This window comes from Microbulbifer sp. ABM4_008, from assembly GCF_056311705.1.
The window spans coordinates 1,040,458-1,098,128 of the sequence record NZ_CM149970.1 but is presented as its reverse complement, the minus strand read 5'-3'; the positions used below and the strand labels follow the sequence as shown (position 1 = coordinate 1,098,128).

The following is a 57,671-nucleotide window of genomic DNA, read 5'->3' as shown; positions in this document are numbered from 1 at the left end:
CCACCAAACCTTTGAACTCATCCAAGGCTACACGGCCAGACAGGATGTCACTCATATGTACGTCGACAGCGTTAAAGCCAGCGCGGTGGAAAGAGTGCGCCATTTCCACTTGGCTATTCACGCCCTGCTCTCGCAGTACAGCAACTTTCGGGCGAACACCTTTAACGATATAAGATGCGCTGATATCGTCGTTGATATCGAAAGTGAGGTTTACTGTCAGGCCCGGGTCTTCTTTGGCAATTGCAGCGAATTCCTGCTCGGCACACTCGGCGTTATCACGCAGGGACTGGATACGGTAGCTGGTTTCCGACCAGATCTGCTGCAATTCAGCACGAGAGCGCTTGAAGATTTCAACACCGTTATTGGTGATGCACAGGTGTTCGTTATTGTTCAGGTAACCGATCTTGTGGGTGGGTACACCCACAGCGGCAAAGCGCTGTACCAGCATATCCGCTTCACAGGCGGGAACCTGCAATACCGCACCCAGCTCTTCACTGAACAGCGCCGCAATCGGGTCTTCACCCAATTCGTAGATTTCCACATCCATACCCACGCGGCCGGCAAAGCCCATTTCCGCCAGGGTTGTAAACAGACCGCCGTCAGCGCGGTCGTGGTAGGCCATGATCAGGTCTTCATTCAGAGCCTGCTGTACCACCTCGAAGAAACCTTTCAGCTTCTTGGCATCGTCCAGGTCTGCGGGCTTGTCACCCAGCTCGTTGTAGACCTGCGCCAGACAGGAACCGCCCAAGCGATTTTTGCCGGCACCCAGATCGATAAACAGCAACTCACTCTCACCTTTATCGGTGCGCAGCTGCGGTGTCACTGTCTTGCGGACATCAGTTACCGGAGCAAAGGCAGAAATTACCAGAGACAGCGGTGCAGTAACCGATTTCTGCTCGCCCTCTTCCTCCCAGGCAGTGCGCATAGACATGGAGTCTTTGCCCACCGGGATGGTAATGCCCAATTCAGGACACAACTCCATACCCACTGCTTCTACGGTTCGATAAAGTTTTTCCTCTTCACCCGGATGGCCCGCAGCGCACATCCAGTTGGCGGAGAGTTTGATATCGGATAGTTGCTTCACCGGGGTACAGGCGATATTGGTGATTGCCTCACCCACTGCCAGACGGCCCGAGGCCGGTGCATCCAGCAATGCCACCGGGGTGCGCTCACCCATAGACATGGCTTCGCCGGCGTAGCTGTCATAGGCAACGGTAGTTACCGCGCAATCGGCCACCGGCACCTGCCAGGGACCAACCATCTGGTCGCGGGAAACCTGACCGGTTACAGTGCGGTCACCGATAGTGATCAGGAAGCTCTTGCTAGCCACTGTGGGCAGGCGCAGCATCCGCTCAGCCGCTTCATTCAGGTCGATATCTACTGTGGAAAATGCCTTACTTTCCACCTGGCGAGTTTCTGCTTCACGGTGCATGCGCGGCGGCTTGCCGAACAACACCGACATCGGCAGGTCTACTGGCTTGGATTCGAATTGCTTGTCATTTAGCAGCAGGTGCTTGTCTTCGGTAGCTTCACCAACAACGGCGTAAGGCGCGCGCTCACGCTCACAGATTTGCTCGAAGCGCTCCAGATCTTCCGGCATCACTGCCAGTACATAGCGCTCCTGGGACTCGTTACACCAAATTTCCAGCGGGCTCATACCCGGCTCATCACAGGGCACATTGCGCAGTTCAAAATTACCGCCGGTACCGCCATCTTTCACCAACTCGGGGAAAGCATTGGACAAACCGCCCGCACCCACATCGTGGATAAAGGCAATGGGGTTGCTCTCACCCAACTGCCAGCACTGGTCGATCACCTCTTGGCAGCGACGCTCGATTTCCGGGTTTTGGCGCTGTACTGAAGCGAAATCCAGATCTTCAGAGCTGGAGCCGCTGGCCATACTGGAGGCTGCACCACCACCGAGGCCAATCAACATCGCCGGGCCACCCAGCACTACCAGTTTGGCGCCAGGGGAAAACTCGGGCTTGTCTACATGCTCTTCGCGGATATTGCCGTAACCACCAGCCAACATGATCGGCTTGTGATAGCCGCGACGCTCGCCATCGAAATTTTCTTCAAAGGTACGGAAGTAACCGCAGATATTCGGGCGGCCAAACTCATTGTTAAATGCTGCACCACCGATCGGGCCTTCGATCATAATATCCAGAGCGGTAACAATACGCTCAGGCTTGCCATAGTTGGCTTCCCAAGGCTGCTCCCAGCCGGGAATGCGCAAGTTGGAAACCGTAAAACCGGTCAGGCCCACTTTTGGTTTGGAGCCACGGCCAACTGCACCTTCATCACGAATTTCACCACCGGCCCCGGTACCAGCACCGGAGAAAGGAGCAATCGCGGTAGGGTGATTGTGGGTTTCCACTTTCATCAGCAGATGAATGGCTTCAGTGCTGAAACCGTATTCCTTGCTGTCAGGATCCGGGTAGAAACGCCCCGCTTCGCTACCAGTAACGACGGCTGCATTATCCGCATAGGCGGACAACACATTGTCACCACCCTTCTGGTACGTATTCTTAATCATGCCGAACAGGGAGTGCGGCATTTCTTCGCCGTCGATGGTCCAGGAGGCATTGAAGATCTTATGGCGGCAGTGCTCGGAGTTTGCCTGGGCAAACATCATCAGCTCTACATCTGTGGGATTGCGCTCCAGCTCATGGAAACTGGTGAGCAGGTAATCAATCTCATCTTCGGCCAAGGCCAAGCCCAAGGTGACATTGGCATCTTCCAGAGCTTCGCGACCGCCCTCGAGAATATCCACACCGCGCAACGGGCGCGGCGCTTCTTCCACAAATAATTGCTCAGCTTGAGCAAAATCGGTGAATACCGCTTCAACCATACGATCGTGTAAGCGGGAGGCCAGCACAAGGCGTTCAGCTTCGGTTAACTCGACACCAGTAACGTAGTAGGCAATGCCACGCTCCAGGCGATGAACTTTGTTCAGGCCAGTGTTATGCGCAATATCAGTAGCCTTGGAAGACCAGGGAGAAATTGTGCCCGGACGCGGCACTACCAGGATCAACTCGCCTTTCGGCTCGTGCTTTTCCTCGGTTGGGCCGTATTGGAGCAATCGCTCCAGCAGGGCCATCTCCTGGTTATCCAGTGAGTCGCTGTCTGCAAAGTGAACGAACTCAGCGTAGAGATCGTCGATGGTCGGTTGCAGCGCGCGCAGTTGATTGAGCAGGTTTTTATGGCGGAATTTCGACAGTGCAGGAGCACCACGCAGAACTAACATTGCGGGAGATAGCCTCTTGTCTAAATGAGAAAGATTGCGCGAATGGGATTTCGCACAAGGCCCCGGAAATTTGAGAGGCGCAATTGTACCTGAAGCATCGCCACTCCAACACACCCGCCCAACACTTGGGTACACATGAACTAATTAGTAACCTGAATGTTCAAAAGACCAGCAAGCTTGGCTGTAAATAAACCAACTTTGTATCAAAGTCAGGTTCGCCTACCTAAGTCTGTAATGCTTTGCAAGCGCGCAGATCACAGTGTTCAAAAGACAAACTGGGCAGATTGTCGTCAAATAATGTAAAATTGGCGGACTGCGTCAAATTTTGCCCTCGTATTTGAGAGCGAAATCGACATACAGGGCCTTAGGCACAACAGCAAATAAACCAACGGACTAGCTAGAGAGGACAGCCTATGATGATGAAAAGCCGTATGCTGCGCTACGTCCGCCGTGTGTGCAAAGGGATCGCCCTGTCCTGCTGCGCCTCCCTGCTGGTTGCCAGTAAAGCACCGAATACACTCGAGCGTGTCAAAGCCACCGGTGAATTGGTTGTCCTGTCACAAAACGGCCCCACCACTTATTACGAAGACGCCTCCGGCAACCCGACAGGCTTTGAATACGGCATGCTGCGTGCATTTGCTGAAGAGCTGGGGGTGAAATTGGTAATTCGCGACGTGCACGATCTGGACGAAATGTTCGATCAGCTGCGCGACCCAGAGGGTGGCGCGCACTTCGCAGCTGCCGGCCTCACGGTAACTCCAGAGCGTCGCGAACAAGTCCGCTTTACCCCATCCTATTTTGAAATTCGCCAGCAGGTTATCTACCGAGTTGGCGAACAGCGGCCGCGCAAAACTAGCGATCTCGAAGGAAAAAAGGTTGCCGTCATTGCCGGTAGTGCTCACGCAGAAGAAATGAAGAAACTCTCCACCCGCTATACCGAGTTGGATTGGGAGGAAGTCTCCGACGTGGACGCCATGGAATTGGTGGAGATGGTGCAGGAAGGAAAATACAATTATGCAATTGTCGATTCCAACGCCTATGCAGTTCACCGCGGCCTTTACCCAAACACCGCGGTTGCGTTCAACCTCACCCAATTCCAACCGGTTTCCTGGGCCTTCCCACAAAGTGATGACGACAGCCTCTATCGCAGTGCGCGTCGCTTTATGTTGCGCGCCAATACCAATGGCATGATTGCCCAGTTGCGGGAAGAGTTTTTTGGCCACGTCAGCGACCTAAATGTGGGCGGCGCCAAGGCCTTTGCCAAGCGCAGCCGCGAGCGCCTGCCCCAGTGGCGCGGCACCATGCAAAAGGTTGCCGACCAATATGACCTCGACTGGCACTTACTCGCAGCCCTCAGCTACCAGGAATCCTATTGGAATCCGCGTGCCCGCTCTCGCACCGGTGTACGCGGCCTGATGATGCTCACCCTGAATACCGCAAAAGATCTCGGTGTAAACCGCCTAAACCCCGAAGAGAGCATTGAGGGTGGTGCCCGCTATATCGTACAAATCCGCAACAAACTGCCGGATCGCATTCGCGAACCCGACAGAACCTGGATGGCACTAGCTGCCTACAACGTAGGCTATGGCCACCTTGAGGATGCCCGGGTACTGACAGAACGAATGGGCGGCAATCCAGATCTTTGGCCCGATGTGCGCGAACACCTGCCCCTTCTGGCCAAGCGTCAGTATTACAAGACCACCAAACACGGCTATGCCCGAGGCTGGGAACCGGTGACTTATGTACAGAATATCCGCCACTATCAAGCCCTTCTGAGCTGGAGTAGCCGCATTGAGGAACAACGACTGGCCGCAGCCAATGATGAAAACGGCGGGATCCTTGCTGAGAACAGCGCAGTGAATTCCGAAGCCAGCGCCGCCCCCGCTCTCTAATCCCCCTCTAGGCCAGCTTAACCTGGCCGAAGAAAGCCCCAAATGTCTCCACCTTAATCTATATTCATCTGGTCCCGGTTGGAGTGCCTGAGCGATGGATAATCCAGATACGGTAAGAGAGATCGAGCAGTTTATTGACTACCTCGTGCAGGCCGGGGTGTACTGCAGGGAAGACGAACTAGAAAGTGTCTACCACCGGGAAATGCAGGTCTTCATACTAGATCCTTCGGACCGGGTCACAGTGGCAGACAAAACGGCCTTCATCAATATGTTTAAAGCCAAGCGTGACGCGGGTGAACTACCTCTCAACGACTGGAAAAAAATTCACCACATAGTGGCAAATGAAAACAGTGCTTTAGTAATCTTCTCGCGAAAAAACAATTTGGCTGGGCAGGAGCAACTGTTAAAACTGGCGATAGATTTGGTGTATGAAGATGGGCGCTGGCAGGTCACGCGGGAAGTTATATTCTTAGAGCCAGCACTTCCTGGTTCAAGCTAGAAATACTCCTTACTCTCGATTACTTTTAATCTGCTTCCCGAAAATCTGCCAGACGCCTCGAAAGATTTCTAGGTAAAAACTGCAAATCCTCAGGATCATCAATATCCGCAAGCACATCCAATTGCTGACACTGCATATCACATTCCTGTAATCGCTCCAGGGTTTGCTGGGCAACGACTTCAGTACTCCAACATATATCTTCAAACAAGCGAGAATGCAGATACTTCAAGCCCAACAGGGTGTAGCCACCATCATTTGCGGGATACATAACGGAGTCCGTATGCACTAGCGCCACAGCCGCGGCTCGGAGTCTTTCTGCATTTAATGCCGGGCAATCTGTCCCCATCAAAAAGAACCCCTGGCCAGCGGCGTAAGAACTTTTCGCAGCCTGCCACAAGCGCTGACCGAGATCACCTTCTGACTGGCTGTAAAGCTTTACTCCCTGAGGCAATTTGAACTCCTGCCAAAAAAGGTGCCGGGTGTTGGGCGCAGCATGCAGCTCGACAGAGCCCAGCTCCGCCTTCACCGCTTCTGCCAATGTATCCTGTAATAACTGTAATGCGAGAGCGGCTGCGCCCTTCTCTCCCAAAGTAGGAATTAGCCGAGTTTTTGCATACCCTGGCAACGGAGCCTTAGCCATCACTACAAGACGCATGGGCGGCAATAGAAAACTACTCATAGCGCTTTGCCAAACTCTCTGCTGATACGCCCCGCCAGTAATCAAAACGCAATCGCCACATCAATAAAATAGTTCTCAATACGCCGTACTTTTCCCAGCGACGCCCTGAGGTTTCTACTTTTTCCCGAGAACAATAGGGCCAGTAATAACTACGCAAACGACGACTCAGCTCAATATCTTCCATCAACGGCTGCGCAGGGAATCCACCGATAGCTTCGAACAAACCACGGCGCACAAAAATGGCCTGATCCCCTGTAGCAATACCACTAAAACGAGAGCGTAAATTAACCAAAGTCGCAATCAAGGGAAACCAAAAACTGTGTCCGACAATTTGAATATTAAAACGCCCCCAGTGGGCATTCTCCTTTTCGAGGTTTGTGATGGACTTGAGGGCATCTGCGGGTAGACGGCTATCGGCATGCAAAAACACTAACCACTGACCTTTAGCCATTAACGCACCAGCATTCATCTGAACCGCCCTACCCCGAGTGGCGTGGACCAGCTGCAAATCAGACTGCTCTAGAATCTCAACACTACCATCGGTACTGCCGCCGTCTACGACAATAACCTCACAATCTTCCTGCACGTTCAATTGCTGCAAGTGATCCAGTAAAGAGGCTATTTGTTCCTTTTCATTTAATAGAGGGACTATCACACTGAACTGCATTAGTTGCGCCTCCAGCGGTTAAAAACCTCTAAGAAACGTAAAATAGCTGCTGGTGCGTGAGCACGTTTCCAATTGCCCGCGACAAATTTATTGGCTTCACTCATAGTGGGATAGATATGAATCGTTGAGAGAATCTTATTCAATCCCAACCCATATTTCATCGCCAAAATAAACTCCGCAATTAATTCCGCTGCATTTTCTCCGACAATGGAAACACCGAGTATTTTATCTTTCCCCGGCACCGTGAGTACTTTCACAAAACCTCGGCGCGCACCATCGACAATCGCTCGATCTAAATGTTCGAGATCGTAGCGGGTTATCTCGTAATTAACATTCTGTTTACGAGCGGCCTCCTCAGAAAGGCCAACACTGGCCACCTCAGGATCAACAAATACAGCACTGGGAACTAATGAATAATCTACGGCAAATTTTTTGAGATCACCAAAAAGTGCATTCACCGCCGCATACCAGGCCTGGAGGGAGGCCATATGGGTAAATTGATAAGGTCCAGCAACATCTCCTGCAGCAAGAATATGGGGATAGGTTGTACGCAGGTATCCATCCAATTGAAGCCTGCCACTTTCCTGCAAGCCCAAGTTTTCAAGCCCAAGACCTGCCAATTTCGATTGTCTACCCAGCGCCAGAATTACTTCATCAAACTCCAACCTAACCTTATTGCCCTTATTCTGAACAATTAAGGTTCCACCGTTTCGTTCAGGACTACCCTCAAATTCAACGGCTTCATGATCTGTTAATATTTCTACACCATCGCGGGTGAGCGCCTCAGTTACGGCTGCGGATACTTCCGTATCAAGCTCCGGTAATATAGTGTTGGATCTCTCCACCAAGACGACTTGCGAACCGAGCCGGACCAATGCTTGTGCCAGCTCACAACCTATTGCCCCGCCACCTAATAACACCAGTCGGCGGGGCGGAGCTTGTAGCTGGGTAAAGCGATCCCACAAGGTATCGCTTGTGAGGTAATTCACTTGATCGAGTCCGGGAAACGGCGGGGCACTCGGCTCAGCGCCGGTAGCCAATACAATAGCTCTCGCCGTCAGTATTTGCTCTCCCCCATCGTTTAGACAGGTCTTCACCGTCCAGGGGTCTACCAACTCTGCGGTTCCCTGTAGTACTTCAACCCCAAGCTCGGTATAGCGCTCAACACTGTCGTTGGGTTCGATTGCTTGAATAGATTCTCTGACATGCTGCATAACCCGGGGAAAATCAATTACGGGCTCTTGAAGAATAACGCCAAACTCACTTGCACATCGCGCCCTATGGGCCTGCCGCGCGCACATAATCAATGCTTTGCTGGGTACACAGCCGGTATTGAGACAATCACCACCCATTTTACCCGCTTCGATCAGAGTAACTTTTGCTTTAACCGCCGCAGAGATATAAGCCGTGACCAAGCCCGCCGCACCAGCACCAATTACAATTAAGTTACGATCAAATTTCTTAGGTTTCTGCATAAATCGATCACCCGGCCTGACGCCTGCGCTTAAGCCAGTTGAGCGCATATTTTGCAATTAAGGGAAACACACCCAATAGAACAAAAGACAATAACAGTGGCAAAGATAAAATATCCTTGAGATTTTCCACTCTCATCAACTGGGTGCCGGCATTTACGTAAACTATCGTACCCGCCAGCATTCCGAGCTGACTAACCCAGTAGAAAGTCCAGGCTTTAATATGGGTGAGCCCCATCAGGATATTAATTAGGAAAAAAGGGAAAGCCGGCACCAATCGCAGCGCAAAAAGGTAAAATGCCCCCTCCCGCTCAATTCCCTTATTGACGACTTGAAGCCGCTCGGAGAAACGCCCCTGAATATAGTCCCGGAATAAATATCGAGCCATTAAAAAGGCCAGGGTGGCACCGATACTGGAAGCAAAAGAAACGATTACAGTACCCCAGAAAAGACCGAACAATGCGCCGGCTGCAATAGTTAGAATTGCCGCCCCGGGAAGTGATAAGCCAGTCACCAAAATATAGAAGACCAGAAACAAAAACTCGACTAAAAGCGGTGACGACATCTGCCAGCGCTTAAAGTCCTCCGCTCCATCCTTTAACTTTTCCAGGCTCAACCAATGGTGTAGATCAAGCAAGTAGAAAGCCACCACCAATACGACAATAGCGGCTACCAGCAGGATTTTTTTACTCATCGTTTTCAGGTTCCATCTGCGTTAACAGAAAGTTAGAGAGCCCCACCACAACTACTTCCCTGCCCGGCTGTACAACCGTAACAGTGATCTGCAACGCAAATTGCCGCCCCCTTTAGATCTATCTCGATTAAATCTCGCAAATGTAATCGGCCGGGAATAGGCATGTTGAGCTGTTGGTTAAAATCGCAATCAAATAGGTTTCCCTGCCAATCGACACTAACCAAGCTACGACACATAACATCAGCGAGATTATCCGCACTGTAACTGTCTTTAAGTAGCGCCATATAATCGTGAAACTGCCCCTTGGAAACCAACATGGAACCAAAACGCTTGATTGGCATATTGGCGAGAGCGAACAAATGATTAAATTTAATGGAAAAGTGGTTCGCCAACTCTCTTCGGTAGTCCGCCTCCAAAGCACTTTGCTCCGGGGGTAAAAAGGGTCCTTGGGGGTTATAGACCAAGTTGAGCTCTAAGCCACTGCCGGGCTTGCCATAGCCCAATGCATTTAATTTTTGTAGCGCCGCAATGCTCTTATCGAATACTCCTTTACCTCGTTGCTTATCGACATTATCGATTGAGTAACACGGCAGGGAGGCAACGACCTCAACCTGGTTTTCAGCGAGGAATTCAGCGGTATCTTCCTGGCCCGGCTCAAAAAGAACTGTCAGGTTACAGCGATCAATTACATGTACTCCGCGCTCTCGCGCCCCTCTTACAAGGGATCGAAAACCCCAGTGCAATTCCGGGGCCCCACCAGTCACATCCAGCACACGGGGTTTACGGACCGTAAGAACTTCCAATAACAGCGCCAAATTGTCGTCCGACATCATCTCGGTTCGATTAGGCCCAGCATTGACGTGGCAGTGTAAACAGCGCTGATTACAACGGTAGCCAATGTTGACCTGCAAGGTCTCAATGGCCCCTCGGTGCAGAGAGGGGAAGTCCGATAGCTCCAGCAGAGGTAAGGTCTCACGCATCGATATCACTGCTCCATTTCTTCAAGCTCCGGTTCTGTCGGAGCGAGCAGTGGTTTTATTACAGCTTGTGTTTCCTCAGGCATAGCTTCGAGGGGAGTCACCAGACCGCTCAACAGTGCTGTATGAGCGGAGGACTCCGGTTGCTCAGCCCCTAAAATACGTATGGTTTCCATCGCAATTTGCTGCGCGCGCGTGGCATTTTGCTGAAGATTCGCAATCGCTACCTCTGCGGTTACCGCCTCCTCACGAGGGTGCCAACAATCATAGTCAGTAGCCATAGCCAGCGTGGCGTAGGCAATTTGTGCCTCCCGGGCCAACTTGGCCTCAGGCATATTGGTCATGCCGATAACCGACGCCCCCATACTGCGATACCAGTGGGACTCGGCACGGGTGGAAAACTGTGGGCCCTCGATACAGATATAACTGCCGCCTCGGTGTAACTCAATTGGCTGCCCTGCCTGGGTCTGCGTGAAAGCACGCGCCAAACTATCAGCGACAGCAGAGCATACTGGATCGGCCATGGACACATGGGCAACCGCGCCATCTCCAAAAAAGGTACTCTGCCGCCGGCGAGTCATATCAATGAACTGATCGGGGATTAACATATCCAGCGGCCGTACCTCTTCCTGTAGGGAGCCCACAGCCGAGAGAGACAGGATGTAGCGCACGCCGAGCTGGCGCAGGGCATGGATATTTGCCCGATAAGGCACTTGGGAGGGGATCAGGTGATGATTGCGACCATGACGGGCCAGGAAAGCTACTGATACACCTGCGAGCTTACCGCAGACAATGGCGTCCGAAGCCCTGCCAAAGGGAGTGTCGATATGGACCTCCTCCACCTCAGTCAGCCCCGGCATATCGTAAAGGCCACTTCCTCCAATCACCCCAATCAATGCCCTGGTCATATTCGCTCCTAAACAATTGGTTTTCGGCAGTATAGGAGTGGGGGCAAGTCGTGTATATCACCAGCTACGAGAAAGGAAAATTAGAAAAGCATTGGCATCTATATTACCTATACCCCTGGCCGCTAAAATTTGACAGGTAAGCTAGAGTTACTCTTCAGAATTTAGATCAATAGGGCGCCACGATTTACAGCTTACGATAATAAATTTTTATCCGCCACATTAAGAGCTGACAGTTAATAATCATCGACACCGAAAGGCAACATTCTCCTAGCAAAACCCAGCAAGTTCTTTTCTTAATTGATAGATATGAAATTGAATTTTAAAGAGGCCACTACAGCTCAGCCCGACACCATGTAGCAACATAAAAAAGGGAGCAAAAAACTCCCTTATTTTTATTCCAATAAAAATAACCGCATCGCACCCTAGCTCTTTTGGCTACATCAAAGGCCCGGCAAAAGATCTCGGCAGAGTCTGACGATTGCCATCATAGAGATATGAAAGCATATCAAGATCCCCAGCACTGGGATTCCAGGTAGAACTATTCACCTGATTGGCCGATATTTTACAGCCTCCCTCACGAGTGTTTTTAACAATCCCCAGTGCCCTTGCCTGGTCGTCATACATCATGATGGAGTTTCCATCAAAAGCAGAATTGTGTGTTAAAAACCTGGTGAGGGTTTGCACCCGAGTTTGCTGCTGCAGGGAGTCCAGTGTGTTCTTCACTGACAGAGGGGCGTCGGCACGCATGTGTTCGTGGGCCAAACCCAGTGTATGACCGATTTCATGGGGAAGGGAGGCAATCGCTGCTCTATTAGTTTTCCAATCTACACCACAATATTGATCGGTTTTATTGGTAAACCCTACCGTCGCACTACTGCGGTCGTCCTTAATTGTAACCACTCCACGGCCTGCCGCTCCAACCTGCAGGAACTTAATCGCTGCAAATCTGAACTTTCGATAAATGCAAATTTCCCAATGAGACATAGCCTTTTTTACCGAATTAACATAACCGGAATCTAAATTGGAGGGCACATAATATTTCACCACACCATTCGGCCAAACCCCACCTACCTCTTCATTCCTATCCAAAGAAAATCCACCAAAGTCTATCTTATAGGATATTTTTCGAATATTTTTATCTATAGCTAGCCCCATGCTGACGCACCTCCTGAAAAGTTATTTTCGCTGCCATAACGAGAACCAACACTGCCGCACCAAATTCGGCAAGTCAAAATTCACCCGACAGAAATAGAAAACAAAAAGAAGGAAGAGATCACAAAAAACCTTTTCCAAACACCAAAACCAAAATCGACTCCTGTAATAAAAAATATTTAAATATTTTCAGCAAGCAACCAAAAGAGCTAGGAACCACAAGAAAAGCCTTACAAAACGCAGACTTACGTGACCTATAGATAGAAGTACAAAAATGAAGAGAGAATGAAAATCAACTTTCAGCGAAAAAAAGAAAACTTAACAACAGATAAAACTGTAAACACCATGAAAATGTAAAGATAGGTAAAACTATTTACTGGGGGAGCCCAGCGCAACTCTGCCTAATCCGACCCGACTTTATACAGCCATAAAAAAAGCCACCCAATGGGTGGCTTTTTTGAAAACTAAAAGTTGGCAATTACTTACCAGCCAGTAATTTCCTTCAGAGCGTCGCCGATCTGAGCCAGGGAGCGTACGGTTTTAACACCAGCGTCTTCCAGAGCAGCGAATTTCTCGTCTGCGGTGCCTTTACCACCGGAGATAATCGCGCCCGCGTGACCCATACGCTTGCCGGGAGGTGCAGTTACACCAGCGATGTAGGAAACTACAGGCTTGGTAACATTTTCCTTGATGTAAGCAGCTGCTTCTTCTTCAGCAGTGCCACCGATCTCACCGATCATAACGATTGCTTCGGTCTGCGGATCGTTCTGGAACATTTCCAGGATATCGATGAAGTTGGAACCCGGAATGGGGTCACCACCGATGCCCACACAGGTGGACTGGCCAAAGCCGTAGTCGGTGGTTTGCTTAACCGCTTCATAGGTCAGGGTACCGGAACGGGAAACGATGCCCACTTTACCCGGCTTGTGGATGTGACCTGGCATAATACCGATCTTGCACTCACCCGGAGTGATAACACCCGGGCAGTTCGGGCCGATCAGGCGCACGCCCAGCTCGTCGCACTTCACTTTAGCGTCGAGCATATCCAGAGTCGGGATACCTTCGGTGATACAAACAATCAGCTTGATACCAGCGTTGGCCGCTTCCAGGATAGAATCCTTACAGAAAGGCGCAGGTACGTAGATTACGGAAGCTTCAGCGCCGGTCTTCTCTACCGCTTCTTTAACGGTGTCGAATACTGGCAGGCCCAGGTGAGTCTGGCCGCCTTTACCCGGAGTTACACCACCAACCATCTTGGTGCCGTAAGCAATCGCTTGCTCGGAGTGGAAAGTACCCTGGGAGCCGGTGAAGCCCTGGCAGATTACTTTAGTGTCTTTGTTAATCAATACTGACATGATTATTTACCCTCCGCAGCTTTAACCACTTGCTGAGCCGCATCGGTCAGACTGGTAGCCGCGATAATGTTCAGGCCACTGTCGCTCAGAACCTTGGCGCCCAGATCTGCGTTGTTACCTTCCAGGCGTACAACAACCGGTACTTTAACGCCAACTTCTTTTACTGCGCCCACAACGCCTTCGGCGATCATGTCACAGCGAACGATACCACCGAAGATGTTGATCAGTACGGCTTTTACGTTCTCGTCAGACAGGATGATCTTGAACGCTTCAACAACGCGCTCTTTGGTCGCGCCGCCGCCAACGTCCAGGAAGTTAGCTGGCTTGCCGCCGTGCAGGTTTACGATGTCCATGGTACCCATGGCCAGACCAGCACCGTTTACCATGCAGCCGATGTTGCCGTCGAGAGCTACGTAGTTCAGGTCGAACTTGGCAGCGTGCGCTTCACGGGAATCTTCCTGGGAAGGATCGTGCATTTCGCGCAGGTCAGCGTGGCGGTACAGCGCGTTGCTGTCGATTACCACTTTGGCGTCCAGGCAGTGCAGGTTGCCTTCGGTGGTGATTACCAGCGGGTTGATTTCCAGCAGGGCCAGATCTTTTTCCTGGAACATTTTTGCCAGGCCGAGGAAGATCTTGGTGAACTGCTTAACCTGAGTCGGGTTCAGTCCCAGTTTGAAAGCCAGCTCGCGTGCTTGGTAAGGCTGAGCGCCTACCAGTGGATCGATGGTGGCTTTCAGGATTTTTTCTGGGGTCTCTTCCGCTACTTTCTCGATCTCAACGCCGCCTTCGGTGGAAGCCATGAAAACGATACGACGGGTGGAGCGGTCAACAACGGCGCCAAGGTACAGTTCTTGGTCGATGTCAGTGCAGCTTTCAACCAGGATACGGGAAACCGGCTGGCCATTTTCGTCTGTTTGATAAGTTACCAGACGCTCGCCCAGCCACTTCTTGGCAAACTCTTCAATCTCTGCCTTGGAATCTACCAGCTTTACACCGCCAGCCTTACCGCGGCCACCAGCGTGTACCTGGGCCTTTACTACCCACTTATCACCGCCAATTTCGTCAGCCGCTGCTGCTGCCGCTGCCGGGGTTTCCGCTGCAATGCCTTTGGAAACCGGCAATCCGTATTCCGCAAACAGTTGTTTGCCCTGATACTCATGCAAGTTCATAGTCAATACCAATTCACATATAAAATGTGTTTACTAATTGCAGATCACTCTGCACCTGAAAGAGAAATTTAAAATTTCCGTCGTTGCAAATTTCAAATTCCACAAATGAAACCGGGGCGCTAATTAATCAATAATTAGTGCCCCGAAATCGAAAAATATTCTTACTTGCGCTTCTTGCGATTTACGGTGTGAATCGCATGGCCGTTCACGCCCAGCGCCGCTTCTTTCACAGTTTCGGAAAGAGTCGGGTGCGCAAATACCGTCATACCGATGTCTTCAGCACTGGAGCCGAATTCCATCGCGATCGCCACTTGCTGAACCAAGTCTGCGGCAGACGGGCCAACAATATGGGCACCCAGTACGCGGTCAGTTTCCGCGTGAGCAATGATTTTCACAAAGCCCTGGGTATCGTTGGCGGCCATAGCGCGGCCGTTGATAGCAAACGGGAAGCTGCCTACGTTGTAGGGCTCGCCATCGGCCTTCACCTGCTCTTCGGTGCGACCGACCGCAGCGATTTCCGGGTGAGTGTAAATAACGTTGGGGATCACGTCGTAGTTCATCATCGGCTTCTGGCCAGCAATGCGCTCGGCAACCACAACACCTTCTTCTGAGGCCTTGTGTGCCAGCATCGGGCCGCGTACCACGTCACCAATCGCCCATACGCCCGGTGCAGAAGTCATGCACAGGTCGTTGACATAGATGAATCCACGCTCGTCCATCTTCACACCGGCATCTTCAGACAGAAGGCCTTCGGTGTAAGGGCGACGACCAACGCAAACGATCAGCTTGTCGAAAGTTTCCTGGTGCTCTTTACCATCTTTGTCCTGGTAAGTAACAACCACTTCTTCGCCTTTCACTTCGGAGCCGGTTACGCGGCAAGCGAGGCGGATATCCAGGCCCTGCTTCTTGAAGATCTTCTGGGACTCTTTGGCAACCTGTTGGTCCATGATCGCCAGGAACTTGTCCATCGCTTCAAGAACAACCACTTCGGAGCCCAGGCGGTTCCATACAGAGCCCAGCTCCAGACCGATAACACCGGCACCGATAACACCCAAACGCTTTGGAGTTTCAGTGAATTCCAGAGCACCAGTGGAATCGACAATAATTTTGTTGTCTACCGGAGCGGGCGGAATATTTACCGGTACAGAACCGGAAGCCAGAATGACGTTTTCAGCTTCGTAGACGGTGCTGTTGCCTTCGTCGTCGGTTACTTCCACTTTCTTGTTCGCCAGCAATTTGCCGGTGCCGAAAATGGAGGTTACTTTATTGGCGGTGAACAGACCTGCTACACCACCGGTCAGCTTCTTAACGATCTCGCCTTTGCGCTCGATCATCTTGCTCACATCCATTTTGACCTTGCCGACTTCAATGCCGTGCACGTCGAGAGCATCTTTGGCTTCGTGGTATTTCCAGGAGCTGTCCAGCAGTGCCTTGGAAGGAATACAGCCAACGTTCAGGCAGGTACCGCCGTTTACGTATTTACCTTCCTTGTTTTTCCACTTTTCGATACAAGCCGTTTTCAAGCCCAACTGAGCGGCACGGATGGCAGCGACATAACCACCAGGACCGGAGCCAATTACGATTACGTCAAATTTTTCGGACATGATCAGTTCCAGATATTTCTAATGCAGTGTGATCGAGGGGGCCCGCAGGCCCCAAGATTTATTGTTTAAACTTCGAGCAAGATACGCGCTGGATCTTCGATCATTTCCTTGATCGCTACCAGGAAGCCAACTGCTTCCTTACCGTCGATCAGACGGTGGTCATAGGACAGCGCCAGGTACATCATCGGCAGGATTTCCACCTTGCCATTTACCGCCATCGGGCGCTCCTGGATTTTGTGCATACCCAGAATTGCAGTTTGCGGTGGGTTCAAAATCGGAGTGGACAGCAGGGAACCGAATACACCACCGTTGGTGATGGTGAAGGTACCGCCAGTCATCTCTTCGATAGACAGTTTGCCATCGCGGGCGCGAACACCCAGATCGCGGATATTGTTTTCCATATCCGCCAGGCCCATGTTCTCCGCATTGCGCAGAATCGGCACAACCAGGCCTTTCGGAGAGGAAACCGCTACACCGATATCCTGGTAACCGTGGTAAACGATATCGTTGCCGTCGATAGACGCATTCACTGCGGTGTAGCGCTTCAGCGCTTCTACTGCAGCTTTTACGAAGAAGCCCATAAAGCCCAGGCGAGTGCCGTTGTGGGTCTTCTCGAACAGGTCTTTATAGTTCTTGCGCAGGTCCATAATCGGCTTCATGTTCACCTCGTTAAAGGTGGTGAGCATGGCGGTGGACTGGGAAGCATCCAGCAGGCGCTCAGCGATACGCTTGCGCATACGGGTCATGGGAACACGCTTCTCTACGCGCTCACCCGGAGCAACCGCAACTTCAGCAACAGCGGCGGCAGGTGCAGCAGCGGCAGCCGGCGCAGTGCCCGCTTTCATTACGTCTTCCTTAAGAACGCGGCCACCCTTGCCAGTGCCTTCAACACCGGCCAGGTCTACGCCCTTCTCAGCAGCCATTTTCTTGGCAGATGGCATAGCAATTTTGTCGCCAGCCGCAGGAGCTGCGGCTTCGGCAGCCGGAGCTTCTGCTTTTTCTTCCGCCGGGGCAGCAGCTGCGCCAGCGCCCGCTTCAAACTTGGCAATCACTTCATTGGAGAGAACGGTATCGCCCTCACCCTTGATGATTTCAGTCAGGGCACCATCGGCAGGTGCAACAACTTCCAGCACAACTTTATCGGTTTCGATATCCACGATCAGTTCATCGCGGGACACAGCTTCACCAGGTTGTTTATGCCAGGTGGCGACAGTTCCGTCCTGAACTGATTCAGGGAAAGTTGGCGCTTTAATCTCGATCGTCATTTTTTCTGTTTCCTGAGATTGACTCTTCACTTATTACTGCCGCCGGTTATTTGACGGTCAGCGCCTCGTTGATGAACTTATTCTGTTCTTCAAGGTGCGTGGACATATAGCCCGCCGCAGGTGCTGCGGATGGGGCGCGGCCCACATATTCCAGATCCAGCTTCGGATGGGTTTCCGACAACAGGCGACGCAAGTGGTGCTGGCTGGAGTACCAGGCGCCCTGGTTCATGGGCTCCTCCTGACACCAGGCAACACTCTTGATCTTCTTGAATGCGGAAACCGCTTCCACAAACTCTTCGTCCGGGAATGGGTACAGCTGCTCGATTCGCACGAACGCCACATCTTCCTGTTCGCGCTCCATACGGGCTTCCAGCAGGTGGTAGTAAACCTTGCCGGAACACAGAACCACACGCTTCACTTTGTCTGGATCTACGCCCTGGTCCTGGATCACGTTGTGGAAGCGACCTTCTGCCAGCTCTTCCAGGCTGGAAGTGGCCAGCTTGTGACGCAGAATCCACTTTGGACTCATAATCACCAGAGGACGGCGCATGGGGCGCACCGCCTGGCGACGCAGCAGATGGAAGATCTGTGCCGGGGTAGTGGCGTTACACACCTGGATATTGTGCTCCGCACACAGCTGCATAAAGCGCTCAAGGCGTGCAGAGGAGTGCTCTGGGCCCTGGCCTTCATAGCCGTGCGGCAACAGCATTACCAGGCCGCACATACGGCCCCACTTGTGCTCACCGGAAGTGATGAACTGGTCGATCACAACCTGGGCACCGTTGGCGAAGTCACCAAACTGGGCTTCCCACACCACCAGGGACTTTGGTGTTGTGGTGGCGTAGCCGTATTCAAACGCCAACACCGCCTCTTCGGACAGCAGCGAGTCGTAGATATAGAAAGGCGGCTGGTCTTCAAACATATGCTGCAAAGGCACATAGCTCTGACCGTCTTTCTGGCTGTGAACCACCGCGTGACGGTGGGAGAAGGTACCGCGACCCACGTCTTCACCGGTAAAGCGGACCATAAAGCCCTCTTCCAGCAGAGTGCCGTAAGCCAAAGTTTCCGCCATGCCCCAGTTCAGAGGCAGGGCGCCACCGGCCATTTTGCGGCGGTCTTCATAAATTTTGGAGACCTGGCGCTGCATTACCACGCCATCGGGCACGTTGGTCATGCGAGTAGCGACATCCTGCAGCTTCGGCAGCGCATAGCCGGTATCTGCAGGCACCTGCCAGTCGTGGCCCAGGTAGGGGCTCCAGTCAACAAACATGGAGGAGTCCGGCTTCTTCACAAGACCGGTAGCAACGTCTTCACCGGCATCCAGTTTGTCGCGGTAGTCGTTGGCCAGCTTGTCTGCGGCAACCTTGTCCAGGATGCCCTCGCCCACCAGCTTCTCGGAATAGAGCGTGCGGGTAGTCTTGTGCTTGCGGATAGTCTGGTACATCAGCGGCTGGGTACCAGAGGGGTCATCGGTCTCGTTGTGGCCGCGACGACGGTAGCAGACCAGGTCGATAACGATATCTTTCTTAAATTCGTAGCGGTAGTCCACCGCCAGCAGCGCGGCCAATACGACCATTTCCGGATCGTCGCCATTCACGTGCAGCACCGGCGCATCGATCATCTTAGCGGGATCGGTGGAGTACTCGGTGGAGCGGGCATCTTCACGCTTGCTGGTGGTAAAGCCCACCTGGTTGTTCAGTACGATGTGCACAGTACCGCCGGTGTAGTAACCGCGGGTCTGGGACATCTGCAGGGTTTCCTGCACCACACCCTGGCCGGCAAAAGCCGCGTCGCCATGGATGTTGATCGGCATTACTTTCTCACCGGTCGCATCTTTGCGGCGATCCTGGCGGGCGCGCACGGAACCCACTACCACGGGCGCACTGATTTCCAGGTGCGACGGGTTAAAGGCCAGGGCCAGATGCACTTCACCACCGGGAGTCATCACGTTAGAGGAGAAGCCCTGGTGGTATTTCACGTCACCGGAAGTATCGAGGGTCTTCTTGCCTTCAAACTCCTGGAACAGATCCGCAGGGTTTTTACCGAGGATATTGACCAGGGTATTCAGGCGGCCGCGGTGGGCCATACCGATCACCACTTCCTTCACCCCGTAGGTGCCGGAGCGACGGATCAGAGCGTCCATCATCGGGATCAGGCTCTCACCACCCTCTACACCGAAGCGCTTGGTGCCGGGGTACTTGGAGTCCAGGTGGCGCTCCAGGCCTTCAGCGGCGGAAAGGCGCTGCAGGATTTCAATCTGGATGTCGGTGCCGAAGTTGGCTTTAGACTGGCTGCGCTCAAGGCGCTGCTGGAACCACTGCTGCTCTTCCAGGTTGGAGAGATGCATGATCTCCGCACCCAGATTGCCACAGTAGGTATTCTCCAAACCCTCGACGATTTCACGCAGGGTCGCCTCTTCTTTACCGAGGAACAGGCTACCGGTATTGAAGGTGGTATCGAAATCACCCTCAGTCAGGCCGTGGTAGCTCAGTTGCAGGTCGGGCACTTGTTCGCGAGCCATCAAGCCCAGGGGGTCGAGGGTCGCTTTTTTATGGCCGCGATGGCGGTAGGAATCGATCAGTTGCAGAACTTTAATCTGCTTGCGCTCGTGCTCAATATTGGCAGAGCCGGCCGCACCGGGAGCGGCCACCGGACGCGCGCGGTGTTTGCTGAGCAGCTCAAAGTGCTGGCGAACAGCGGCGTGGGAAACATCGCTGCTGCCCTCAACGCGGGGGAGGCTATCGAAATAATTGCGCCACTCCTCGGGGACACCGTTGGGGTCGTGCAGATAGGTCTCGTAAAGCTCCTCCACGTAGGCAGCATTGCCCCCGGAGATATGGGAGCTACGCCACAGCTGCTCCATGGTACTTTCGTGCATGTTGATGCCTACCTCAATTGCAGTGTGCTTATCTTCTCTTGAGCCACTGCGCTTTCCTTTCACTCACAAAAGGGGAGGCGCACAAAGCCACCTCCCCTTTTCAGTTTTTTACCGGTTAGAACCGGCTTTTTGTCGTTTGCTTGGCGCCCTACCTGGCACCGGGTTCGCAGAGCGCGAACCCCAGCGGGCCGATAACCGGCCGCAGCATCCCCTACACGGCGCGGGTCAGCAGCATATTGCGGATATGGCCGATCGCGCGCGTCGGATTCAGTCCTTTCGGGCAAACATTGACACAGTTTTGAATACCGTGACAACGGAATACGCTGAAGGGGTCATCCAGATTTGACAGGCGCTCATCAGTAGCCAGGTCGCGGCTATCTGCCAGGAAGCGGTAAGCCTGCAACAAACCAGCTGGGCCGATAAACTTGTCCGGATTCCACCAGAAAGACGGACAGGAAGTGGAACAGCAGGCGCACAGGATACACTCATACAGACCGTCAAGCTTTTCGCGATCTTCCGGAGACTGCAGACGCTCGATGGCCGGAGCCGGGGTATCGTTTTGCAGGTACGGTTCAATCTTCTTGTACTGCTCGTAGAACTGCTCCATATCCACAACCAGGTCGCGGATAACAGGCAGGCCCGGCAGCGGACGCAGAACCAGTTTACCCTTGGGGGCAGCTTCAGACAGTGGCGTAGTGCACGCCAGACCATTGCGACCGGAAATGTTCATACCGTCGGAGCCACAAACGCCCTCACGGCAGGAACGACGGAAAGACAAGGTCTGGTCTTCGGCTTTCAGCAGTTCCAGAACGTCCAACACCATCAGGTCCTTGCCCTTGGTGTCCAGTTCATAGTCCTGCATATAAGGCGCTTTGTCGGTTTCCGGGTTGTAACGGTAAATGCTTACTTTCAACATACTCTATTCCGCTCCCGAATCAGTAAGTCCGAGCTTTCGGTTCAAAGGCTTCCATAGTGTTAGGCGCGAAGTTTACTGCACGCTTGCCAACACGTTTTTCCGCGGGGAAATACATAGAGTGGCACAGCCAGTTTTCATCATCGCGCTCCTGGAAGTCCTCACGGGCGTGAGCACCGCGGCTCTCAGTACGGGTCTCTGCAGCAACTGCAGTGGCCTCGGCAACTTCCAGTAAGTTTTGCAGCTCCAGCGCTTCAACACGGGCGGTGTTAAACGCGCGGCTCTTGTCTTCGAGGCGCACATTTTCAATACGCTCGCGCAGATCTGCAAGCTTCTTCACACCTTCGGCCATAAAGTCGCCGCGACGGAATACGCCGAAGTGGTTCTGCATCACGCCCTGCAGCTCTTTGCGCAGGTCGGCAGCCTTCTCACCCTTCTCATTGGTTTCCAGGTGATTCAAGCGAGCCATAGCGGCTTCGAGATCAGACTCGGAAGCTTCGCGGTGCTCGATACCTTCGCGCAGGGACTTCTCAATAAACAGGCCGGAAGCGCGACCGAATACCACCAGGTCCAGCAGGGAGTTACCGCCTAAGCGGTTGGCTCCGTGTACGGACACACAGGCAACTTCGCCACAGGCGTAGAAGCCATCAACAATCTGATCGTTACCCGCAGCGTCCTGGGTCAGAGCCTGACCGTGAACGTTGGTGGGAATACCACCCATCATATAGTGACAGGTAGGTACTACCGGGATCGGCACCTTAACTGGGTCGGCATGGGCGAAGGTCTTGGACAGCTCACAGATACCGGGCAGACGGCTGTTGAGCAGCTCTTCACCCAGGTGATCAAGCTTCAGGAATACGTGATCGCCTTCCGGGCCACAGCCGCGGCCGTCGAGAATCTCGAGAACCATAGAGCGAGCCACAACGTCGCGGGAAGCGAGGTCTTTGGCGTTGGGCGCATAGCGCTCCATAAAACGCTCACCATCTTTATTGATCAGGTAGCCACCCTCACCGCGACAACCTTCGGTCACGAGTACACCGGCACCGTAAATGCCAGTGGGGTGGAACTGCCACATCTCAATATCCTGGACCGGCATGCCAGCACGCAGGGCCATACCGACACCGTCACCGGTATTGATGTGTGCGTTGGTGGTGGAAGCGAAGATACGACCGGCACCGCCGGTAGCGAATACAGTCGCTTTGGATTTGATATAAACCACTTCGCCATCTTCGATGCACATGGCGATCACACCCACAACAGCACCGTCCTGGTTCTTCACCAGGTCAATCGCAAACCATTCATTCAGGAATTCGGTTTTGTGCTTAACGTTGTTTTGATAGAGGGTGTGTAGCAGTGCATGGCCGGTACGGTCAGCAGCAGCACAAGTACGTGCAGCCTGGCCACCGCGGCCGAAATCTTTAGACTGACCGCCAAAGGGGCGCTGATAAATACGACCTTCCTCAGTACGGGAGAAAGGCAGGCCCATGTGCTCCAACTCAAATACCGCTTCGGGACCTACGGAACACATATATTCAATAGCGTCCTGGTCACCGATATAGTCGGAACCCTTAACGGTATCGTACATGTGCCAGCGCCAATCGTCGTTGGGATCTGAACTGGCAATTGCACAGGTAATGCCACCCTGGGCAGATACTGTGTGAGAACGAGTCGGGAATACCTTGGTAATAACCGCAGTTTTATAGCCGGACTGGGCCATCTGCAGGGCAGCGCGCATACCGGCACCGCCTCCACCAATTACAATCCCGTCAAATGAAATAGTACGCATGTTCGCCATTGCTTATACACCCCAAAGAATTTCAATACCCCACACCGCGTACAACACGGCAACGGCAGCCAGAATCACTTCTACGAACAAGCGCAGAACAGTGGCTTTACCGCCCATCATCCGGTTGGTGATGTAGTCAGTTACCACGGACCAGAGGCCAATCCAGGCGTGAATAATGGTGGACAGCAAGGCAACCAGGCTGAAAACACGCATCCAGCGCTGGGCGAACAGTTCGGACCAGGCCTGGTAGCCGAAGTCTTTACTAAAAAAGATAAAACCCACTATAAAGAGGGTATAGGCGAGCAATATTACCGCAGTGACTCTCTGGTAGAGCCAATCGAAAGTACCGCTACGGCCAAAGCTTGTTACTGTTTTTACCACAACCATACTCCCGCCAGAAGAATAAGGATTACAGCCAGCACCAGCACTGACACAGCGCTGCGACGGCCGCCTTCGAGACTTTCACCTACTCCCATATCCATAAACAGATGACGAACACCTGCCAGAATGTGGTAAATAAGTGCCGCCAGCGATGCCCAGAGAATGAGCTTGGCAGGGATACTGTTAAATACCGCTGCAATTTCGGCGAATCCCTGCTCGGATTCCAAACTGACATCGAGCATCCACAGTAGTAGTGCAACAACAACGAAGAGCACTACACCGGAAATACGATGCAAAATGGAAACCACAGCGGTAGCGGGAAGCTTTATAGTGGAAATGTCTAAATTGACAGGTCTGTTTTTGTTCACAGGAAAAACACCTTGTTGCCCTGAACGACCGGGCGCCCGTTAGCTTTTCAATGGAGGGACGAGCTGCTTGCTGATTACTTTGCACTCGACCTGATGAAGCCTTATACAAAGTAGCCGTACCATGGCGCAAGCCGCGCGGATTATAGGCATTCACTAGTCAAAACACAACGAACGCCTGCGATTACGCCGGGTTCCCACCAGTATCGCGCAGTAAATCGGGAATCGCGGGATTTCCTCAGACTTTCCTGTGCATTATCTAGACAAATACTCTACGAGTATGGAGCGGAACCGGATATCGTGTCGCCAATAGACTGGTCGTCCATTCCTTTTGGTTTGACAATTTGCGGCGCGGCACTTAAGTTTGGCCCCGCTCAAAAGGCCGCTAGCTCCCGAAAACAGCGGGAAAAGGCCGGCATAAGAACATTTTTAGGAGTCCGCAATGTCCGATAAAAAAGCGCACCTCACAGTCGATGGTATCGACGGCGCCCTTGAGATGCCAGTTCGCTCCGGCACCCTCGGCCCCGATGTTATTGATGTCGGCGGTCTGACCAGTAAAGGCTTATTTACTTACGACCCGGGCTTCGTATCTACCGCCTCATGTGATTCCAAGATCACCTTTATTGATGGCGGCAAGGGCCAACTGCTGCACCGCGGCTACCCCATCGAGCAACTGGCAGAAAAATCCGATTACCTGGAAACCTGCTACCTGCTGATGAATGGCGAACTGCCCAACGCAGAAGAAAAGAAGAAGTATGTAGACACCATTATGTCTCACACCATGGTTCACGAATCCCTGGTGAGCTTCTTTAAAGGCTTCCGTTACGATGCCCACCCAATGGCGATGATGTGTGGCGTAGTCGGTGCCCTCGCTTCCTTCTATCACGACTCCCTGGATATCACCAATCCGGAGCACCGCGAGATTTCCGCCCACCGCCTGATTGCCAAGATGCCAACCCTGGCAGCGATGTGCTACAAGCACTCCCAGGGCATGCCCTTCATGTACCCGGACAATAGCCGCAGCTATTCCGAGAATTTCCTGCACATGATGTTTGGCAACCCCTGCGAGCCCAGCAAGATAGACCCGGTTGTCGCCAAGGCAATGGACATCATATTCCTGCTGCACGCAGACCACGAGCAGAACGCCTCCACCTCCACTGTTCGCCTGGCTGGCTCTTCTGGTGCCAATCCGTTCGCCTGTATTTCTTCCGGCATTGCCACTTTGTGGGGACCCGCTCACGGCGGTGCCAACGAAGCGGTATTGAACATGCTGCAGGAAATTGGCGACGAAAGCCGTATCGACGAATTCGTGAAGCGCGCCAAAGATAAGAATGACCCCTTCCGCCTGATGGGCTTTGGTCACCGCGTCTACAAGAACTTCGATCCTCGCTCCCGCGTAATGCAGGGCATCTGTGATGAAGTTCTGGGTGCCATGGGTGCAGAAAATGATCCTCTGCTGAAGATCGCCAAGAAGCTGGAGAAAATCGCCCTTGAGGACGATTACTTCGTAGAGAAGAAACTCTACCCGAACGTAGATTTCTACTCCGGCATTATTATGAAGGCTATCGGTATCCCCACCGATATGTTCACCGTAATTTTCGCCACCGGCCGTACTTCAGGCTGGATTGCACACTGGAATGAAATGATTTCCAATCCGTACAAAATTGGTCGTCCTCGCCAGCTGTATACCGGCTACCCTCAGCGCGATTTTGTACCGCTCGAGCAACGCTAAGCTCAAAGCAATTAAAAAAACCCGGCTATGCCGGGTTTTTTATTAATTAGATATTTAAATTTATTTTGATTCCACTGGCGATAATCAACTGCATTTCGATAAAAATTAAAAAGCAAAGATCTAAAATGTGACACAAGTCTCACTTTGAAAATTTTGCTTTACTCGCCCCTTCCATAACAGTTAAACCAACTGTCATCCAATGTAAAATCCGCCACGCCCGCCGGGACCCAAATAGCTTTGCTTTCTTTAAGTTACCCCCAACTTCGCGGCGCGATCAGACCTAATAACAAACCTTTAAATTTACTGAGACTAAATTCATGCTTAGTTTTATTTCTGGAATGTTCCGAAGTAACAAAACAGAAGACGCGGCGGACCTTGAGGAAAAATATACTCGCAGCTCTTATGCAGGAGCTAAAGGTGCCCGCACAATCTCTTACGATCCCACTCTAATTAAAGCCCTTGAAGACGATCACCGCACCTTGATCAGTATTTTTCAGCGAATGTGGTCAGAGGGTTATGAGAAGCAGAACTACCGCCAGCTATCGCAGCTACTGACCCAATTTAAATCTGGCTTCCAGGCCCATCTAATCAAAGAAAATGTACGTTTTTACGTATACCTGGAGCAAGCACTGGCTGGCGATGCCCACACACTGCAAGTAGTTAAAGATTTCCGCACCGATATGAATGAAATTGCAAATGCTGTTGTGCAATTTTGCAAGCGCTATAACCACGAAGCCTTCACTCCTGAAATGGTTCGCGACTTCAAAATGGATTATCAGAAAATCGGTGAAGCGCTAACTCGTCGTACTGCCCTAGAAGAAAAAGAACTCTACGTCCTTTACCAGCCCTCCTAAAAGCAACGTTTAGTTTTTTTATCAGGAGTAGTGAGATATTTAACCTAGGAATGCCGATAGGAAACAAATCTTTACAATAGGCATACTATTTTACAGTCCGCAGCCCACAAGGACGGGGCCGCATATTTTTTGGCCGCTCAGCGGTCACAAAGTAACTGGAAAGCACTCCCCTCACCCCACCAATTTTTCACAGCCAAATTAAATTTAAGCACTGAATTTGGGCAAGATACATTTAGCCCCCCAAAAAAACTGTGCGCATCAGTTAAATCCAGCCTTATTTTCCGACCTGACCTTACTTTACACCCAATTCTCTATCGTCATGTTCTAATCGGTACTAGACGTTTATTTAATTTTGTTTAAACATATAGGGATTAGAATTCAAAAAAACACCTAAGAGTGGGATATTAGTCTAAGAAAATTAGCAGGCCATCTGGCAGACAAATTAAAAATACAAAGACTAATAGAAAATCAAAGCAGTCGGGGGGAGGTATGACTGAGCTAGACGACACACTTGTCGAGCAATTACCAAGCGGCATCCACACTAATGATAACAGTTACCCAATTTATGTAATTATCGGTACTGGTCCGGTGGGTGTGCGTTGTGCACAAAAATTATTAGAATTCTGTGATGAAGCTCAAATTGTTATCTATGGAGCAGAAACAGAGTCTCCCTACAACCGGGTTAAACTTTCTCAATATCTATCAAGCCATGTAGAGTTGGAGGAGCTTGATAACCCTATTCTCAGTCAAAGTGACCACCGCCTGGCAGAATATATTGACCGTAAAATAGTCTCTATTGATCGCTCCAAAAAAACAGTCACCGATGCTGCAGGGAATATACAACCTTATTCCAAGCTAATAATAGCGACTGGATCAAATCCTATTATTCCGAAGATTCCGGGTGCGGATCTGCCTGGTGTTTACCCTTTTCGAAGTCTGCGTAACACCAATGATTTACTTGAGTTAAGGGAGCAGAATGCAGACATCTGTGTTATCGGTGCTGGTGCTCTGGGCCTTGAAGCTGCAACCGCGTTAAAAACACCTAAAAACAACATCACTTTACAATCCAGAGGACACTTACTCAGCGGGCTCCTGGGTGAAGAAGGAGAGGAGTTCCTAAAGTCCGCACTCACTGCACTGGGTGTAGAGTTAAAAATTTCGGACTCCCTAACATCCATTGAAGAGAGCGATAGCAAGCGCCTACTCACTTTTGAAAGTGGCGAAAAAATTCCCGTCGACGCTATCGTGTTGTGCACTGGCATTAAGCCGGAAATTAGCCTGGCCGAACAGAGCGGACTTTCAACTAAACGCGGAATCGTAGTCAATGAATGGATGCAAACTTCCGACCCGGATATTTACGCCGTAGGCGAGTGCGCTGAGTTTGACAAGAAAGTCTACCAATTGGTCCGACCGGGCTACGAACAAGCTGAAAGCTGCTGCTCACATATTCGTCGCAACCATAGCGGTAAATCTCTCTCGCAGCCCTACTCCGGCACTTATACCGATATTCAGCTGAAAATTGCCCATATTCCCTGCGGAATAATGGGAGAGGTAACCCCGGAAAACCTCAATCAGCAAGAGGGCGTTGAGAGCCATGTCTATCGCAATCGTTTTAAGGGGATCTATAGACGCTTATTTATCAAAGGCGAATACATCGTTGGGGCCATTTATATTGGCAGCTGGGATGAAGCCAATGAATTGCGTCAGACTGTAGCACAGGAACAAAAAATCTCTCTGCGCACACTGAAAGACTTTGAAAGCGAAGGGCGAGTGTTTGCCAAAAAAAGCGGCAATAGCATTAAAGATTTTCCCGATAGTTATCTAGTCTGCCAGTGCAACTCTGTCACCAAAGGGGAATTATGCAAGGCTATTTCCGCTGGGAAGCGCAATTTAAATGAGCTGCAACAAGCGACAACAGCCGGGTCTGTTTGTGGTAGTTGCCGCCCACTAATGGCTGAGCTTCTGGATGTGCCAGCTCCCAACTTGGTAATGCGGCACTCCAAGGGGATATTGATAACTTCTGTTCTGTCATTAATCCTGATAGCCCTGGCTTTCCTGATGCCGCCAGCTCCAGTTTCCCCCTCAGTACAGACTGCACTTTTTTGGGAAAAGCTCTGGTACGACAATTTTTGGAAGCAGGTTACGGGCTATACCATTCTCGCTATGTGCTTGTTTACTGCCGCTCTCAGTATCAGGAAACGTTGGAATAAACTTAGCCTTGGGCATGTCGATCACTGGCGCTATGCACACAGCGTTACAGGTTTAATCGCTCTACTTGCTCTCGCTGTACATTCAGGCTTCCGCCTTGGTGAAAACCTGAATTTGGCATTGATGCTGGTATTTCTAACTGCAACCGCAACTGGTTCTCTCGTCGGCGTTTTTATGGCGCGCAACCACCACTGGACTGACCTGAAACTTCGCGAACACCGAAAATGGTGGTCCCGAGTTCACTATGCCCTGCTCTGGGCCTTACCGGTCCTTCTCGCCTACCATATTTTTGCGGTTTATTACTTCTAGATGAAATCATATCAATTTAAATTCTGGCATTACGGTGTATTGCTAACGCTGGCTATCGGCTCTGCGGTGGCATACAACCTTAACGTTGACGATAAATCTCTATTTATCAGTGGAGATGCCACGCACGGTCACCATCAAATTGAGCTGGCTTGTACTTCCTGCCATACCGATGGCTTTGCCGGTGAGGATGCTGTTCAGCAAGCTTGCCTGAATTGCCATGCGGAAGAACTGGAGCTTGTAGACGACTCACACCCCCGGCAGAAATTTTTAGATCCGCGCAATGCTGTACTTCTGGAGACTCTTGACGCCCGGCTATGTGTAAGTTGTCACACTGAGCACAAACCACAAATCACCGGAGAGATGGGAGTAACCCTGGCGGGCGACTTTTGCTTTCACTGCCACAGCGATATTGCCGAAGAGCGCAGTAGTCACAAAGACCTGGGATTTGAAACCTGCGCAAGTGCGGGCTGCCACAACTATCACGATAATGGCTCCCTCTATGAAGACTTCCTTATCGCCCATGTTGATCAACCTGATCTATTGGAAACTGCAAAGCTTCCCGCTCGTACAGCAGTTCAGTCCTGGCTAAATGAGCATTCAGATAAAGCCCCTTTAAAAGTTAGCGAAGCAGACATTAGCAGCTCTAGCCAGACTGCAGAAATCGCAACGGTCTGGGCACAGAGTATTCACGCACAAACAGAGGTGAACTGCAGCAGCTGTCACGTCGATGGGCAAATGCAATTCAGTAGCGTTGAGATTGTCGAGCAATGTGCTAGTTGCCACAGCGATCAAAAAGAATCCTTCACTCAAGGAAAACATGGAATGCGCATGTCCAACAAGCTGGAAGAAGGCTTTATCCAGCAGGTCGGTGCCATCTCCCCGCAACAGGCCCGCCTTCCCATGAATACCAGCGCAACGGATGAATTGAGCTGTGTCAGTTGTCACGGGCCCCATGAAGTAAATCTGCAATTTGCCGCTGTAGAGGCTTGCCTGGGTTGCCACAGTGATGAGCACAGTCTCTCTTACAAAGAGTCCCCTCACTTCGATACCTGGAATTCAAACCCAGAGGGTGGCGTAAGCTGTGCCAGCTGCCATTTACCACGGGAAACCCATGGCGAACAGGTTGTAGTTAACCATAATCAAAATCATAACCTTCGCCCCAATGAAAAAATGATGCCCGTTTGCCTGAGCTGTCATGGAGCCGAATTCTCCCTTGCTGCCCTGGCTGACAAAACTCTGATTAACAATAATTTCAAGCATAAACCCGCAGAGAAGCATGAAACATTCGAGCTGATCCGCGAGCGTATTGCAAGGATTACCAAAAGCAAAAACATGCAAAATCAATCCCAATAGGAGGGGAAAATATGCGTATTGCCGCTTGTATTATCGCTGGACTGGCACTGCTCACCGGCTGTGAGAAAAACCAGGGAGTTGCTCCGGAGCGAATGGCGGATGCCATCTTTGCCGTTATCGAGGCAGACAGGGCCAACTACACCAACAAGGTTGTAAACCGCCTGCAGAACGAGGAAAAAATCCTTGACGCTGATGAGCATTGGCAAGATAAGAAATTGCTACCACTCCCCGCGCAGATGATGCGTATGGGAGCTGAGCGTGTTGCCGAAAATGAGTCTGGCTTTAACTATGCCCTGCTCTCCCTGTGGCCAATCAACAAGCAAAACAAACCGCGCACTGAGATGGAAAAAGAGGGCTTGCAGTACGTAATCGACAACCCAGGGAAAAACTTTTACGGCCGCGAAAAACTAGGTGATACCGAGTACTTCACTGCAGTATATGCGGATGTAGGTGTTTCACCTGCTTGTGTGAGCTGTCACAACGATCACGTAGACAGCCCGCGCACTGACTTTGAGCTGGGCCACACTATGGGTGGTGTTGTTATCCGAATCCCACTCTAATCAGTTAGTCAGTAGATAGCTGCGTCCGACTTTCGAGTCGGGCAACTCTCTCACAAAATATTGCCGGCGGGTATTAGTCGGTGAGAACTGAGTTTAGAATAATTTAAAAGAGTGGCGGCCGAATTCGTTTCGACCGCTCCCTCTTTTAAGCTGACTGGCTCTACTCCCGCTACTACCTCGCTGAAATCATTCAGACCAGTGGTTACCCGCTGTGGGCCTATTTCCGGGTCAGTCCAGTCTCCATTACGGCCCGCTTTTTCTTGGGCTTCGCTCCGCAAAGCACACCTAGGCACTACTATATTAATGTCAAAGTCCCGCAGAGCAAACCGACCAAGGTGATTGCAATACTGGGAAAACCTGCTAAAAGGTCAGCGCAGAGGATCAATAAGCCCCTGCAATCCCTCTACTTTTATCTCCAAGGCTAATGCCATTAACTGTCCTAGACGCCCCTCTGGAAACCCCTTTTTTGCGAACCAAAGCAGGTACTCCTCAGGCAAATCTATTAAAACCCGGCCCGAGTATTTTCCAAATGGCATTTTGAGTCGAGCCAGTTCTACCAAGTCTTGTTTTTCGAACACCTTAACAACCACCTAAATATCGACAAAAAAAGGGAATGAAACTCCCAATTTGGATTTGTTGCCAGTGCATGCGGACTCTACACTGGCTCCGAAATAGTCGGCCTGCGCCGATTCTTTATACCTCAACCTTCCAGTAACAGAGGTGTCTATGCGTATCAAAGCTATCAAATATCTCAGCTTGGCCGCAGTATTGACTGCAAGCCTTGGAGGTACGGGCTGCGCCAATATGAGTGATACCGACCGCCGAATCGGCACCGGTGTCGGTATAGGCGCAGTAACAGGTGCCTTGATCAGTGGCGGGCGCCCTGGTGGCACTGCCGCAGGTGCGGTTATTGGTGCCGGTGCAGGCTACCTCTATGATAGGGAAAGAAAGCGCAGAGATTACTATCGTTATCGCGGTCGCTACTATCGTTATTAATTCGCTGCTTATTTTTAGTTGCTAATCAGTATAGTGCGGGTGTCATTGTACTTCGATATTCGCACTACTGAGGCAGGCAGGGAAGCCGACTCCCAATTAAACTGGTTCCTATAAGACAAAATTGGCACAATCCTCGCTTTCGTTTTACTACGGCACTCATAACGATATTCAGCAACCATCTCCCAGATAAAGGCATTACGCTTGAGCAGGAGCAATAAATTTGTGCTGAGTATTTCCCTACTCTAGGAAGCACTCCCAATACCCCCTAAAACCTAAAAGTCAGACCAACGTGCATTGAGTGGCTACCTGATATAGGGTGAGAGGAAATTGAAGATAGGCTTTTCATCTGGCGGGATACAAAGCCCCTTATGTAATAAAGGCCCTAGAGTATGAATCTTCCAGGCTTTGAATGGAAAACTGTACTTTTTCTCCCTCAAGCAAATATAAGACAAGCCTAACCTAGGGACCTTGCTGCGCCCTCTCAATTTTCGCAGGAAAAGCTAGTATATTGATAAGGTCAGTCTGACTCGGGCCGGATACCAGGTCTTCCAAGGTGTATTGCTCCAAACAAATAAAAAAACTTTCCATAGCCTCGGCGAACATTTTCTTCAACCTACACGCAGGAGTTATGACACATTGATTATTTGTCCCAAAGCATTCTACTAACACGGTATCTTGCTCCAATAATCGAACTAGCTCTCCAACATTAATGTCTTCAGGAGCTCGGCTTAGCCGAATGCCACCATACTTACCCCGGGTTGCAATCAAGTAGCCTTTGAGATTCAACTCTTGTACCACCTTCATTAGGTGGTTTTTAGATATTTGGTAGCGCTCAGCAACTTCTCTGATGGTTACTAACTCTCGATTCTGTATAGCAAGGTACATCAACACTCGCAAAGAGTAGTCGGTAAATTGCGTGATCTTCATTGGCAAAGTCCCTCATTGTGAAGCCAAGAATTTTCATCCCTTGAAAATTTAAAGATGCATCTAGTTTACATCATTGGAATTTAGGTGTAAATTGCCACGCAAAAGATGCATCTCATATACATGTATAGATAAAGGGGTAGAGAATGCTCAGTCTCAAATGCTCGTTCAACCTAGCCCTTAGGCTACGGTTACAGCCGAATGTGCTATTTATGACTGCCCCAAAAGCTATTAGAGGAATTTCGAGCGAAAGCGCTCTGAAGTCAGGGGCTACTTTCCTGAATTTAAGGCCGCTAATTAATTTAAGAGGCCAAGAAGTGAACTTCGATATATTCGCTTACACAAACTCTACCCAGGGGCGGCAGGTTAACAACGATTATTGGCCATTTTTCATTACCCAAATACAAGGTATCGGTCACCTAAAAATTCAATGTCTTACAAGACCAAACATTATTTTGAGAAGCCCATTCTCAATTTGATTTATTCAAGCAACACAAGGAAAAGGAGAGTTTATGTTTTTTCTGTTGCAAGTTAACGCCTCTACTGGAGGCCAATCTCATGAGATCAACGCAGCTAAGCAAGAACGCGAAAAGTCAGGCTTAAAACCTATTAACACTCAATCAGGCATCATAGATCCACTCCAAAAAATTAGAGATACCCGATGTTTACGATGTTTTGGTTTACAAGCAGCCTAGGGAGATATACGAAAATTAATAGTTTAAATAGCATATTGCTAAAAAAGCCAATTTATATTGGCAAGGATAACTCTGATGAGAACTTACAAATCTCTTTGGTGGACATTGATCGGCGTTTTAACTGTAACCTTTTCAATACTCGGATATTTTGGCAGTGAAATATATCGGAAGGCACCTCCGATACCTGACGCCTTTGTCTCAGAAAATGGCAAAATACTGACCACTAAAGATAAAATTTTAGATGGTCAAACTTCTTGGCAATCCGTTGGAGGAATGCAACTGGGATCTATTTGGGGGCATGGTGCCTACCAAGCCCCAGACTGGACCGCTGATTGGTTACATCGAGAGCTAATTAATTGGTTATCAATAGCGGCAAAAGAGGAATTTGGCCTACCATATGAATCTTTATCCAAAAGGGAAAAACACAAACTTCTGTATGACCTTAAATTAGATTATAGAACCAACACCTATAGCAGCGAATCTGGAAATGCTACTTTATCTAAGCGAAGAGTCACAGCTATAGAGCAAACTGCAAAATATTATAATGCACTTTTTGGGGGGGATCCCGCTTTACAGCCAACCCGCGCAAATTACGCAATGAAAGAGGTTACACTGCCTGATGCTGATCGCCGAGAACGACTTACTGAGTTCTTCTTTTGGACATCCTGGGTAGCTTCAACCGAGCGTTCACCAGGTGGCGCAACCTACACTAACAATTGGCCCCACGAACCATTAATTGACAACAAGCCAACTAGCGAAAATATTATTTGGTCTATTATTAGCGTGGTCTTATTGATTGCCGGCATTGGCGCCCTAGTTTGGGCATGGGCGTTCCTACGCACTGAAGACAAACACCCTACTGCCCCCAAGCAAGATCCAATCAGCACCTTCAAATTAACTCCCTCACAGAAAGCTCTTGGAAAATACTTACTAGCTATAGTAGGACTATTTACTTTCCAAGTTTTTTTAGGTGGTTTTACTGCCCACTATACTGTCGAAGGACAAGGATTCTATGGGATAGAGACATCGGAGTGGTTTCCATACAGCCTGGTACGCACCTGGCATATACAGGCTGCTCTATTTTGGATAGCTACAGGATTTTTAGCTGCCGGGCTATTTCTTGCTCCAATCATCAACGGTGGTAAAGATCCTAAGTTCCAAAAACTTGGTGTTGATATATTGTTTTGGGCATTGATAGCAGTCGTTATTGGATCATTTGTCGGCAATTATCTAGCCATTGCGCAAACTCTGCCACCAGAGCTCAGCTTTTGGCTGGGCCATCAAGGATATGAATTTGTAGATCTTGGCAGACTATGGCAAATCGGTAAATTTACCGGCATCGTACTATGGTTGGCATTAATGCTGCGCGGCATTGTTCCAGCATTAAAGCAAAAAGGTGATAAAAACCTGCTAGCCCTGTTTACTGCTTCCGTAATTGCCATAGGATTGTTTTATGGTGCTGGCTTCTTTTATGGCGAGCGCACACACATATCGGTCATGGAGTTTTGGCGCTGGTGGATAGTGCACTTATGGGTAGAAGGTTTCTTTGAAGTTTTTGCTACAACTGCGCTTGCATTTATCTTCTTCAGTATGGGCCTTGTATCTAAACGCATGGCTACTGTGACTTCTCTAGCATCAGCGTCATTATTTCTACTAGGGGGTGTACCGGGAACTTTTCACCACCTATATTTCTCAGGGACGACAACACCAGTTATGGCGGTAGGGGCCACATTTAGCGCACTCGAAGTGGTCCCACTTATCTTGTTGGGTTATGAAGCCTGGGATCATTATAGCTTAAAAAATCGTGCACCCTGGATGGTGAAAATCAAATGGCCTTTGATGTTTTTTGTAGCTGTTGCTTTCTGGAATATGTTAGGAGCAGGCGTACTTGGCTTTACCATTAATCCACCGATAGCGTTATATTATCTTCAGGGCTTAAATACCACAGCCACACATGCCCATGGTGCATTGTTTGGAGTATATGGGTTCTTGGCATTGGGCTTTAGTTTACTCGTTCTTAGATATATTCGTCCCCAGTTTATATTTAGCGAAAAATTGATGAAAACGGCATTCTGGTGGATGAATATAGGTTTGGCTTTAATGTTGTTCACCAGCCTTTTGCCGGTCGGTATTATCCAGTTTATAGCGAGCGCTTCAGAAGGCCTTTGGTATGCCCGCAGTGAAACCCTAATGCAAAGTGGAACGCTAGTTACTCTAAGATGGATACGAACTATTGGTGATGTGGTGTTTATCGTCGGTGCACTGGCTATCACATGGCAAGTAACACAAGGCGTGCTGAACCTAAAGAGGCACAGCTCAGTAGACTATCTATCAGGGCAAACCAAATCAGTCTCTTAACCTACTTATAAACCTATGCAACGTTACTGCGTAACTCAAAAGTAACGTTGCATTATTTGCTAACCCCATAATCATAGATGAGTGAATTATAGAAATTCCTGAGACCCAAAAATATTTTTTCGCAGTAATCACCCGTATTAGAGATGTTGAATTTTGACAATTCTCTTAGTAGGGGAAAGTAAATTACCTAATTATTAATTGAGCCGGCCTATGAATATCGGATTTGGAGAGAGAAAATTTACAAGTGTTTAATTTTCGTTTTTCCACAGCGTTCACAACGATATTCAGTAACCAACTTTCCCTGCTTTACGTCAAACTTGCGCTCGGTGACCACTTTCCATTTATGAAAACCTTCCCTGCACAGGGTGCTGCCCTTGTGCTTTTGCCAAGCGGTTTTTCTTTTGAAAGGAATAACATCTCCCATTTGTTCTCGCACAATAAAGTTTGAACACTAATTTTATTTTGGAACAATAAAGTTTGAACACTAATCACTTCAAGAGCCTAAATGTACCTTTGGGGTATCAAACAGGTGAGATAAATGAAGAGGTAAGTTGCTTCAAATTACACACACATACCGACAATTTTATCCTAAAAAAAGAAAAAATTAGATATAGCATACCAAAAAAATCTTTATTAAAAAAATTCTTTCTATTTATTTGCTTATTGGTTGGTTACAAATCTAGCGCTCATACCTCATCATTACAAGTGAACCACCCGATCTTTGATGGAATCCATCTAGATTTGTAGCAACGCAGCCACTAATCCTCGGCAATGGAGCGCTCAGTCAGAAAGGTCAGAAATAAAAGAGTTATCTAGGTGGTAAAGACACGTTGGTCTTGCCCACAAAAAGTAGACACTCTAACTATGCGTATTTTCGCTCATACTCTGCTGGACTTACATAGCCCAATGCAGAGTGCCTACGAACTCTATTGTAGAAAATCTCAATGTATTCAAACACCTCAGATTTTGCTTGCTCTTCGCTTTCGAATGTTCCGGCATAGACCAGCTCGACTTTTAGCCTGCTAAAGAATGATTCCATTGCCGCATTATCCCAACAGTTAGCCTGGCGACTCATACTCGGCTTGCACTTGCTTTCGGACAAGAGATCCTGGTATTTCTGCGATCGATATTGCACACCCCTGTCAGAGTGAACTAGCAGTCCAGGCTTTATTGGTCGTCGCTCTAGGGCCATTTTCAATGCTCGACGTGTCAATTCATCGGTCATCTGCGAGTCGAATGCCCAACCTACAATACGTCGAGAGTACAGATCCATAACTACCGCGAGGTATAGCCACCTATCCAGAACCCAGATATACGTAATGTCACTGGTCCAGCGGCAATTTGGTCGATCCACATCAAAGCAACGCTTAAGTAAGTTGGCGGAGACGTTAATGCTCCCCTCTACGGGCTGACTATATCGAAAGCCTTTGCCGTTTCTCGCTTTAATATGTTCCTGTTGCATAAGCTTAGCGACGTAGTTCCGCGAGCATGGCTCACCTAACTCTTGAAGCTCGCAAGCAATTCTAGGCGCGCCATAACGACCTTTAAACTCAACAAACGTCTCTCGGATTTTCTCGATTGTTCGTATCTCTCTAATCGTGCGAGCAGATGGCAATCGCCCCCGCCATCGATAATAACCCGATCTTGAGACTTCTAAACACCGACACATCAAGCTAACCGGGAATGACCCTACATGCTCTTGTATCAATGCGTACTTTACTCTTGGTGGTTCGCAAAGTACGCAGCTGCCTTTTTTAGAAACTCAACCTCCTGACGAGCTTCATGCAGCTCCTTCTTGAGTTTGCGAACTTCAGCGCTTTCCTGTTTGGAATAGTCGACACCGTCTAAACTATTGAACTGCTTATCAGACAGTCGATTAAATTGACGACGCCAGTTGTAGATCTGCTGTGCGCTGACGCCTAGCTCTCGCGCCACAGAAGCCGTTGTTGCTCCAGCCTTTTCCGCTCTCTTAACTGCTTCTCTGCGGAACTCCTCCGTATACGCCTGAGTTCTTTTCTTACCCATGATACACCTCCGTGTTAGGCCTAAACCTAACTATACAGGGTGTCTACTAAACGTGGGTAAGTCTTACGTCTAACGCCGCCCCCAGCTGCATTTCCCTACTTAACCAGGGAAATTAATAAACCCCAGCCCCCATAGCCTCTGAAATTCCCTATCAGATAGCAGGAATACACCTTTCGATAATCACAGATACTCAAGGTTCATATCTCTATCCAGAGATGGCTAATTCTGCGCTCTTGCAAGAGCGATCAATCGAGAATTACTCTCCTCCCAGTTTGCCTATGATAATTAGTAAGTGCCGGGAGGGTGCGCGTGCATTTTGAATTCAGAAGTAAAGTTTCAGCACACTATCCGCAACACAAACCAGGCGACCTGAACCTTCAACCTCTACCTCAATATGATTGATCATTTCCACACTACGCTTCGATGGCACCAGGGACTTTAAAGTCGTACGAGCTCGGATACGATTGCCAGTCTTAACTGGATAAGGAAAACGCACCTGTTCAAGGCCGCAGTTTATAATCATTCTAGCTTCAGGGTAAGGCGGTTTTTCCGGATTGACAGCATCGGTGAGCTCGGGAATTAGCGATAGGACCAAAAAGCCGTGGGCAATTGTGCCTCCAAACGGCGATTCAGCCCTTGCTCGTTCTGGATCAATATGAATCCACTGGCGGTCTCCAGTTACTTCGGCAAAACTGTCAATGCGCGACTGGTCAACTACAATCCAGCGCCCAATATATATCTGCTGACCAATACGTGCTTGCCAGTCTTGGTAGAAAGCGATGGCCTTAGGGTTCTTAATGACTTGTAATTCACGATTGGTAGCAGGATCAACAACCGGCCCAGCTTTCGAAGTCCATGAATTTTTAAGCAAGTTACTGATGTAATAGGACAACTGATGCAGGTGATTATCATGGGTGCTTTTGAGGTCCAAATTGTTAATCCGAGCCCTAAGCAACCTTTCCTTTTCCCTGATGTACTCGAGCACGTCCATCATCTCATCCTGTATTAATGACATTGAAGCAGCGTAACTGGACCTAAAATTAATTTTGTGCGGCAGCTACTTCCAACTCCACGTCTTGTTTCTAAAACGCCTTGCGGCTGAGTAGGTTAAAATGGTTTGTTTCCAATCGACCCAAAGGCGACAACGCCGGCGACTCCATCGCTACACAAAGCCAATAGCGTTGCGCCAACGTGCAAAGGTTAAACCAAAAGCTCCCCATTTCTCTTACCTTACACTCAAGCCACGTGGCTGGTTGCGAGTTAAGCAAAGATACAAGATCAAACTCGATCGTAGAAAAAGGCAGTCGAAGCCCCAAACCACACACTTTGGACACAGACTCTTTAATGCACCAAACCCTTGTTAACAATTCACAGTGAGCAGTGCTTGGGATAGTCATTACCTGGTCATATTGCTCTGGACTAAGTAAATGCCTGAAATTTAGACCTGAGCCCAGTTCACGAGCAAGGGGCTCCAGATCTATACCTGGATCAACGGTAGAGCTAAGCGCAATCGCGACCACACCACTAGCATGAGAAATACTAAATTTTATTGGGGCCACACTTTGGTTTAAAACTCTAGGCCTGCCTTGCTCATCAGGGAAAATTTCCCAATCTGCCGGCAAAATACTTACGCCACTTTTAGCGGATAAAACATAACGCAATAGGTAACGACCAAGCAGAAAATGTAGGCCCGCCGCTCGATTAACAATCCCACTATATCTTTTCTGCTCAGCCTCGCTAACTGTGGTGAAGACAGTTTGCGGATCATGCTCGATTAGAGTTTCAAACTCCTTCACGGTAGCAATCCAAAGACCTATATCCCTGTTAACTCCAGTCTTCATAGGGTCCGCTCAAAAAGAATAATGCAACTTAAACTCGATAAAATCCTCATCCCGTACTGGATACAGCCAAGTATCACTGCGGCCCACATTGAGGAATAAAAACGCCCGAGTTTCGATTCTAAAATAATCGCTCAGACGGTGTTCTAAGCCTAAGTCGAGGTAGTTGCCATGACTATCGAAGTCATAACTTATGACCCCTCGAAATTCGCTGTCACCGGTATCACCGAAGCTAGCTCTAAGGCCGACAAAGAGATCGTTCTGACCTAATGTTTCAGCTTGCTCATCCCTATCGTCGATTAGATATTCGGCGATCAAGGACAGATCTTGCATACTATCCGGTAGCGAATAAATCGGGTGCTCAAGGCCAACGTTTGCAGCAAAGAAACCTTGCTCCAGTTCGCGACCAGTTTTCGCTTCCAACTTCAAGGTCGTGTCGCCGAGGAGATAAAGTGTGTCCAGTAAAAAATTCTCGGTTTCGATGTAAAAGGGAGTCAACATCGTCGCTGAAGGGCTAGGCCTTACCAGTAGTGGCGCCCGCCTAGTGCCTCTGAAGTAACCGATCCCTGTTTCTAAATCACCAGCGTAAAAATGGCCTCGCAGAGCAACATCTCCACCTCTATTCGAGCTTTCAAAAAGTGCCCGGTCCGAAATCGGTAGTCCGAATGACGGGCGCTCTGGAAATTCTCGCTCACGAAAAGTTGGCAGATAGAATATCGATAGTTCGCCGTTATCAAAACGCAAACCTAAAGATGCGAAGGTCTGCCCCATCTTTTCCTTTCCGTCGATAGCTTGGCGCAAGTCAGCCTGATTAAGTACATTGACTATATTCAGAGATTCAGAAACGCCCCAAAAGAAAGTGCTAACACCAAGATTCAGCGATAACTGATCACGGCGCCAGTGAAGGCTGGCTTGGCGGATATCGGCATAACGACGCTCCCCATCCTGCTTATCCCAGCTACCAAACAACCGCAGCTTATAGCCAGTATCACCAATATCCCCCTCAGCATTTGCTTCAATTTCCAGCCCCGGTCCGAAGCGGTAGCTATCATCAATGGCCAGCGACTCCTCTTCTGCAAATATACGAGCCGTGGCCGCGATATCAACAGAATACTTGTCAACCTTGACCTCTGCGAGGACCGGCATAATGGTAAGGCTTAGACACAGCTGCACCCAAAACGCTAAACGCAAGACCCCCATACCCTTAATCCCGGAGTGTATTGCGATGGAAATTCGCAACTGAGAGACCGGTACCAAACTCGATGCGGCTATAGCTTAAGATCGTTACGTTTCCACTCTGCTGATTATGCATAACCACCTCCATGGGCCTCCAATAACGATCGTCGTAGAGGCGAAAATCCCTTGCGGAAAAAGTCTTGAGCAGCGTTTCCTTACGGTCGAAATAGTCTATACGGAAGATACGTCGAGCACTCTGATCAACCCAGACCCGCTGCCGGCTATATGCAGAGTGAGAGTCTTCTGGCACTCGGTCAATTACGTCACAAACCAGGGCACCATCTTCGCATGATTCCTCTCTCACGTAGGTATAGCGGAAATCGTCGACCGCCTTATCAGACAAGTCCTCGAACGAAAACTCACTACCGACGAACGCACCACTCTTATTGCGAGATGAGATCCTCTTAATACGGGAATAGGCAGGCAAATATAACCACTGCTTATCGGTATCCTCTAACTGCGGATGCGTTAGAAGCGCCGTGCCCCGGATATCGGCAGGAAAATTGAAGCGGATTAACGATTTGTCTCCACCCTCGTGACTCTCAAGTGAGCTGATCTGCAGTTCACGTCGAGTTTCATCTCCGGCCCTGTTGCGTAGAATCATCGTCAATTCGGCAACACTGTCGCCGTAACCAAGATCACGGTTATCCACTGCCACTGCGACCTCCCGCCCCTTTCTAACATCGCTAGCAGCGCCTTGAACCGGCAAACCGATTAGGCCACAAAGTATTGTCACTGGAAGGAGGAGACGGTAATCAGTTCGCATTATTTAGTTCCTTGTCGGTACGAAATTGCAGGTTCGACGTACGTGTCCTGCGCATAAAGGTTAGAACCAAGGCCGGTAGTAATATCAAGTCAAACACCAATGCCAACACAATAGACATCCCCGTGAGCATACCCATCTGGGCATTTTTCTCGAACGCCGAGGTCGACAATAGAAGGAAGCCTATCACTAGCAGCATTGAGCTAATCACGATCCCACCCATAGTCTTACTAATGGTTTCGCTTACGCTATCTTCAGGACTGAGCCCCCGCTTTAGACCGTTGACATACTGATAGAGGAAGTGAACTGTATCATCGACGATTATGCCGATCGCCATTGCCGACACCCCAGCCAGCCCCATTGAGATTTGACCATTAACGAGATACCAAAATCCAAATGCTGCCGCGACTGGAAGCAGGTTTGGAACCAAGCTCAATAGACCAATATCGAGTGAGCGGAATACCAGCATCAACGTCAATGAAATCACCACAAACGCTAGCGAGGCACCTTCAAGGAGACTTACAATATTTGATTGACCAATGTGGGAAAAAATCACTGCGGGACTGCTGTGATAGATATCAATGGAGCGAGGTTGGTTTTGCAATAACCACTCTTCGACCCGTTTTTCAAAAGCAATTAAGCCCACCGAGCTTAGATTCTTTAATCGTGCAGTCAGTTTCACCGAGGATTTATTCAAATTCACCTGATGGGTCACATCACGACCAAACGGCAACGACATCTCGTATAGCAGGAACTGCTGTGCAGCGGTAATTGTATCGCCAGGTAACCGGTAAGAGTCCTCATCACCACCATTCATCAAACGGTTAAGATCCTTGATTCGGTGCAGGGGGCTTGCAGTTGTAAAAACTTCTGGCTGCTCATGTAGCCAGTCATCGAATGTATCAAGAAACTGTAAAAACTCTGGCTGAAACATACCGTTCTGCTCTGGTACCGAGAGCGAGTAATCGATTGTATAAATACCAGAAAAGTGGCGATCGATACGTTCAGAATCAGCACGGAAGGGCTGCGACTCATCAAAATAGCGGATTAAATCATCGTTTAATTGATTCAATGGACTGAGTGCAGCGACGCATAGGGACAAAGGTAGCATTAGCCACAATATCCGCTGGCGGTAAGCGATAACCCAGCCTGACAACAAAGCCATGCGATTAATCAGTCGGTTGGCACCTGTTTCCCGCGTTGAAAAACGAATACGCAGCAGAAGCTGTGGTAGAACCGTCAACGACAAAAGTAGCGAGAAGAGCACACCTAAGGCAACTATATTGCCAAGATCTCGAAACGGCGGTGAGTCACTGAAATTCATCGCCAGAAAACCGATAATAGTAGTGACATGGCTCACCGCAATCGGCTTGAGATTGCGCCGGTAGGATTGCAAGACTGCTTCTTCACGAGAAACACCACTGCGTATCTGGCGCTGAATATAGCTGAGGATGTGGATGGCCGACGCTACTATCACCGTGAACATGATGATTGGAGCCGATACTGATGGCGCAGACAATTGAATACCGAGCCAACCAGCTAGACCCAAAGACCCTAGCAGTGCCAACACTACTACCGTCAAAATAGCGCCACCTGCAGCAGGTGATCCGAGAATTAGAGCAGCGCTGACCAGCACAAAAAGGATCATCAACGGTATCAGCGTGATGAAGTCTTTTTTTGCCGCCTGGAAAAAGGCACCGTTCATCTCCACCACACCGGTGACAAAAAAACGATGATCCGGATATTCCATCTTGAATGACTTAATCAATTCATCGACAGCACCGGTAACGGCTAGCACTTCGGCCTTATGGTCTAACCCTGGCAACCGAATGGTCGCATTGATCGCGGTAAATCGTCCGTTCTTACTAACCAAATTGCCAACCAAGTCCCTCTCACTACTAGCGGCAGTTTCAATAAAGGCGATCCTTTGCGGCGTCAATTCGTCAAGCTCGTAGACGAACTCCTCAATCAAAATATCATCGTCTTCAGCAGAGCTATAGGGGAAGTTCGTTAGCGAATCTACTCGAGAGACATGGGCCGTCCGCCACAACGCGCGTGTCATTTCATGTATAAGGCTCAGAGTACGCTGGTTGTAGATGTTGTCATCCACCGGTTCAATCATGATGAACACGTTATCAGTCGTGCTATAAGTATCTTGCATCTGCTCCAAGCGCAGTAGGTCACGATCGTTATCATCGAAGAAAACGCGATAATCACTGGCCAGCCCCATCCGTTTTAGGCCAACAGCCGACATCAATGTGAGCAACAGCACCAGCGCTAATAGCCACTTACTGGCGCCAGAGCGAATGATCCAATCGGTCTTTATATTTTTGTTCAAGGTATTTCTTTCCTTTCGGATAAAAAGGCTCGCAGCGGCACCATTACTCGCTCTACATCCTTCTCAACCCCCATTACCAGCTCCGACGCTCGACAACTAAGCCATTTACGTCCCACTAAGAAAAGCCCAGGCTCTGGAGTCCTTCCATAGTTTTCAATGAAGCCCCTCTCATCGACACAGTGCGGCAACTTTAGCCAGCTCGTTCGGTCGCAATAGCCTGTTGCCCAAATCACTGTATCTATGTCATGCCAACCGACGGAGTCGAAACGGATTTGACGGCCAGAGCACTCCAAAGCACGGCCAACAATCTTTACGCCTTTAGCCTTCAGCCGTCTATTGTTGTATTCACCACAGGGGACAGGGTTACGCTTTTTTAATATCTTCGCGATGAGGCTGTTCTTATCGGCGGAAAGGATACGCAAGCGATCAAGCCACCAAAAAATATCACGTCCGAACAAACGGTTGGGAGGCAGGCCACGTGGGGAACCCGTGGCCAAAAACACATTGCAACGTCCCGCTAGCCGGTCCACGATCTGACGCCCAGTAGCACCATCCCCAATAACGGCAACAGTGTGGCCATCAGAAATGACATCGGTTGAGGCGAGACTACCGTCTAGTTGCTGCACCTCTCCAGCAAGTTGGGAACTTATCGCCGGCACCTGGGGTATCTGATTAGCACCAGTTGCATTGACGATACTGGTGGCGAGCAGAGACGTGCCGTCGGCAAGGTCGACCTGAAAACTGCCGTTCGAAAGGCGATCGAGACCAACAACTTCACAGCCTTCTCGAACCTGAAGATCAAAGTGGCCTGCATAGCTGACCAAATAATCAGCTATTTCTACTGTAGTCGGGAAGCCCTCAGGATCGCCCGGAAAGGCTAGTCCTGGCAGGGCACAGAATTGACGTGAAGTGAATAGCTTCATACCTTCGAGCCGGTTACGCCAAACGTCGCCAATACTATCCCGTTCAAGCAGAAGGTAGTTGAGATCAGCCTGCTGCAGCATTCGTGCGGTGTGAAGACCGAACTGGCCTCCACCGATAACTATGCAATCAAGTCGCGACATCAACTGCGCTCCAAAGCTGTTCTTGAAAAATTCTTTTCGAGATGTGCCACAAGAGCGTTAATCGTTGGGTAGTCGAAGGCTAGCGTCGGATCGATGTCAACAGAGAGGTGGTCCTCCACCATAGTCGATAGCTGGACATGGTCTGCCGAGTCTAGACCTAGACTTGAGAAAGAGGTGTCACTGTGCTTATCAATCGAAAATTCTGGTGTCTTAGCAGCGATAAAATCTGTGATCTGTTCCACCAGGTTTTTCATTCTAAATTCATTCGTCATCTTATATTTCCTATCAACGGTTCATGCGAGCTGCGCCTCTTCGGCTGCAATCAGATCCCTGCAGGCAGTCCTACGAACTTTGCCGCTGGTGGTTTTCGGAATACCGCCAGGCTTGACCAGCAAAAGCTGGTCGAGGGCGACATCATGTGCCAACATCACTGCCTCACGCAGCTCCTGTCGGAGTTCATCGTGGTTTCGGTTAAGAAAGGCGTGGCGGCGAATCTCAACAATGGCTGCCAGTCGGTTTTGGCCATTGCTATCCACAGTGAAAACCGAGGCTCCGTTATTGCCTGCCGCATCAGGATGGTCACTACAGGTACGTTCAATATCGTATGGATAAAGGTTGCGGCCGCGCAGGATTAACATTTCCTTAATCCGCCCGGTGATATACAACTTATTGTCACGGACGAAGCCCATGTCCCCGGTTTTGAGGTAATAATGACCGTCGCAGGGCGATATACGAGCACCGAATTGCTGCTTACTAATCTCAAGGTTGTTAAGATAACCTTGTGCTATTGAGGCACCACTAATCCATATCTCACCAATACAACCCTCATCTGCTAGCCGGCCACTCTCCGGATCAACAACCTTCAAAATCATCCTTGGCGTGATACGACCGCAGCTAACCACTTGACGCCCCTCACCAGTAGATTGCAGTCGACCAGAGTCAAATGCTGCGGGATCGAAAGCCAGGGTTTCAATGCCTACGCCTTTCGGTCCTCCAGAGACAAACAAAGTGGTTTCAGCCATGCCGTAGCAGGGAAAGAAAGCAGTAGAGGAAAAACCGTAAGGCTGGAAACGTTCAGCAAATATCCTCATAGTGTCGGCGCTGACAGGCTCAGAGCCATTCAAAGCCACCTTCCAGCAACTCAGGTCTAATCCCGATAAGTCCTCTCGCTCACCTATGAACTTGATGCAGTGCTCATAGCCAAAATTAGGTGCAGCAGAGCTATGAATTCGATAGTGAGATATCAATTCTAACCACCGGCGTGGACGCTGAACGAACTTCATCGGTGGCATGAAGACGTAGGTACCACCAAGGAACAATGGCTGCAGCATATGGCCTATCAGTCCCATATCGTGGAACTGTGGCAGCCAGCCGCCAGCAATTACACCTTCGCGGTGGCCACACGCCTGCTGGATAGCCAATTGGTTATCGATAATGTTGGCGTGACTTACCATCACACCTTTGGGTAGATCAGTAGAGCCTGAGGTGTACTGAACAAACGCCAACTCATCTGGAGCCGGAAGAGGTAACTCTACATCTTTAGCAGCACCAACCTGCTGCTCATCAATCCAGGCCTGGTCGCCCAAATTAATCGCCGGTAATTCTGCTAATTGCTCAAATAGCTGTTCACGAGTCTCAGCGGTCGTCAGAATGGCTTTGGTCTTTGCATCACCAAGAATACGAACAGTGCGCTCTAATTGCTGAGCATTGCAACTCAGGTTCAGGGGTACAGCAATGACGCCAGCCGCGAGGCAGGCGAGGAAGTTGACCACAAAATCAAGACCAGCAGGGAAAAGCAGAGCAAGCGGCTGGCCTCTATATCCGCGCTCGACTAACAGTCGGGCCCGTTCCAGTACCTGCTGATTCAGTTCACCGTAACTCAGCGATAGAGCACTATCAGGCCCATGAGGCTGGAATACGCAGGCGGTACGGCTAGGCTCATTAACCACGTGTCGGGCGAACTGATCCATGAAGCGCTGAGCTGGAAAAATCTTATCCGTCATGAGCCCAACTCCTCACCCTTTAAAGCTCATGCTTTTGAGCTGTGCCACGCACCGCTGCAATGAATCAACAAAACGATCTATATCATCAAGGCTGGTAAAGCGGCCGAAGCTAATCCTGATCGCACTTTGTATTTCTTCATCACTTAGCCCCATTCCTTGTAATACAGGCGATAGTTGACGGGTCTTGTTGTTACTGCATGCAGAGCCAATCGACACCACAATCCCATCTTTCTTTTCCATTAACAGAGCAAGCGCCTCACCCCGAATGCCTGGAATCGATAGGTTTAAGGTATTGGAAATCGCCCCCTCATAATGACTAGCACCATTGATATGTGTTTCGATAGAGGATTTGCCAAGCTGTTCGATCAAGTGCTGTTTGCACTTCAGACAGTGATGATCCCAGTACTCAAGCTCCCTGCGACATTCGTCAGCAGCCTCACCGAGTCCGGCGATAGCGACCAAATTCTCGGTACCAGAGCGCATTGCCATCTCTTGTCCACCACCATGAATCAAGGGAGATATGCGATCTATATTCTGGATATATAGGCCGCCAATACCCTTGGGACCATAGAATTTGTGTGCGGAAAAAGAAACAAAATCAGCACCTAATGCCTCGACATCAAGAGGCCGCTTACCTACTGCTTGCACTGCGTCGACATGGAACGGAATGCCTCGGGAGCGGGTCAGCCTTGCCACCTGATCCACAGGTTGAATAACGCCGGTTTCATTGTTCGCATACATCATGGAAATCAATCTGGTGTCAGGCCGGATAGCTTCAGCGACAGCCTCAAAACTGACGGCGCCACTCGGTCCCGGCTTCAAGCAGGTGACTTCGAATCCGAATTGGTGGGCGCAGTATCGGATAGTTTCTAGAACTGAAGGGTGCTCAATCGCCGTGGTTAGGATATGGCCGGCCCTACCCAGGTCGTTCATCAGGCTTCCTTTAATAGCCCAGTTATTGGCTTCAGAACCGCCGGAGGTAAAGAAAACTTTTTCCGGCGCGGTACCCAGTAGGCTAGCGACATGGGTCTTTGCTCGCTGGATTAGCTCACGATTACTGGTCGAAGGAAGCGTACGCCCCGATGGATTAGCAAAGAGCCGAAGCGCAGAGGACATAGCCGTAGCTACAGCCTCCGACACCGGGGTTGTGGCGTTGTAGTCGAAGTAACCCTCAATCGAGTGAGCATTTGTCATGGCATCACCTCCCGACAATCTTTGCCAACTAAGCTCAGCAACCTATGATGAAGCTGCTGCAAAATCTCAACACAATGGTGTTGTGATGGCTCTAGTTCACCAAGCATGCCTTCTATTTCGCTACTTGTTCTCCCGGCAAGCTGTTCCGGTGCCAACCCCTCAAGCGAGGCACAGAAAATGTTGGCCGTCGCCACCGAAGTAGCGCAGCCCCAAGCTCTAAAGCGAGCACTGTCAATCAGTCCATTGGTGATGTTGATCTGAACGCGAATCCGATCTCCACATACTGGATTGCCAATTTCATATTCGTAATTGGGTTCGTTGATATCACCGACATGAGCCGGGTCGGAAAAGTTGTCAATGATGATGTCGTTGTACATGTTGTAGCTCCATCTTGGACAGCTGTAATTAGGCGACGACTGGACAACTGCCGCTAGCAGCCTGCTCTGCGTCCAAATCTTCAAGCCGCTTATCTAAATTAACCGCACAGCAACCAAATTCTTTTGACTCAGGTAGGCGCATTACATACTGCATGCGTTGACCACTTCTTCCCGAACGACTCGCTTCAGGCAACAGTCGCACCAAGTCCTCAGTAAGCATGAAACCAGGCGTCGAACGTGCGAGAGGGTCAAGAATTGCCAATTGGCCGGTCTGGCCCGGTTCGACCTCTCGATCTAGTTGTTTGGGGTCTCTTACCGAGAAATGAACGAAGGGGGAGACATGCTTGATTCCATACTCATCGTCAATAGCAATGACATTGGATTCAACCAAGGCGTAGATGTCACGGATCTGGCTCTCTTCAACGCCCAAGTACTCGATACATTCACTGTTGAATTCTGCACGTGACAACATCTGGCCTGAGAAGCGCTTCCACCCCCCAAGAGTGATGATGTAACTACTCTTATCGAGTTTAATTCGGGTGTTGGTAGCTTTGAGGTAGCTGATAAAACGATTGATCAGGAATGGAGGACCAATCAAATGGCGACTGAATTTATCATTCCAATCCTCAAGCTGTTCTAAGGCCTCTTCGGGCTTAAAAGATTCTTGCCGAACCATGAATCTATGAGTGTCCAGCAGACCTGCGAGCATATTGAGGGCCTTGATCATGCCCATTTCAGGAATTTCCTCGGTTGAGGGGCAAAGATAAAGGCCGGCACCTTTGGAGATCTTTAGGAATTCGCGATACATCGAGTAAATCCCCAGCACCGCATTGTCAACGGTGTCCGCGCAGCGGCGCGAAACGCTGGGAATACCAGAGGTACCTGTGCTTCGCATTTCTAGCTCTACATCACGTAGGCTGACTGAAAGTAACTTATGGCTATCGTTTGATTTAAAAAGCTCAATGGGAATCAGAGGTATTTTGATCAGGTCAGCTGGAGTTGAGATCATATCCGGTGTCACTCCTTTGCTATCGCAAGCGGAGCGGAAAAAAGCATTGTTCTCATAGTGATAAGCGAATGCCTCATGGATCAAGCCTGTCTTGAAATCCAGTAAGTTATCCTCTGTCATCGAATAGAGTTCCGCCACAGATGACAGTGCCACCTTTAAAGGGTCTAACCCGTTTTCCTTGAGTATGTTTTGTAACTGTATCGACATTTCAATCTCCATTTTTAAAGTCAAATAAGACACGGCCTCAATCGTCTATGCGGAGGCATTTAGGCTATTTTTTTACTGTTTTAATCAAGCTGATATATATCAAAAAACTTAACAAAAACCTCAAAGCTTGAATTAAGAATGGTTTAAACATCAGAGAATTTAGAACTCGACTGAAAGACCCATCCGGGAATCATGCCGGGTAAACCTGCCGGGTAAATCTGCCGGGTAAATCTGCCGGGTAAATCTGCCGGGTAAATCTTTGACCACCATCAAGAGTCTCTACTTATCGATTCTATTTATTATTTTCCGAGAGAAATATTAAACACATTAGAAATTTTAACAATCACTTCAAAGTAATTTTCTTTATTTTTTTATTTTTCTTGCCGCGTAGTATGGTTTTTTTTTGCTACATGACCAGCCCCTCTCACTTACACCCACTTACAATCTTACCCCTTCAAATTACCTCTAAAAATTAGCCAGAACAATCGGTCCGCCAATCACATAAAAATCATCTTGCGATCATGAACTCACAACAAAACGAACAGGCTTTATACATATTTTTTTTACTATTGAAGCTTGCACTCACACCTGAACTCCGACTCCCAACGGGAAACCCAAGAAAGCACCTTGCCGCCAATTACAGCAAATTACAGCTTATATTTTGGTAACATATTGTGACCAGCCAATTAACAAATATAAACTATTTGATGACAAGCTTAATAGAATTAATTCAATCTTAGGGGTAGAGTAAATTCGCACAAATATTCAAGCTTACATTGTCGTTTTTCCTCAATCTTTAATCTCCCTGCTATTTTTCAGCAGAAAATTCGTATTTTTAAGTAAAGATTGATACATCACATTCATATAAACCACACCACAATTAACAACACGCCCCGCAACACCAAGTAATTTATTGGATATTTTTTTATTACAACGATCTACTTTAAGGAGAATAGTACCAAGTAAGGCGCAACTGTACTTCCACCTCCTTTTCTTTTACCTACACCAACTAAACGCCATTAATTCTCATGACTAAAATAGAAAACTCAGTCTCATTTATGACAACCATCCATAATAATCTATTTATTACTCTTTATTTTTTAACTATCAATAAAAAATTATCCACATTATCTTTGCGAGATTCCCTATTGCACAATTAAAACCACAGAAACAATGGCCATTTTCAACACACAAAAAACCAGAATACCGCTTTAGACATCCCTCAGAAATACCCAATCGTGCTTACACATTTTATTACCATGGGAAAATATCTATTCAGCAGGCACTTTAGAAGCATCCACCAAACTAAAAATGCTGAAAGCTGAGCACCAGGGATAGATTTACCTACATCCGCCGATGAACTGAAAAACATTATCTTTGCCGGCCAGCTTAAAGAAGCACTACAAAATCGGCTTCAATTATAAAGCGCATACCAAACCTCGTAGATGTGGCTGAAGATAAGATCTGATTTCTAGCTAACTTTAGGAGTACTTTGCAAAATGAGAGAGCATACGGCACACGCAATCTACGTAACATTTTCTTATTTCATCTAGCAATGGCGATATTTAGTATCAAAAGAAACAGAACACCTTCCTAGTACCTCCGAGCCACCTCCCAATTAAGCCCCATACTTCACCCTAACTTAGTGTTAAATTATTAAACTCAACTTTCCCACCAAAAGTATCCACTAGACCGGAAGTTATGAAGAGTATAAATTTTTACAGGCACAGAACCACACACTTAATTGAAAATCGTTATCATTACCAATATTACCTATAGAATATGAGCGACAGAGAACTTTCTGAAACATCTAACTCGATGAAACAGCTGCTCGACAATTATTTGCCATACGGCTTTAAGACTGAAGAGATATAGATCAAATCACCGATCTAAAGCATTGCACCATACTTTGCCATGAAGCTCACCTAGTAGACATTAATGTCGCGGCTCAATATTCTTTTCAACAGAAGGTACGTATCAATTTTTAGTTACAGTCGGCTAAAAATTTAGAGCTATAAAAAAAACACTTGAGGACTTCTTAGGCTTTTATGCCCCAATGAAAGATATTCAACACCTAACAATACTTCGACTAGATCCTTTGGAGGCTGTAAGGGAATATTCGGCAGCATATAATAATAAAATTTCTGCCTAGACCATCTAGGTCAAAGGTGAAAAAAGTGCGTCATGTCATAACGCATTAAAATGGATGCACAAAACTGCTCTATGAGAGAAAAGCACTCATAAGTTCGCCAACTCAAACCTTAAGGGATCATTGCATCTTTTGCTCTCAGAAATTAGTGACAAGCATCTTCAGGTAAGACTCCCATTGATCTACAAACTATTTTAGACAAGCCACTAAGAAGTTGATATTACTCATACTATTAAAACCTTAAGGTCACTTAGGATATTTTGGCTTTTCGAGTGGACTCCCTCGCCTCTTTAAGAATCAAAAAACCACCTCGAGTGACAACAGCCGAAATTATTAAGCCTATAGCAAGATCAGGAAAACGACTATCGATTACCGCCACTAGTAGTCCTGACACAATCACTCCTAAATTTGCGACAACATCATTGGCTGAAAAAATCCAAGCGGCTCTCATATGTACACCCCCTTCCCTATACTTTGATATTATTAGGAGGCAAACAACATTTGCTAACAAGGCAGAGGCCCCTATTGATATCATTAGTATACTTTCTGGCTCGCTTCCAAAAAGTGATCTCCTACAAACCTCATACAACACCCACAATCCCAATATAATTTGAATTATTCCACTGACATTAGCTGCCTTAGCTTGATATATAACCCCTCTACCTACAACAAATAAAGAGATCCCATACACAGCAGCATCAGCCAACATATCTAGAGAGTCAGCAATCAGTCCTGTTGACTGAGCAAACCATCCAAGAATTAATTCAAACACAAACATAATTGCGTTGATCACTAGCAGCACCATTAAAGTGCTTCTCTCTAATTTATCTGCTTGCTCTACACCGCAACCACATTCAGACATATTCATGCCCTCTCTAAACAGAACTCCACTTAGGGATATTTATGTTTTAAACATCAACAATTACTTACTTCAAATTCTCTCTCGAGGCTAGATCCTGTCTTTCTTTAAAAATTCAGATCATATTTATTAGTCAACCTCATGAGAAGTCAAATTACAATTCACTAAAATCAGAGATCAAGGGCACCAGCACTTCCGCCCACTCAATTTAGGACCTATAAAGGTTGGCATTGAACTAGAATAAAAATCTGCAAGCAGTAAACTCATACTAAACCTACACACTAAAAACCCGTCACTCCATTGAGGCAATAGAAACATCTATTATTTTCTATTTATCTTATATAAATATCAAGCGCATCCATTTCTTTCATGCTCAAAAATGAACCAACAAACACTTAAATATTTTCATTAAAATTTTGCTCACCCCTACCTAAATATAAGCAAAGGTGAGCATCATAAATTATGTTTATATTTTCAATATACCTTCTCTTCCATGCACTATCCGATAAAGCAATGGCAGTACAAACAAGGTTAGGAGAGTAGAAGAAATTATGCCTCCAATTACCACCGTAGCTAGTGGTCTTTGAACCTCTGCTCCAGTACCTACATTCAAAGCCATAGGAACAAAACCGAGACTTGCAACCAACGCAGTCATCAATACTGGACGCAGGCGGATCATAGCACCATCGATAATGGATGTGAGCAACTCACCACCTTGCTGACGAAGTTGTCGGATGAAGGAGAGCATTACCAAACCGTTTAACACCGCCACACCAGATAGTGCAATAAATCCTACTCCAGCAGAAATAGATAAAGGCATATCGCGCAACCATAGGGACAAGACACCTCCAGTAAGCGCCAGGGGTACTCCACTGAAAATAATTAAGGCATCCTTGAATGAACCAAAGGCCATCACCAGAAGTCCCAGAATTACCAATAGTGTCAGTGGAACCACTATTGAGAGGCGAGTACTGGCGGATTCCAATTGCTCGAAAGTGCCGCCGTATACTAGCCAGTAACCTGCAGGCAAAGAGACCTGCTGATCAATACGGCTCTTCGCCTCTTCAACAAAGGACCCCAAATCACGGTCGCGGACGTTGGCAGTTACCACAACACGGCGCTTACCATTTTCCCGGCTGATCTGGTTGGGGGCAGGGGTCATTTCCAAGTTAGCAACTTCTGACAAGGGCACATAGCTACCCAATGGGCTACCAGTAGGTAACGGAACAGGTAAATCCCCAAGGTTCTCATAGTCTCGTCGCAAGCCTTCCGGCAGACGCACTACCAGATGAAAACGGCGATCGCCTTCGTAAATCAATCCAGCCTCTTCACCTCCAATAGCCGCTGAAACCAAATCTTGCAAGGTTTGCAGATCTATTCCATAGCGGGCGAGTGCGATTCGATTCGGCACTATTGATAGAATCGGTAGACCCTCCACTTGTTCTACACGAGCATCAGCAACACCCTCAATTCCATTTAGCACACCGAGAATTTCATTTGAAGAAGCCACCAGCTGATCCAGATCATCACCGAATACTTTAATACCCAGGTCTGCACGTACGCCGGAAATTAGTTCATTAAAGCGCATTTGGATTGGTTGGGTGAACTCGTAGTTATTTCCCGGTAACTGACGCACAGCTTCTTCGATTTCAGCAACCAATTGTTCCTGGGGCAGTTTCGGATCGGGCCATTGGTCACGGGGCTTCAGGATCACAAAATTGTCGGCTACATTTGGCGGCATTGGGTCTGTTGCTACTTCTGGTGTACCAATTTTTGCGAATACTTTATCTACTTGAGGAAACTCCTTAATACGCTGCTCCAACAAGCTTTGCATTTCTACAGATTGCTCTAAACCGGTACCAGGAATACGCAGGGCGTGTAAAGCGATATCACCCTCATTGAGCTGAGGAATAAATTCAGAACCCAGTGTTGTTGCAAGCCAGCTGCAGAACAGTACTAATGCAAGAGCCCCAGAAAGTACTAACCAGCGCACTTTCATTGCAGCAATCAACAGTGGTTTATATAAAGATTTGGTCGCAACAATAACTTTGTTTTCATTTTCACTGATTTTACCTGTCAGGAAAACAGCAACTGCTGCAGGCACAACGGTCAATGAAAGCACCAGTGCAGCGAGTAAAGCCATCACTACAGTGGCAGCCATGGGGTGGAACATCTTCCCTTCCACACCTGTAAGCGAAAATAGAGGGATATACACCACGGTAATGATCAAAACACCAAACAAACTTGGGCGAATCACTTCGTTGGTAGCTTGGAATACTAGCTCCAAACGCTCTTGTAGGGGCAGCTTGCCTCCGTTGCGATGCTGGGCTTCGGCAAGTCGGCGAATCGCGTTCTCCACAATTATCACGGCCCCATCGACAATCAGGCCAAAGTCAAGGGCTCCGAGACTCATCAGATTGGCGGAAACACCCGTTTGCACCATGCCGAAAATGGTGGCAAGCATGGAAAGCGGGATTACCGCTGCAGTAATAAAGGCGGCTCGAATATTTCCCAGCAACAAGAACAATACCACGATAACCAGCAGCGCACCCTCAACAAGGTTTTTTTGCACTGTAGCGATAGCTTTATCTACCAGAGTGGTCCGATCATAAACCGCCTCTACCTTAATACCTTCAGGTACGGTTGATTTTATTCGCTTTAAGGCTTCCGCTACACTTCGAGCTACCTCCCGGGAGTTTTCCCCTACCAGCATCATAGCTGTGCCCAATACGGTCTCTTCACCATCGCGAGTGGCAGCACCGGTGCGAAGCTCTTTTCCAATAGCTACTTCGGCTACATCCGAAATTTTAACCGGCACCCCGGCGCGACTGGTAATTACCACATCCTCAATTTCGGCAATATTTCGCAACTGCCCTGGTGAACGCACCAGAAGTTGCCGTCCATTCCCCTCCAAGTAACCAGCGCCGCGACTTTCGTTATTGCGGCTCAGCGCTAGAGCGATATCTTCCATGGATACGCCAAAGTTAAGCATCTGTCGAGGTTCGGGTGTTACGTGATACTGCTTGTTATAGCCACCGATGGTATTAACTTCAGTAACTCCGGGGACTAAGGATAATTGCGGTTTTATAATCCAATCTTGAATTTCCCTCAGTGAAGTGGCGTCGTAAGGCTGCCCATTGGGCTGGGTGGCGCCAGGCAGAGCCTCCACTGTGTACATAAAAATCTCACCGAGTCCGGTAGCAATGGGACCCATTTCAGGCTCTAACTCCGGAGGCAAATGACTTTTAATACTACTGAGACGGCTATTAATTAAGTTCCGAGCAAAATAGAGATCTGTACCCTCTTTAAAAACAACAGTGACCTGGGACAAACCGTAGCGAGAGAGCGAACGGGTATATTCTAAATTAGGCAAGCCGGCGAGTGCCGCCTCCACAGTGTAAGTAATCCGCTGCTCCGCCTCTAAAGGTGAATAACCAGGAGCCTCGGTATTAATCTGTACCTGAACATTGGTGATATCGGGAACCGCATCAATTGGAAGTCTCTGATAACTCCAAACCCCCAGGCCCACCAATACAAAGATCAGGGACAGTACGAAGTAGCGCCGCTCAATTGAGAAGCGCAGTATACTTTCAATCATCTTCTGGCCTCATTTAATGGCTATGTGCAGCGCCGGACTTTTCAATATCCGCTTTGATCAGGTAGCTGTTCTCGGTGACATAGCGATCACCCTCATTGAGGCCACTCAGCACTTCGGTTACAGTGCCGTCGCTACGGCCGAGTTTTAGTGGACGAATTTCATAGGTTTCTCCCACTTTGATAAATACCACCGTCCAATCGCGGAAAGGTTGTAGTGCACGATTCTCGACCACTAAAGGCACAGATTTTTCATTGGTTACTACTTGGCCTTGGACCATTAGATCGGTAGTCCAGAGCTCATTGGGGTTTTCAATCACCGCTCTTGCAATCGCGAAGGGCTGACCATTACTGCTCGGAGCAAGGCTGCTGATAGTTGACTCAAAAGAACGCTCACCAGCTGTAATTGAAACCTGTTGCCCTAATTTGATCTGATCGCGACGCATCGGAAATACTTGCAACTCAGCCCACAGCTGGTCGTAGTTAGCTATGGTAAACAGCACCCGTTCGCCACTGAATTCACCTTGGCTGGCTTGCTTATCAATTATCTGACCGCTAATAGGAGCGACCAATGGATAAATTTGCAAGCTGTCATTGGATTCGATAGAAGCAAGCTCTTCCCCTTTCGCTACCAAATCGCCAAGCGTTTTTTTAACAGTGATTACGGTTCCTGGGTAACGTGCACGCACATGACTGAGGTTACGATGATCTATCGCAGTTTTACCATATAAGGTAACGCTTTCTTTAATTATACCTGGAGCAGCAATTGCAGTTTTAATGCCTGCCTTTTTTGCCATTTGTTCAGAGATCTGCACTCGACCTTCATGGGACTCATAATCCCAACTTGTGCGCTCGCCGTTGTAAAAAACAGAAACGGCAACATCAAAAGAGTGAGGTTCCTTTACTACGCCTTCACCGCGGTAATACCCAACACTATCCTCCCAGGCAAAGGGTATTTGATCCACTTTTCCACCAAGTCTTTCAAGCTCTACGGAAACACGAGCATTCTCTAAAGGTTTACCATTAAGAGAAATCCAGGCTCGAAACTCTGGCTTTACACCACTTTCATAAATAAGCAACTCGGCCGTTAGATCCCCCTCAGTCAGTAAACGGCCACCATTGG

General features: G+C 48.9%; 45 protein-coding genes (2 of these 45 only partly in view). 9 read left to right on the top strand and 36 right to left on the bottom strand.

All coding sequences use genetic code 11. From position 1 onward, the window contains the following. Positions 1-3,247, bottom strand: the 5' portion of a protein-coding gene (gene purL, locus ACYX4J_RS04765; protein ID WP_476177990.1) for a phosphoribosylformylglycinamidine synthase. Its footprint begins 620 nt before the window's first position; the window shows 3,247 of its 3,867 coding nt (coding positions 1-3,247); its start codon is at positions 3,245-3,247; its stop codon lies off the left edge, out of view. A gap of 413 nt (positions 3,248-3,660) precedes the next feature. On the opposite strand from purL, the gene mltF reads away from it, so the two are divergent. After that, entirely contained in the window at positions 3,661-5,139 is a 1,479-nt protein-coding gene (gene mltF / locus ACYX4J_RS04760; RefSeq protein ID WP_413662975.1) for a membrane-bound lytic murein transglycosylase MltF, read from the top strand. Between the two features lie 94 nt (positions 5,140-5,233). Further along, complete coding sequence (locus tag ACYX4J_RS04755) at positions 5,234-5,638, top strand: hypothetical protein (protein ID WP_444915776.1); 405 nt, start codon at positions 5,234-5,236, stop codon at positions 5,636-5,638. A 25-nt stretch (positions 5,639-5,663) separates the two neighbouring features. On the opposite strand, the gene ACYX4J_RS04750 is transcribed toward ACYX4J_RS04755, so the two are convergent. From ACYX4J_RS04750 to sdhC, 16 genes are all read right to left on the bottom strand, one after another. Then, a complete protein-coding gene (locus ACYX4J_RS04750; RefSeq protein WP_476177989.1) occupies positions 5,664-6,317 on the bottom strand; it encodes a TIGR04282 family arsenosugar biosynthesis glycosyltransferase in 654 nt (217 codons plus the stop codon). After that, the gene (locus ACYX4J_RS04745) at positions 6,310-6,984 is read right to left on the bottom strand and encodes a TIGR04283 family arsenosugar biosynthesis glycosyltransferase (protein WP_413662978.1); all 675 of its coding nucleotides are present in this window, start codon (positions 6,982-6,984) and stop codon (positions 6,310-6,312) included. The genes ACYX4J_RS04750 and ACYX4J_RS04745 overlap by 8 nt, the downstream gene beginning before the upstream one ends. Further along, positions 6,984-8,459, bottom strand: a complete 1,476-nt coding sequence (locus ACYX4J_RS04740) for a dihydrolipoyl dehydrogenase family protein (protein ID WP_476177988.1) — start codon at positions 8,457-8,459, stop codon at positions 6,984-6,986. Before ACYX4J_RS04740 ends, ACYX4J_RS04745 begins: the two co-directional genes overlap by 1 nt. A gap of 7 nt (positions 8,460-8,466) precedes the next feature. Beyond that, complete coding sequence (locus ACYX4J_RS04735; protein WP_444933941.1) at positions 8,467-9,150, bottom strand: TVP38/TMEM64 family protein; 684 nt, start codon at positions 9,148-9,150, stop codon at positions 8,467-8,469. Positions 9,151-9,182: 32 nt separating this feature from the next. Then, complete coding sequence (gene arsS, locus ACYX4J_RS04730) at positions 9,183-10,130, bottom strand: arsenosugar biosynthesis radical SAM (seleno)protein ArsS (RefSeq protein WP_444933942.1); 948 nt, start codon at positions 10,128-10,130, stop codon at positions 9,183-9,185. Between the two features lie 5 nt (positions 10,131-10,135). Continuing rightward, entirely contained in the window at positions 10,136-11,035 is a 900-nt protein-coding gene (gene mtnP / locus ACYX4J_RS04725; protein WP_476177987.1) for an S-methyl-5'-thioadenosine phosphorylase, read from the bottom strand. Between the two features lie 435 nt (positions 11,036-11,470). Beyond that, positions 11,471-12,190 (bottom strand): M12 family metallopeptidase, encoded by a 720-nt coding sequence (locus ACYX4J_RS04720; protein WP_444917962.1) that lies wholly within the window; start codon positions 12,188-12,190, stop codon positions 11,471-11,473. Between the two features lie 479 nt (positions 12,191-12,669). Next, entirely contained in the window at positions 12,670-13,542 is an 873-nt protein-coding gene (gene sucD, locus ACYX4J_RS04715) for a succinate--CoA ligase subunit alpha (RefSeq protein ID WP_108734154.1), read from the bottom strand. A gap of 2 nt (positions 13,543-13,544) precedes the next feature. After that, positions 13,545-14,711 (bottom strand): ADP-forming succinate--CoA ligase subunit beta, encoded by a 1,167-nt coding sequence (sucC, locus tag ACYX4J_RS04710; protein ID WP_282933818.1) that lies wholly within the window; start codon positions 14,709-14,711, stop codon positions 13,545-13,547. 161 nt (positions 14,712-14,872) lie between these two features. After that, positions 14,873-16,315, bottom strand: coding sequence for a dihydrolipoyl dehydrogenase (gene lpdA, locus ACYX4J_RS04705; protein ID WP_020412682.1), 1,443 nt, complete (start codon positions 16,313-16,315; stop codon positions 14,873-14,875). A 65-nt stretch (positions 16,316-16,380) separates the two neighbouring features. Further along, complete coding sequence (gene odhB / locus ACYX4J_RS04700) at positions 16,381-17,580, bottom strand: 2-oxoglutarate dehydrogenase complex dihydrolipoyllysine-residue succinyltransferase (RefSeq protein ID WP_282933820.1); 1,200 nt, start codon at positions 17,578-17,580, stop codon at positions 16,381-16,383. A 46-nt stretch (positions 17,581-17,626) separates the two neighbouring features. Continuing rightward, positions 17,627-20,458 carry a 2-oxoglutarate dehydrogenase E1 component gene (locus tag ACYX4J_RS04695; RefSeq protein ID WP_282933821.1) on the bottom strand — a complete coding sequence of 944 codons (2,832 nt, stop codon included), beginning with the start codon at positions 20,456-20,458 and terminating at the stop codon, positions 17,627-17,629. A gap of 211 nt (positions 20,459-20,669) precedes the next feature. Further along, on the bottom strand, positions 20,670-21,374 hold the full coding sequence (locus ACYX4J_RS04690) for a succinate dehydrogenase iron-sulfur subunit (protein ID WP_282933822.1): 705 nt from the start codon (positions 21,372-21,374) through the stop codon (positions 20,670-20,672). 19 nt (positions 21,375-21,393) lie between these two features. Further along, on the bottom strand, positions 21,394-23,166 hold the full coding sequence (gene sdhA / locus ACYX4J_RS04685; RefSeq protein WP_444925646.1) for a succinate dehydrogenase flavoprotein subunit: 1,773 nt from the start codon (positions 23,164-23,166) through the stop codon (positions 21,394-21,396). A 3-nt stretch (positions 23,167-23,169) separates the two neighbouring features. Next, the gene (gene sdhD, locus ACYX4J_RS04680; protein WP_282933824.1) at positions 23,170-23,538 is read right to left on the bottom strand and encodes a succinate dehydrogenase, hydrophobic membrane anchor protein; all 369 of its coding nucleotides are present in this window, start codon (positions 23,536-23,538) and stop codon (positions 23,170-23,172) included. Continuing rightward, positions 23,532-23,906, bottom strand: a complete 375-nt coding sequence (gene sdhC / locus ACYX4J_RS04675; RefSeq protein WP_282933825.1) for a succinate dehydrogenase, cytochrome b556 subunit — start codon at positions 23,904-23,906, stop codon at positions 23,532-23,534. The genes sdhD and sdhC overlap by 7 nt, the downstream gene beginning before the upstream one ends. 439 nt (positions 23,907-24,345) lie before the next feature. Between sdhC and gltA the strand changes: the two genes are divergently transcribed. The 5 genes from gltA to ACYX4J_RS04650 all read left to right on the top strand — a co-directional run bounded on the left by gltA (position 24,346) and on the right by ACYX4J_RS04650 (position 30,919). After that, a complete protein-coding gene (gene gltA / locus ACYX4J_RS04670; protein WP_444907526.1) occupies positions 24,346-25,635 on the top strand; it encodes a citrate synthase in 1,290 nt (429 codons plus the stop codon). Positions 25,636-25,952: 317 nt separating this feature from the next. Further along, on the top strand, positions 25,953-26,489 hold the full coding sequence (locus ACYX4J_RS04665) for a hemerythrin domain-containing protein (protein ID WP_413662988.1): 537 nt from the start codon (positions 25,953-25,955) through the stop codon (positions 26,487-26,489). A gap of 489 nt (positions 26,490-26,978) precedes the next feature. Then, positions 26,979-29,006 carry an FAD-dependent oxidoreductase gene (locus ACYX4J_RS04660; RefSeq protein ID WP_444917966.1) on the top strand — a complete coding sequence of 676 codons (2,028 nt, stop codon included), beginning with the start codon at positions 26,979-26,981 and terminating at the stop codon, positions 29,004-29,006. Next, entirely contained in the window at positions 29,007-30,359 is a 1,353-nt protein-coding gene (locus ACYX4J_RS04655; RefSeq protein WP_413662990.1) for a cytochrome c3 family protein, read from the top strand. An 11-nt stretch (positions 30,360-30,370) separates the two neighbouring features. Next, positions 30,371-30,919, top strand: a complete 549-nt coding sequence (locus tag ACYX4J_RS04650) for a Tll0287-like domain-containing protein (RefSeq protein ID WP_282933830.1) — start codon at positions 30,371-30,373, stop codon at positions 30,917-30,919. Between the two features lie 368 nt (positions 30,920-31,287). Here the strand turns inward: ACYX4J_RS04650 and ACYX4J_RS04645 are convergent, their stop codons facing one another. Continuing rightward, on the bottom strand, positions 31,288-31,497 hold the full coding sequence (locus ACYX4J_RS04645) for a DUF3820 family protein (protein ID WP_282933831.1): 210 nt from the start codon (positions 31,495-31,497) through the stop codon (positions 31,288-31,290). Positions 31,498-31,645: 148 nt separating this feature from the next. On the opposite strand from ACYX4J_RS04645, the gene ACYX4J_RS04640 reads away from it, so the two are divergent. Continuing rightward, entirely contained in the window at positions 31,646-31,915 is a 270-nt protein-coding gene (locus tag ACYX4J_RS04640) for a hypothetical protein (RefSeq protein ID WP_108734168.1), read from the top strand. Positions 31,916-32,374: 459 nt separating this feature from the next. Here the strand turns inward: ACYX4J_RS04640 and ACYX4J_RS04635 are convergent, their stop codons facing one another. Further along, positions 32,375-32,842 carry an RrF2 family transcriptional regulator gene (locus tag ACYX4J_RS04635; RefSeq protein WP_476177986.1) on the bottom strand — a complete coding sequence of 156 codons (468 nt, stop codon included), beginning with the start codon at positions 32,840-32,842 and terminating at the stop codon, positions 32,375-32,377. Positions 32,843-33,609: 767 nt separating this feature from the next. Between ACYX4J_RS04635 and ACYX4J_RS04630 the strand changes: the two genes are divergently transcribed. Further along, positions 33,610-35,892 carry a nitric-oxide reductase large subunit gene (locus ACYX4J_RS04630; protein ID WP_476177985.1) on the top strand — a complete coding sequence of 761 codons (2,283 nt, stop codon included), beginning with the start codon at positions 33,610-33,612 and terminating at the stop codon, positions 35,890-35,892. 238 nt (positions 35,893-36,130) lie between these two features. Here the strand turns inward: ACYX4J_RS04630 and ACYX4J_RS04625 are convergent, their stop codons facing one another. The 17 genes from ACYX4J_RS04625 to ACYX4J_RS04545 form a co-directional block, all read right to left on the bottom strand. Continuing rightward, the gene (locus tag ACYX4J_RS04625; RefSeq protein WP_413662993.1) at positions 36,131-36,316 is read right to left on the bottom strand and encodes a hypothetical protein; all 186 of its coding nucleotides are present in this window, start codon (positions 36,314-36,316) and stop codon (positions 36,131-36,133) included. A 438-nt stretch (positions 36,317-36,754) separates the two neighbouring features. Next, complete coding sequence (locus ACYX4J_RS04620; RefSeq protein WP_282933833.1) at positions 36,755-37,600, bottom strand: IS3 family transposase; 846 nt, start codon at positions 37,598-37,600, stop codon at positions 36,755-36,757. An 8-nt stretch (positions 37,601-37,608) separates the two neighbouring features. Beyond that, positions 37,609-37,917: a transposase gene (locus ACYX4J_RS04615; RefSeq protein WP_282933834.1), complete on the bottom strand. Its 309-nt coding sequence runs from the start codon at positions 37,915-37,917 to the stop codon at positions 37,609-37,611. 322 nt (positions 37,918-38,239) lie between these two features. After that, positions 38,240-38,932 (bottom strand): MaoC family dehydratase, encoded by a 693-nt coding sequence (locus tag ACYX4J_RS04610; protein ID WP_282933835.1) that lies wholly within the window; start codon positions 38,930-38,932, stop codon positions 38,240-38,242. Between the two features lie 67 nt (positions 38,933-38,999). Continuing rightward, positions 39,000-39,713 (bottom strand): 4'-phosphopantetheinyl transferase family protein, encoded by a 714-nt coding sequence (locus ACYX4J_RS04605; RefSeq protein ID WP_172975418.1) that lies wholly within the window; start codon positions 39,711-39,713, stop codon positions 39,000-39,002. A 54-nt stretch (positions 39,714-39,767) separates the two neighbouring features. Then, positions 39,768-40,955, bottom strand: a complete 1,188-nt coding sequence (locus tag ACYX4J_RS04600; protein ID WP_152454482.1) for a hypothetical protein — start codon at positions 40,953-40,955, stop codon at positions 39,768-39,770. Positions 40,956-40,959: 4 nt separating this feature from the next. After that, positions 40,960-41,757: an outer membrane lipoprotein-sorting protein gene (locus ACYX4J_RS04595; RefSeq protein WP_152454483.1), complete on the bottom strand. Its 798-nt coding sequence runs from the start codon at positions 41,755-41,757 to the stop codon at positions 40,960-40,962. After that, the gene (locus ACYX4J_RS04590; RefSeq protein WP_152454484.1) at positions 41,747-44,092 is read right to left on the bottom strand and encodes an efflux RND transporter permease subunit; all 2,346 of its coding nucleotides are present in this window, start codon (positions 44,090-44,092) and stop codon (positions 41,747-41,749) included. The genes ACYX4J_RS04595 and ACYX4J_RS04590 overlap by 11 nt, the downstream gene beginning before the upstream one ends. Further along, positions 44,089-45,156, bottom strand: a complete 1,068-nt coding sequence (locus ACYX4J_RS04585; protein WP_152454485.1) for a flavin-containing monooxygenase — start codon at positions 45,154-45,156, stop codon at positions 44,089-44,091. The genes ACYX4J_RS04590 and ACYX4J_RS04585 overlap by 4 nt, the downstream gene beginning before the upstream one ends. Next, complete coding sequence (locus ACYX4J_RS04580; RefSeq protein WP_216646255.1) at positions 45,156-45,428, bottom strand: acyl carrier protein; 273 nt, start codon at positions 45,426-45,428, stop codon at positions 45,156-45,158. The genes ACYX4J_RS04585 and ACYX4J_RS04580 overlap by 1 nt, the downstream gene beginning before the upstream one ends. A gap of 21 nt (positions 45,429-45,449) precedes the next feature. Continuing rightward, on the bottom strand, positions 45,450-47,159 hold the full coding sequence (locus ACYX4J_RS04575; RefSeq protein ID WP_476177984.1) for a fatty acyl-AMP ligase: 1,710 nt from the start codon (positions 47,157-47,159) through the stop codon (positions 45,450-45,452). A 12-nt stretch (positions 47,160-47,171) separates the two neighbouring features. Beyond that, the gene (locus ACYX4J_RS04570) at positions 47,172-48,353 is read right to left on the bottom strand and encodes a cysteine desulfurase family protein (protein WP_152454487.1); all 1,182 of its coding nucleotides are present in this window, start codon (positions 48,351-48,353) and stop codon (positions 47,172-47,174) included. Further along, a complete protein-coding gene (locus tag ACYX4J_RS04565; protein WP_152454488.1) occupies positions 48,350-48,730 on the bottom strand; it encodes an iron-sulfur cluster assembly scaffold protein in 381 nt (126 codons plus the stop codon). The genes ACYX4J_RS04570 and ACYX4J_RS04565 overlap by 4 nt, the downstream gene beginning before the upstream one ends. A 28-nt stretch (positions 48,731-48,758) precedes the next feature. Then, the gene (locus ACYX4J_RS04560) at positions 48,759-49,946 is read right to left on the bottom strand and encodes a LuxE/PaaK family acyltransferase (protein WP_152454489.1); all 1,188 of its coding nucleotides are present in this window, start codon (positions 49,944-49,946) and stop codon (positions 48,759-48,761) included. A gap of 2,399 nt (positions 49,947-52,345) precedes the next feature. Next, positions 52,346-52,963 carry a cation efflux transmembrane domain-containing protein gene (locus tag ACYX4J_RS04555; protein WP_253868658.1) on the bottom strand — a complete coding sequence of 206 codons (618 nt, stop codon included), beginning with the start codon at positions 52,961-52,963 and terminating at the stop codon, positions 52,346-52,348. A gap of 457 nt (positions 52,964-53,420) precedes the next feature. Further along, positions 53,421-56,552, bottom strand: coding sequence for an efflux RND transporter permease subunit (locus tag ACYX4J_RS04550; protein WP_152454490.1), 3,132 nt, complete (start codon positions 56,550-56,552; stop codon positions 53,421-53,423). Positions 56,553-56,565: 13 nt separating this feature from the next. Beyond that, positions 56,566-57,671 carry the 3' portion of an efflux RND transporter periplasmic adaptor subunit gene (locus ACYX4J_RS04545; RefSeq protein WP_152456399.1) on the bottom strand. It continues 244 nt past the right edge of the window, so the window shows 1,106 of its 1,350 coding nt (coding positions 245-1,350); its start codon lies beyond the right edge, outside the window — the gene reads right to left on this strand; it ends in the stop codon at positions 56,566-56,568.

Coding starts and splice junctions, on each gene's coding strand:
- ACYX4J_RS04555 (WP_253868658.1), bottom strand. CDS start 52,963: ATGAATATGTCTGAATGTGGTTGCGGTGTAGAGCAAGCAGATAAATTA.
- lpdA (WP_020412682.1), bottom strand. CDS start 16,315: ATGTCCGAAAAATTTGACGTAATCGTAATTGGCTCCGGTCCTGGTGGT.
- ACYX4J_RS04560 (WP_152454489.1), bottom strand. CDS start 49,946: ATGTCGATACAGTTACAAAACATACTCAAGGAAAACGGGTTAGACCCT.
- ACYX4J_RS04615 (WP_282933834.1), bottom strand. CDS start 37,917: ATGGGTAAGAAAAGAACTCAGGCGTATACGGAGGAGTTCCGCAGAGAA.
- ACYX4J_RS04610 (WP_282933835.1), bottom strand. CDS start 38,932: ATGTCATTAATACAGGATGAGATGATGGACGTGCTCGAGTACATCAGG.
- ACYX4J_RS04595 (WP_152454483.1), bottom strand. CDS start 41,757: ATGCGAACTGATTACCGTCTCCTCCTTCCAGTGACAATACTTTGTGGC.
- ACYX4J_RS04635 (WP_476177986.1), bottom strand. CDS start 32,842: ATGAAGATCACGCAATTTACCGACTACTCTTTGCGAGTGTTGATGTAC.
- ACYX4J_RS04695 (WP_282933821.1), bottom strand. CDS start 20,458: ATGCACGAAAGTACCATGGAGCAGCTGTGGCGTAGCTCCCATATCTCC.
- sucC (WP_282933818.1), bottom strand. CDS start 14,711: ATGAACTTGCATGAGTATCAGGGCAAACAACTGTTTGCGGAATACGGA.
- odhB (WP_282933820.1), bottom strand. CDS start 17,580: ATGACGATCGAGATTAAAGCGCCAACTTTCCCTGAATCAGTTCAGGAC.
- mltF (WP_413662975.1), top strand. CDS start 3,661: ATGATGATGAAAAGCCGTATGCTGCGCTACGTCCGCCGTGTGTGCAAA.
- ACYX4J_RS04665 (WP_413662988.1), top strand. CDS start 25,953: ATGCTTAGTTTTATTTCTGGAATGTTCCGAAGTAACAAAACAGAAGAC.
- ACYX4J_RS04650 (WP_282933830.1), top strand. CDS start 30,371: ATGCGTATTGCCGCTTGTATTATCGCTGGACTGGCACTGCTCACCGGC.
- ACYX4J_RS04750 (WP_476177989.1), bottom strand. CDS start 6,317: ATGAGTAGTTTTCTATTGCCGCCCATGCGTCTTGTAGTGATGGCTAAG.
- sucD (WP_108734154.1), bottom strand. CDS start 13,542: ATGTCAGTATTGATTAACAAAGACACTAAAGTAATCTGCCAGGGCTTC.
- gltA (WP_444907526.1), top strand. CDS start 24,346: ATGTCCGATAAAAAAGCGCACCTCACAGTCGATGGTATCGACGGCGCC.
- mtnP (WP_476177987.1), bottom strand. CDS start 11,035: ATGACCAGGGCATTGATTGGGGTGATTGGAGGAAGTGGCCTTTACGAT.
- ACYX4J_RS04745 (WP_413662978.1), bottom strand. CDS start 6,984: ATGCAGTTCAGTGTGATAGTCCCTCTATTAAATGAAAAGGAACAAATA.
- ACYX4J_RS04630 (WP_476177985.1), top strand. CDS start 33,610: ATGAGAACTTACAAATCTCTTTGGTGGACATTGATCGGCGTTTTAACT.
- ACYX4J_RS04575 (WP_476177984.1), bottom strand. CDS start 47,159: ATGACGGATAAGATTTTTCCAGCTCAGCGCTTCATGGATCAGTTCGCC.
- ACYX4J_RS04640 (WP_108734168.1), top strand. CDS start 31,646: ATGCGTATCAAAGCTATCAAATATCTCAGCTTGGCCGCAGTATTGACT.
- ACYX4J_RS04690 (WP_282933822.1), bottom strand. CDS start 21,374: ATGTTGAAAGTAAGCATTTACCGTTACAACCCGGAAACCGACAAAGCG.
- ACYX4J_RS04755 (WP_444915776.1), top strand. CDS start 5,234: ATGGATAATCCAGATACGGTAAGAGAGATCGAGCAGTTTATTGACTAC.
- ACYX4J_RS04580 (WP_216646255.1), bottom strand. CDS start 45,428: ATGACGAATGAATTTAGAATGAAAAACCTGGTGGAACAGATCACAGAT.
- ACYX4J_RS04660 (WP_444917966.1), top strand. CDS start 26,979: ATGACTGAGCTAGACGACACACTTGTCGAGCAATTACCAAGCGGCATC.
- ACYX4J_RS04570 (WP_152454487.1), bottom strand. CDS start 48,353: ATGACAAATGCTCACTCGATTGAGGGTTACTTCGACTACAACGCCACA.
- ACYX4J_RS04600 (WP_152454482.1), bottom strand. CDS start 40,955: ATGGGGGTCTTGCGTTTAGCGTTTTGGGTGCAGCTGTGTCTAAGCCTT.
- ACYX4J_RS04740 (WP_476177988.1), bottom strand. CDS start 8,459: ATGCAGAAACCTAAGAAATTTGATCGTAACTTAATTGTAATTGGTGCT.
- ACYX4J_RS04720 (WP_444917962.1), bottom strand. CDS start 12,190: ATGGGGCTAGCTATAGATAAAAATATTCGAAAAATATCCTATAAGATA.
- ACYX4J_RS04625 (WP_413662993.1), bottom strand. CDS start 36,316: ATGGGAGATGTTATTCCTTTCAAAAGAAAAACCGCTTGGCAAAAGCAC.
- ACYX4J_RS04585 (WP_152454485.1), bottom strand. CDS start 45,156: ATGTCGCGACTTGATTGCATAGTTATCGGTGGAGGCCAGTTCGGTCTT.
- sdhA (WP_444925646.1), bottom strand. CDS start 23,166: ATGGCGAACATGCGTACTATTTCATTTGACGGGATTGTAATTGGTGGA.
- ACYX4J_RS04655 (WP_413662990.1), top strand. CDS start 29,007: ATGAAATCATATCAATTTAAATTCTGGCATTACGGTGTATTGCTAACG.
- ACYX4J_RS04550 (WP_152454490.1), bottom strand. CDS start 56,552: ATGATTGAAAGTATACTGCGCTTCTCAATTGAGCGGCGCTACTTCGTA.
- ACYX4J_RS04565 (WP_152454488.1), bottom strand. CDS start 48,730: ATGTACAACGACATCATCATTGACAACTTTTCCGACCCGGCTCATGTC.
- ACYX4J_RS04735 (WP_444933941.1), bottom strand. CDS start 9,150: ATGAGTAAAAAAATCCTGCTGGTAGCCGCTATTGTCGTATTGGTGGTG.
- arsS (WP_444933942.1), bottom strand. CDS start 10,130: ATGCGTGAGACCTTACCTCTGCTGGAGCTATCGGACTTCCCCTCTCTG.